Below are 52,727 nucleotides of genomic sequence, written 5' to 3'. Positions count from 1 at the left end.
GCTCCTGCAGCTTCACGTAGGCAGTCATGTCGTTGCGGGCGTAGTCGTGCGCCAGGTTGAACATGCTGTGCCACATGTTGTGGATACCCGCCAGGGTGATGAACTGGTGCTTGTAACCCATGGCCGACAGTTCGCGCTGGAACTTGGCGATGGTCGCGTCGTCCAGGTTTTTCTTCCAGTTGAAGGAAGGCGAGCAGTTGTAGGACAGGATCTGGTCCGGGTATTCCTTCTTGATCGCTTCGGCGAAGCGACGAGCTTCGTCTAGGTCTGGCTTGGCGGTTTCACACCAGATCAGGTCGGCGTACGGCGCGTAGGCCAGGCCGCGAGCGATGGCTTGATCCAGGCCGGCGCGTACTTTGTAGAAGCCTTCCTGGGTGCGTTCGCCGATCACGAATGGCTGATCGTACGGGTCGCAGTCGCTGGTCAGCAGGTCGGCGGCGTTAGCGTCGGTACGGGCCAGAATGATGGTCGGTACGCCAGCAACGTCGGCAGCCAGACGGGCAGCGGTCAGCTTCTGAACGGCTTCCTGGGTTGGAACCAGTACTTTACCGCCCATGTGGCCGCATTTCTTCACGGAGGCCAGTTGGTCTTCGAAGTGAACGCCAGCAGCGCCTGCTTCGATCATGTTCTTCATCAGTTCGTAGGCGTTCAGTACGCCACCGAAACCGGCTTCGGCGTCCGCTACGATCGGAGCGAAGTAGTCGATGTAGCCGTCATCGCCTGGGTTCTTGCCGGCTTTCCACTGGATCTGGTCGGCACGACGGAACGAGTTGTTGATGCGCTTGACCACAGTTGGAACCGAGTCCACTGGGTACAGCGACTGGTCTGGGTACATGGACTCGGCCGAGTTGTTATCGGCAGCCACTTGCCAGCCGGACAGGTAGATAGCCTGGATGCCGGCCTTGACCTGTTGTACTGCCTGGCCGCCGGTCAGGGCGCCCATGCAGTTGACGAAATCTTTTTCGGGGCGGAAGGATGGGTGGGCACCTTGGGTAACCAGGTTCCACAGCTTCTCGGCACCCATGCGGGCCAGGGTGTGCTCTGGCTGGACCGAGCCACGCAGACGGACAACATCAGCAGCGGTGTAGGTACGGGTCACGCCTTTCCAGCGCGGGTTTTCGGCCCAGTCTTTTTCGAGGGCTGCAATTTGCTGTTCGCGTGTCAGTGCCATGAAAATAAACCTCGTCGCATAGGTCTTGGTAAAAATGTTCGCTCTGTCGGCTGCGCTGTTCATTTACAGGGGCAGCACCGATTGCTCGCAGATCAGAAGCATTGGCGATCAGTCGTGTTTGGCGAAATGTGCGACGGTTGAACGAGTGAGGCTCAAGGGGGAAGTGAGCAGGTAGTTGGCGCTTCTGGTGACTGCAGGTTGGCTCGTGGTTGCCGTGCTGCGATCCCTGATGGGCCGTGTACCGTTTGATGCGCTTCCGTCCCTCGGGACAACTTCGTTCCAGTCGCAATCTCGTCAAACGCCTTGTGGGCTGTACAGACACGAATCGGCTCAGTTGGGTAGGTTTAGAGCGCGACTCGAAGGCCCTTGCCAGGGCCTCTGATTAGCGGGAGCGGGGCCATCATGCCTCTGCGATTTGAGGCCGTCAAATGTTTTGTAGTGCTTTTTTGTGGTTACTACATCTTTGGTCTAATAAGACTCGTCAGTCAGTTCCGAGGCCGTTGGTCGAGGCCTTGATTTCCCTGGGATCAGTCCAATGCATCGACTTTTACCCGCAACGTCATGTTTTCACCGCGTTGAGTCGAGTAAGTGAAGGCCTGAGTGTTGCGTTCCGACTGGCTTTGCTGGTTGTTGCCAGCCAGTGTGATCCATTCCCCTAGTTTTCCTGTGACTTTTGTGTCGGTACTTTGAACGTTCACTACATCGGGGCGTTCCTGGCTCATCCGGTCGTTGTTGGTGCTGATGTTCAGGTGCACGGTCTGGCCGGTGACGCTTGCGGTCACGTAGAAACCTTGCGTGACATTGCGGTACTCCGTCTGGCTTTGCAGGCGGCCATAGGTGTCGGTCTGGGTGGTGGTCAGCGGGACGCTCTGGCCCACCTGAATCAGTGCCGGTACGCCTTCGCTGGCCTGAACTTGTTGCAGGCCGCCTTCGCGGTTGGCTGTGCCGTAGCGAATGACGCGTGCGTTGCCGCGATTGTCCTGAAAGTTGCTGTCGTTGTTGTCAACGCTGATCAGCAGGCGCCGTGGCGCGGTATCGAGCTGTTCAAGGAGGGTGCGAAGCTCGTCGATCTTGTCGGGGGCGGCTTTGACGATGAGTTTGTTTTCAAAGGCGCTGACGCTGCCGTCCTTGCCGAGAAAGGACTGTGCGGCGGGGAGGATTTCGGCGCTGGTCCGGTGGCTCAGTGGCAACACTTCAGTGGCGGCCAGGGTGCTGAGGCTGAAGGACAGCAGTAGTGAGGCGAGAAGGGGGCGTAGCGGCATGTCCATGATCTCCGCGGGTGGAGAGGACATGATGGCAAATTTGCGGCAGATGTGGGAGTTGTGTGGTGGAAAAGCATCTCCGGCAAGGCCGCCGCTCTTGAGGCGTTGGCCCTGCCGGGGATTGGCCGTCAAGCCAGCTCTTTGGACTCGCGCACCATGTCGACGTGCGGGATACCGGCTTCGAGGAACTCTTCGCTGACCACTTTGAAGCCCAGGCGCTCGTAGAACGGCGTGGCGTGAACCTGGGCGCTGAGCATCTGCTGCTTCAGGTCGCGGTTCTGGGCTTCGACGATCACCGCTTGCATCAGGGCATCGCCGACCTTCAGCCCGCGCCAGTCCTTGAGGACCGACACTCGGCCAATATGGCCGCTGGGCAGCAGGCGTGCCGTACCGATGGCAAAATCACCTTCGTAGGCCAGGAAATGCACTGCGCTGGTATCGTCAGTGTCCCATTCCAGCTCAGGCGGTACGGCCTGTTCGGCGATGAACACGGCTTCACGAATGCGACGGATGTCAGCGTTGTCTTTCTGCCAGTCGGCAACCCGTACCGTGATCTTATTCATTGGCAAACCCCAGGCTTCCTTGCTTGATCAGTTCGCAGAGCAGGGTAAGGCCATCTTCATGGCTTAGCCACTCGCCAAGGTTTTCAACATGCAATGCGTCGGCGGCACAGATCAGCTTGAGCATTTCGCGCAGGTCGCCCGGCAGCAGGCGACTCTGGCCGCTGGCGAACAGCAGCAGGTTGTCGTCGACTTCGGACCAGGCCAGACGGGCGCTTGGATTGCGGATCAGGATGGCGCCTTGTTCGAGGCTGTCGATCAGCTCTTCCTCGCTCAGCGGCTCGCCACTGACCAGCTCGGGGTAGCGTGGCTCGGTCATGAACTGGCCGAACCAGGTCAGCAGCAGGCGCTCGTCGCCCATGTGCTCGGTCAGCAGGTTCTTCAGGCGGTCGAGGGCGTCGTGCTGGATCTGGTGCGGATCGCTGACCGGCTTGGCGTCGGCGTCGCTGTAGCGGTCTTCATCAGGCAGGAACTGGCTGAGGAAGTCGGTGAAGTGGGTGAGCACTTCTGCAGCGCTTGGGGCGCGGAAGCCGACCGAGTAGGTCATGCAGTCGTCTTCGGCGATGCCGTAGTGGGCCAGGCGCGGCGGCAGGTAGAGCATGTCGCCGGGTTCCAGGGTCCACTCGTCGCTCTGCTCGAAGTCCGCCAGGATACGCAGGTCGCTGTGCTCGATCAGCGGGCTGTCGCTGTCGCAGACCTGGCCGATTTTCCAGTTGCGCTTGCCTTGGCCTTGCAGCAGGAACACGTCGTAGTTGTCGAAGTGCGGACCAACGCTGCCACCGGGGGCGGCGAAGCTGATCATCACGTCGTCGATACGCCAGCTTGGCAGGAAGCGGAAGTGCTCCAGCAGCTCGCCCACTTCAGGGACGAACTGGTCGACCGCTTGCACCAGCAGGGTCCAGTCACGCGCTGGCAGCTGGCTGAAGGCGTCTTCCTCGAATGGGCCGCGACGCATTTCCCATGGGCGTTCGCCATGTTCGAGGATCAGGCGCGATTCGACTTCCTCTTCCAGGGCGAGGCCGGCCAGTTCGTCGGCGTCGATCGGGCTTTCAAAGTCCGGGAAGGCCTGGCGGACGAGCAGGGGTTTTTTCTGCCAGTAGTCGCGCATGAATTCGCGGGCTGTGAGGCCGCCCAGAAGCTGCAGTGGTGTATCAGGATTCATGTGTAACCTATTGAAAAAAAGTAATTTTCTTTCGGTAATAAAAACGCCCGGCTTGGCCGGGCGTTAACGCGCAAGGCAATAATCAGACGCGTTTGGCTTGAGCTGCAGCGTTACCGATGTAGGACGCTGGAGTCAGCTTCTTCAGTTCTTCGCGTGCTTCGGCAGGCATGTCCAGACCGTCGATGAAGGTCAGGAGTGCTTCCGGGCTGATGCCCTTGCCGCGAGTCAGCTCCTTGAGCTTCTCGTAAGGGTTTTCGATGTTGTAGCGACGCATCACGGTCTGAATTGGCTCGGCCAATACTTCCCAGCAGGCGTCCAGGTCGTCGGCGATGCGCTGGGTGTTGATTTCCAGCTTGCTGATGCCCTTCAGGCTGGCCTCGTAGGCGATCACGCTGTGGGCGAAACCAACGCCCAGGTTGCGCAGCACGGTGGAGTCGGTCAGGTCGCGCTGCCAGCGCGAGATCGGCAACTTGCTGGCCAGGTGCTGGAACAGTGCGTTGGCGATACCGAGGTTGCCTTCGGAGTTTTCGAAGTCGATCGGGTTGACCTTGTGCGGCATGGTCGAAGAACCGATTTCACCCGCGATGGTGCGCTGCTTGAAGTAGCCCAGCGAGATGTAGCCCCAGATATCGCGATCGAAGTCGATCAGGATGGTGTTGAAGCGGGCAATCGCGTCGAACAGTTCGGCAATGTAGTCGTGCGGTTCGATCTGGGTGGTGTACGGGTTGAACACCAGGCCCAGTTCGTCTTCGATGAAGGCGCGGGCATTGGCTTCCCAGTCGATTTGCGGGTAAGCCGACAGGTGGGCGTTGTAGTTGCCCACGGCGCCGTTGATCTTGCCCAGCAGCGGGACAGCGGCAACCTGTGCGATCTGGCGCTCGAGGCGGTAGACGACGTTGGCCAGTTCCTTGCCCAGGGTGGTCGGCGAAGCCGGTTGACCGTGGGTGCGCGACAGCATTGGTACGTCGGCGAAACGGTGGGCCAGTTCACGGATGGCGTTGGCGATCTGGCGCATCAGTGGCAGCAGCACGTCATCACGGCCGGCGCGCAGCATCAGGCCGTGCGACAGGTTGTTGATGTCCTCGCTGGTGCAGGCGAAGTGAATGAACTCACTGACCTTGGCCAGCTCTGGCAGCTTGGCTGCCTGCTCCTTGAGCAGGTATTCGATGGCTTTGACGTCGTGGTTGGTGGTGCGCTCGATCTCTTTCACGCGTTCGGCGTGCTCGAGGGCGAACTCATCGGCCAGGCCGTTGAGCAGGGCGTTGGCTTCGGCGGAGAAGGCCGGAACTTCGCTGATTTGCGGGTGAGCGGCCAGGCGCTGGAGCCAGCGAACTTCAACCAGGGCGCGGAAACGGATCAGGCCGTATTCGCTGAAAATAGGGCGCAGGGCCTGGGTTTTGCCGGCGTAGCGGCCGTCAACAGGGGAAACCGCAGTGAGCGAGGAGAGCTGCATGGGGTGTTCTCGGACAGTCGGGCAACGAAAAGGGCGCATATCATACATGAAAAATGCACCCGGGTCGGGGGTCTGACAAAAGGTAAAGCGCGTGGTGTCTGCAGGAGCCGGCGTTGCCAGCGATGGTGTGGTCGAGCCATCCGCTGTTTCGCGTTGCTTGAATCGCCAGCAAGGCTGGCTCCTGTGCGGTGTTTAGCCGCGCATCATCGGGTAGAGCTCTTTGAGCAGTTTGCGCCGGCTGAACACCAGTTGCCAGCGATGGCCGCCGAGCTGGCGCCAGAGGCGCGCCGCGCGGATGCCGGCGAGCAGCAGGGCGCGGATCTTCGAGGCGTTGTTGGGTTGTTGCAGGTGACGCATGTCACCGTGTACCTGAATGCGTTGGCGCAGGGTGCTCAGGGTGTCCTGATACAGGGCGCCACTGGAGGCTATGACGTTCTCGTGCGCGAGGCCGAAATGATCTGCCTGGGACTGGATTTGTGGCAGGCGGTTGCCGATGACTTCAAGCATATCGCCACGTTTGGCCAGTTGGCGCTCAAGGCCCAGCATCGACAGCGCGTAGCGCAGTGGTTCGCGCTGCAGGCTGGCGGGGTCGCGCTCCAGGGCGCTGACCAGGGCGCGGTAGCCGTCTCGCAGGTTGAGGTCATCGCCGCCGAACACTTCCAGGGTGTCCTTGGGGTCGCGCACCAACAGGCTGCCGAGCATGCAGCTCAGGTTGGCTTCGCTGACCTGGCCGGTACGGGCAATTCGATCGACCAGTACGGCAGCCTGAAAAACGCCGCCCAGTGCAACCAGCTGTTCTTGCGTGGTATTCATCAACGCTGGCTCCAAGGCTCGGCTACTTCGATCACGCCGCCGCCCAAGCAGATCTCACCATCATAGAAGACCACGGACTGGCCGGGCGTTACCGCCCGTTGAGGTTCTTCAAATACTGCCCGATAACCGTCGTTGGTGCGCTCCAGGGTGCAGGCCTGGTCGCTCTGGCGGTAGCGCACTTTCGCGGTCAGGCGGCGTGGGCTGGACAGGTCGATCGGGTTCACCCAGAAGATCTCCGAGGCGAGCAGGGCGCGGGAGAACAGCCATGGGTGTTCGTTGCCCTGGCCAACTACCAGCACGTTGCGGGCGAGGTCTTTCTCGAGCACGTACCACGGCTCGTCGCCTGCGTCTTTCAGGCCGCCGATACCCAGCCCCTGGCGTTGCCCGATGGTGTGGTACATCAGGCCATGGTGGCGGCCGATGACGTCGCCTTCAGTGGTCTGGATTTCGCCAGGCTGAGCGGGCAGGTACTGCTTGAGGAAATCGCTGAAGCGACGTTCACCGATAAAGCAGATGCCGGTGGAGTCTTTTTTCTTTGCGGTAGCCAGGCCGTGTTTTTCGGCGATGGCGCGTACTTCCGGTTTTTCCAGTTCGCCGACCGGGAACAGCGTGCGGGCAATCTGCTCGCCGCCGACGGCGTGGAGGAAGTAGCTCTGGTCCTTGTTCGGGTCCAGGCCTTTGAGCAGTTCGGTGCGGCCGTCAATGTCGCGGCGGCGCACGTAGTGGCCGGTGGCGATCAGGTCGGCACCGAGCATCAGGGCGTAGTCGAGGAACGCCTTGAACTTGATTTCGCGGTTGCAGAGGATGTCCGGGTTTGGCGTGCGTCCGGCCTTGTATTCCGCCAGGAAGTGCTCAAACACGTTGTCCCAGTATTCGGCGGCGAAGTTGGCGGTGTGTAGTTTGATGCCGATGCGGTCGCACACGGCTTGTGCGTCGGCCAGGTCTTCGCGGGCGGTGCAGTACTCGGTACCGTCGTCCTCTTCCCAGTTCTTCATGAACAGGCCTTCGACCTGATAACCCTGCTCCATCAGCAGAAGGGCGGAAACGGAAGAGTCCACGCCGCCGGACATGCCGACGATCACGCGCGTCTTTTCGGGTTCTTTGAGAGCTGGAGTGGACATAGGAATCGCTGCGTATCCGGGTAAAAGGACAAGATTCTAACAGGCTGTGCGCGGCAAGGCGAAAACCATGCTCAATCGCGGATCACCGCCAGGCTGTGCAGGGGGCCGGCGAGGAAGTCGTCAATGCAACGAGGTACCAGTTCGCTGCGCCAGCGCTCGGGGTCGGCGAGCAGTTCCTCGCGGGTCAGCCACACGGCGCGGACGATGTCGCTGTCCAGTGCGCGGTCGGCATTGTGCCGTAGCGGTTTGGCGGCAAAGCAGACGCGCTGGTAGGTCACGCCATTGCTGGGGGCGGTGTAGAGGTAGATGCCGACCACGCCGGTCAGTTCTACGTCCCAGGCGGTCTCCTCAAGCGTTTCGCGCAGGGCGGCCTCGGCCAGCGACTCGTTGGCCTCCAGGTGGCCTGCCGGCTGGTTGAATACGTGCTTGCCGGCTTTGAACTCTTCGACCAGCAGGAAACGGCCCTGGTCTTCGACAATGGTGGCGACGGTGATGTGGGGTTGCCAGGTCATGTGCAAGGTCCTGTGTTGTGCAGGTGGATCGCATGGCCGGTGTTCTCGGCGACGCGGGTGCCACGCCTCTGCAGAAAAGCAGAAACCCCGGTGCGTGGCCGGGGTTTCTGGTGTTACATCAAGCGAACCTTACAGGGCAGAAATCGCGCTGTTGAAGGTTTGGCTTGGGCGCATCACTTTGCTGGTCAGCTCGGCATCAGGGTAGTAGTAACCACCGATTTCGGCTGGCTTGCCCTGGACAGCGTTGAGCTCGGCGACGATGGTCGCTTCGTTCTCGGTCAGTACCTTGGCCAGTGGGGCAAAGCGCGCTTGCAGTGCGGCGTCGTCGTTTTGTGCAGCCAGTGCCTGGGCCCAGAACAGGGTCAGGTAGAAGTGGCTGCCGCGGTTGTCGATGCCACCAACCTTGCGCGCTGGCGACTTGTTGTCGTCCAGGAACTTGCCGGTTGCCTGGTCCAGGGTGTTGGCCAGGACCTTGGCTTTCGGGTTGGCGTAGGCGTTGCTCAGGTGTTCCAGAGAAGCGGCCAGGGCCAGGAATTCACCCAGCGAGTCCCAGCGCAGGAAGTTCTCTTCGACCAGCTGCTGTACGTGCTTCGGTGCCGAACCGCCGGCGCCGGTTTCGAACAGGCCGCCGTTGTTCATCAGCGGAACGATCGACAGCATCTTGGCGCTGGTGCCCAGCTCCATGATCGGGAACAGGTCGGTCAGGTAGTCGCGCAGTACGTTGCCGGTCACCGAGATGGTGTCCTTGCCTGCACGGATACGCTCCAGGGATACCTTCATGGCCTCGACTGGCGACAGGACACGAATGTCCAGGCCGGTGGTGTCGTGGTCTTTCAGGTACTTCTGGACTTTCTCGATCATCACGCCGTCATGGGCGCGTTGTGGGTCGAGCCAGAAAATGGCTGGGGTGTTGCTGGCGCGAGCACGGTTGACGGCCAGTTTGACCCAGTCCTGGATCGGGGCGTCTTTGGCTTGGCACATGCGGAAGATATCGCCAGCTTCGACGTCCTGCTGCAGCACCAGGTTGCCTTTGCTGTCTACAACGCGAACAACACCGTCGGCAGCGAGCTGGAAGGTCTTGTCGTGAGAGCCGTACTCTTCGGCTTTCTGTGCCATCAGGCCAACGTTCGGTACGCTGCCCATGGTCGTTGGGTCGAAGGCGCCGTGTTTCTTGCAGTCTTCGATAACGGCCTGGTAGATGGTGGCGTAGCAACGATCCGGGATGACGGCCTTGGTGTCTTGTAGCTGGCCTTCGGCGTTCCACATCTTGCCCGAGTCACGGATCATGGCCGGCATCGAAGCGTCGACGATCACGTCGCTTGGCACGTGCAGGTTGGTGATGCCCTTGTCGGAGTTGACCATGGCCAGCGCCGGGCGAACGGCGTAGACGGCCTGGATGTCGGCTTCGATCTCGGCTTGCTTGTCAGTAGGCAGGGCCTTGATACGGGCGTACAGGTCGCCGATACCGTTGTTCAGGTTGAAGCCGATCTGTTCCAGTACGTCAGCGTGCTTGTTCAGCGCGTCCTGATAGTACTCGGCAACGATCTGGCCGAACATGATCGGGTCGGAGACCTTCATCATGGTCGCCTTCAGGTGAACCGACAGCAGTACGCCCTTGGCCTTGGCGTCTTCGATTTCAGCGGCGATGAAGCTGCGCAGTGCCTTGCGGCTCATGACCGAGCAGTCGATGATTTCGCCGGCCTTGACCGAGGTTTTCTCTTTCAGAACGGTGGTGTTGCCGTTCTTGTCCAGCAGTTCGATGCGCAGGCTGTCATCGGCTTCGATCAGCGCGGCTTTTTCGCTGCCGTAGAAGTCGCCGTTGCTCATGTGGGCAACGTGGGACTTGGAGTCTGCAGCCCAGGCGCCCATTTTGTGCGGGTGCTTGCGGGCATAGTTCTTGACCGACAGCGGTGCGCGGCGGTCGGAGTTGCCTTCGCGCAGTACCGGGTTTACGGCGCTGCCCTTGATGCGGTCGTAGCGTGCACGGGTTTCTTTCTCGGCGTCAGTGGCCGGGGTTTCCGGGTAGTCCGGAATGTTGAAACCTTTGGCTTGCAGTTCCTTGATCGCGGCTTTCAGTTGTGGAACCGAGGCGCTGATGTTCGGCAACTTGATGATGTTGGCTTCTGGCGTCGTCGCCAGTTTGCCCAGTTCTGCCAGGTGGTCGGCCACTTGCTTGTCGGCGCCGAGCTGTTCAGGGAAGGCAGAAAGGATGCGGCCGGCGAGAGAGATGTCCCGGGTTTCTACCGCGATGTCGGCGGTAGCAGTGAAAGCTTCGACGATGGGCAGCAGTGAGTAGGTGGCGAGGGCGGGGGCTTCGTCGGTGAAGGTGTAGATGATCTTGGATCGGGTGGGCATATTCGGGTTAACTCTCTGTTTTGCTGAGCGTGCACAGAATCTCGAGGTGCGCAGGGTAATGCGCTTCGCCTGGACACATCCATAAGCAGAAGGTCGAGGGTTCTGGGCGTTGATGGTGATGCATCAGTCGAGTGTCAAACGGCTGGGCTGCGGTAACAGCTCAGTCTTGTCGGGGCGCGGGTCTCATTTCAGGCCGGTTACCCCCAGTGACCCTTTGGTCACCGGCGGAGTATACCAAACCCTTGGTCTTAATCACCAAGACGTAGTGGTCGGTTGGTCACTTATAGACGAAAGATGTAGAGATTTTGGCGCTTTGTGACGGATTGGTGTACGAGGTTTCCGTTATCCGTCAACTGGGTTAGGCTCTGGGTAATGCATGATGACGAACCACACCAAAAAAACGGAGTGCAGCATGGGATACCAGAAAATCAAGGTTCCGGCAGTCGGCGACAAAATCACCGTCAACGCAGACCATTCTCTCAATGTTCCAGACAACCCGATCATCCCGTTCATTGAAGGTGACGGCATTGGCGTCGACGTCAGCCCGGTCATGATCAAGGTTGTCGATGCTGCCGTAGAGAAAGCCTATGGTGGCAAGCGCAAGATCTCCTGGATGGAAGTCTATGCCGGCGAGAAAGCTACCCAGGTGTATGACCAGGATACCTGGCTGCCTCAGGAAACCCTGGATGCGGTCAGGGATTACGTCGTCTCCATCAAGGGCCCGCTGACCACTCCGGTCGGTGGTGGTATCCGTTCCCTGAACGTGGCCCTGCGTCAGCAACTGGACCTGTATGTCTGCCTGCGTCCGGTGGTGTGGTTCGAAGGCGTTCCAAGCCCGGTCAAGAAGCCCGGCGATGTCGATATGGTGATCTTCCGTGAGAACTCCGAAGACATCTATGCCGGTATCGAGTGGAAGGCGGGTTCGCCTGAGGCGAACAAGGTCATCAAGTTCCTGAAGGAAGAAATGGGCGTTACCAAGATCCGTTTCGACCAGGATTGCGGTATTGGTATCAAGCCGGTTTCCAAACAAGGCACCCAGCGCCTGGTGCGCAAGGCCCTGCAGTACGTCGTGGATAACGACCGCGAGTCGCTGACCCTGGTGCACAAGGGCAACATCATGAAGTTCACCGAAGGTGCCTTCAAGGACTGGGGCTACGAAGTCGCCAAGAACGAGTTTGGCGCCGAACTGCTCGATGGTGGCCCGTGGATGCAGTTCACAAACCCGAAAACCGGCCGCAAGGTCGTGGTCAAGGATGCCATTGCCGACGCCATGCTCCAGCAGATCCTGCTGCGTCCAGCCGAGTACGATGTCATCGCCACCCTTAACCTCAACGGTGACTACCTGTCCGACGCGCTGGCGGCCGAGGTGGGCGGTATCGGTATTGCGCCGGGCGCCAACCTGTCCGACACCGTAGCCATGTTCGAAGCTACCCACGGTACTGCGCCGAAATACGCCGGCAAGAACCAGGTCAACCCGGGTTCGGTGATCCTCTCCGCTGAAATGATGCTCCGTCACCTGGGCTGGACCGAGGCGGCTGACCTGATCATCAAGGGCACCAACGGTGCTATTGCCGCCAAGACGGTGACCTACGACTTCGAGCGCCTGATGGACGGCGCTACGCTGGTGTCGAGTTCCGGTTTCGGTGAAGCACTGATCAAGCACATGTAAGGGCGGTACAAAAAAACCGGCCAGTCCTCGCGGATTGGCCGGTTTTTTATGGGCGATTCAAAAACAAGGTGTGTCAGGCGAGTGTGGTGGTCGAGGCGGGGGTGGGGGCTGCGGTTTCCGTCTTTGCGGCTGCCCTGATTTTCACGGCGTGCAAGCCCTTGGGACCCTGGATGATGTCGAAGGCAACGGTTTGTCCGGCTTTCAGCGTCTTGTAGCCGTCCATCTCAATGGCCGAGTAGTGGGCGAACAGGTCTTCGGTCTTGCCCTCCTCGTTGATGAAGCCATAGCCCTTGGCATTGTTGAACCACTTGACTTTACCGCTTGCCATCCTCATATCCCTCTGCAAAGGACTCCATCACTGGAGTATCATCCACTCAATCCGCTGATTAACCTGCGAACTCTGGTTGACTGCGCGGACCTTGTTGACCACGGTGGGTTCTTATTGGTTGTAACACCGTTTTGCTGATAGTCAAGGCGGTGCGACGGTCGTCCAGGCGTCGACCCGGCGGTCAACTCACAACCTTAACGTGTCGAAATGATGAAATTCTTTCCATGCATGCACATAGCCAGATTCGACTAACATTCAATCAGGATCACCCGCAATCGCATGAGGACGATGGGTCCGGGCTGGCGGTGCAGGAAGCCAAGCCAGCGCTGCAGGCACCGCCGATGTACAAGGTGGTTTTGTTCAATGATGACTACACCCCGATGGATTTTGTCGTCGAAGTGCTCGAAATGTTCTTTAACCTGAACCGCGAGTTGGCGACCAAGGTCATGCTGGCCGTCCATACAGAAGGACGGGCAGTGTGCGGATTGTTTACCCGTGACATCGCCGAAACCAAGGCCATGCAGGTCAACCAATACGCCAGGGAAAGCCAGCATCCGCTACTCTGTGAAATCGAGAAGGACGGTTAATCGCCGACCACTTGGGTATGAGGTGAAGCTATGTTAAACCGCGAGCTCGAAGTCACCCTCAATCTGGCCTTCAAGGAGGCCCGTTCGAAGCGTCATGAGTTCATGACCGTCGAGCACCTTCTGCTGGCACTATTGGATAATGAGGCAGCCGCCACCGTTCTGCGGGCCTGTGGTGCGAACCTCGATAAACTCAAACACGACCTGCAGGAGTTCATCGACTCCACCACGCCATTGATCCCGGTGCACGATGAGGATCGCGAAACCCAGCCAACCCTGGGCTTCCAGCGCGTGTTGCAGCGTGCAGTATTCCATGTACAGAGCTCGGGCAAGCGTGAAGTGACCGGTGCCAATGTGCTGGTGGCGATCTTTAGCGAGCAGGAAAGCCAGGCGGTGTTTCTGCTGAAGCAGCAAAGTGTGGCCCGTATCGACGTGGTCAACTACATCGCCCATGGCATCTCCAAGGTGCCAGGGCACGGCGAGCATTCCGAAAACGATCAGGACATGCAGGATGAGGAGGGCGGCGAAACCTCTTCCTCGAGCAACCCGCTGGACGCCTATGCCAGCAACCTCAACGAGCAGGCACGCCAGGGCCGTATCGACCCATTGGTAGGGCGTGAGGCCGAGGTTGAGCGCGTGGCGCAGATCCTTGCCCGTCGGCGCAAGAACAATCCGCTGCTGGTCGGTGAGGCGGGTGTGGGCAAGACGGCCATTGCCGAAGGCCTGGCCAAGCGTATCGTTGATGGCCAGGTGCCGGATCTGCTGTCGCACAGCGTGGTCTACTCGCTGGACCTGGGTGCGCTGTTGGCCGGTACCAAGTACCGTGGTGATTTCGAGAAGCGCTTCAAGGCGTTGCTCAATGAGCTGCGTAAACGGCCGCAGGCGATTCTGTTCATCGACGAGATCCACACCATTATCGGTGCCGGTGCGGCATCGGGCGGCGTGATGGATGCGTCCAATCTGCTCAAGCCGTTGCTGTCCTCGGGTGATATCCGCTGCATTGGCTCGACCACGTTCCAGGAGTTTCGTGGCATCTTCGAGAAAGACCGTGCCTTGGCGCGGCGCTTCCAGAAGGTCGATGTCAGTGAGCCATCGGTGGAAGACACCGTTGGTATCCTGCGTGGGCTCAAAGGGCGTTTCGAGTCGCATCACAATATCGAGTACAGCGATGAAGCCCTGCGTGCTGCTGCCGAGCTGGCAGCGCGCTACATCAATGACCGGCATATGCCTGACAAGGCCATCGACGTCATTGACGAGGCGGGCGCCTACCAGCGTCTGCAGCCGGTAGAGTCGCGAGTCAAGCGTATCGATGTACCTCAGGTCGAGGATATTGTTGCCAAGATCGCGCGGATCCCACCAAAACACGTCACTAGCTCCGACAAGGAACTGCTGCGTAACCTGGAGCGTGACCTGAAGCTGACCGTGTTCGGCCAGGACGCTGCCATCGATTCGCTGGCCACCGCAATCAAGTTGTCGCGGGCAGGTCTGAAGTCGCCGGACAAGCCGGTCGGCTCGTTCCTCTTTGCCGGCCCTACAGGTGTCGGCAAGACCGAGGCGGCGCGACAACTGGCCAAGGCGTTGGGTGTCGAACTGGTGCGCTTTGACATGTCCGAGTACATGGAGCGGCATACCGTGTCGCGCCTGATTGGTGCGCCACCCGGTTACGTCGGTTTCGATCAGGGTGGTTTGCTGACCGAGGCAATCACCAAGCAGCCGCACTGCGTGTTGCTGCTTGATGAAATCGAGAAGGCGCATCCGGAAGTCTTCAACCTGCTGCTGCAGGTGATGGACCATGGCACGCTGACCGACAACAACGGGCGCAAGGCGGACTTCCGCAACGTGATTGTCATCATGACCACCAACGCGGGTGCCGAGACGGCTGCGCGAGCCTCGATTGGCTTTACGCAGCAGGATCACTCCTCCGATGCGATGGAAGTCATCAAGAAGAGCTTCACGCCGGAGTTCCGTAACCGCCTGGACACCATCATTCAATTTGGTCGTCTGAGCCACGAAACCATCAAGAGTGTGGTCGACAAGTTCCTCACCGAACTGCAGGCGCAACTCGAAGACAAGCGCGTGCTGTTGGAGGTTTCCGATGCGGCGCGTAGCTGGCTGGCAGCGGGTGGCTATGATGCGCAGATGGGTGCGCGGCCAATGGCGCGGCTGATTCAGGACAAGATCAAGCGGCCATTGGCTGAAGAGATCCTGTTTGGTGAGCTGGCCGAGCATGGTGGCGTGGTGCACGTCGACATGCGTGATGGCGAGTTGGTGTTCGAGTTCGAGACGACGGCTGAAATGGCCTGATAGCCGTCATCGGCAGCCCGGCTCCTGCGGGAGTCGGCCTTGCCGGCGATGGTGCGGGTGGGTTCTCCATGGTTTCATTGAGACAAACGAAAACGCCCGGCTCATGCCGGGCGTTTTCGTTGATGACGCTTAACGGGCGCGGTAGGTGATGCGCCCTTTGCTCAGGTCATAAGGCGTCAGTTCGACGCGGACCTTGTCACCAGTCAGAATTCGAATGTAGTTCTTGCGCATTTTTCCGGAGATATGCGCGGTAACGACGTGCCCGTTTTCCAACTCCACGCGGAACATGGTGTTGGGCAGGGTGTCGACGACAGTGCCTTCCATTTCGAAGCTGTCTTCTTTCGACATGCAGTAAAGCCCTCGGTATCCAGTTAATGGCCCGGTGCGGCTGCGCCAGGCAAAAAAAGTGGCGTGCATTGTGCCCGAAAAATGGGGTTCAAGCCAAGGATTTCAATTTAGCGTCACCCAGCGCTGATTGATCAGCAGCTCGATGGGGCGGTACTGGGTCTTGTAATTCATCTTTTTACAGTTCTTGATCCAGTAGCCCAAGTAGACCGCCTCCAGGTTCAGGCGCAGCGCTTCGGTGATCTGCCAGAGGATGGCATAGCGCCCCAGGCTGCGACGCTCCTCATCGGGCTCGTAGAAGGTGTAGACGGCCGACAGGCCATTGGGCAGCAGGTCGGTGACCGCCACGGCGAGCAGGCGACCGTCCAGGCGAAACTCATAGAACCGTGAGAATGGCAGGTCGCGGACCAGGAAGGTGGCGAACTGATCGCGGCTCGGTGGGTACATGTCGCCATCGGCATGGCGCTGTTCGATATAGCGCCGATACAGGTCGAAGTACTCTTCGTTGAAGGCCGGGCGCGCAGCGGTCACGACCAGGTCGGCGTTGCGCTTGAGGATGCGCTTCTGCTGGCGGTTGGGCAAAAACCGTGCAGCCGGAATGCGTGCCGGTACGCAGGCATTGCAGTTCTGGCAGTGTGGCCGGTACAGGTGGTCACCGCTGCGCCGGAAGCCCATTTCCGACAGATCTGCGTAGACATGCACGTCCATTGGCTGGCTCGGGTCGAGAAACAGCGTCGTGGCTTGCTCGTTTGGCAGGTAGCTGCAGGAATGGGGTTGAGTGGCATAAAACTTCAACCGCGCCAGCTCTGTCATGATCAACCCCTCGGGAGTGACGTTTGTTTTAAGTGTAAGCCAGCTGGAAAAACTCGCCTAGCAAACCCATGTCGCCGAGTTGGCTTGATCGAGGTAGCGACGCAGGTAGTCGGCGAACGTGGCGCGGGCAATTGCCCGGGCGCCGAGGCTGTGCAGGTGCTCGGTGGGCATCTGGCAGTCGATCAGGACAAAGCCGGCGTTTTTCAGGTGTTCGACCAGCGTTGCAAAGCCGACTTTGGAGGCGTTGTCGGCCCGGCTGAACATCGACTCGCCGAAGAACAGGCGACCCATTGCCAAACCGTATAGCCCGCCGACCAGTTCGCCGTGCTCGCGGACTTCCACGGAGTGGGCAAAACCCTGCTGGTGCAGTTTCAGGTACGCCTTCTGCATGCTGTCGGTGATCCAGGTGCCGTCGGCATAGGCGCGTGGCGCCGCGCAGGCACGGATGACACCGGCGAAGTCCTGGTCGAAGCTGACCTGATAGCGCCCTTGGCGTATGACCTTGCGCAACGAACGCGAGACATGCAACTCGTCGGGAAACAACACGGTGCGCGGGTCCGGTGACCACCACAGGATCGGCTGGCCATCCTGGTACCAGGGGAAGCAGCCATGCCGATATGCCTGGACCAGCCGTTCCGCGCTCAGGTCACCGCCAGCGGCGAGCAGGCCGTTGGGGTCGCGCAGCGCCTTTTCCAGAGGAGGGAAGTCAAGAGAATCGCGGCTCAGCCAGGTCAGCATCGTCGTTTCAACGGCAGAAGAGGGGAGGGTGGTCAGGATCGCCTGCCAGGGCGATGCGGGTCAACCGCAACTTGCCGGCTGATTTGTTGTCCCTACTACGCAAAAAGCCCGTATAAGCCTTTGTCACAAAAGAGAATGCGTGCTCAAATTGAACATTATGCAATTAATCCCGTGTGCGACGTATTCTGGCGCACCGCCATGGCGGCATACGGGTAGTAATGTTAAAAGTAATGGTTTGTTGGCTGCCTTCGTCAGCCAGCCACCTGTTGGACGCGCAAGCAGCGCAGGAATAGACGCGTTTTGAAGAAATCCACCGCTACCCCAAACCCCTTGCCGGTACCGCTTTGGCGCCAGCAACTGCACTACCGGCTCAAGGAGGGTGCCCTGATTGCCATGGGCGCCCTGTGCCTGTATCTGTGGATGGCTCTGCTTACCTACGACCAGGCAGACCCTGGCTTCAGCCACACCAGCAACGTCGATCAGGTGCAGAACGCTGCGGGCCGCGCCGGCGCCTTCTTTGCGGACGTGTTGTTCATGGTGCTGGGTTATTTCGCCTACATCTTCCCGCTGTTGCTGGCGATCAAGACCTGGCAGATCTTTCGTGAGCGTCACCAGCCCTGGCAGTGGAGCGGCTGGCTGTTTTCCTGGCGCCTGATCGGCTTGGTGTTCCTGGTGCTGTCCGGTGCCGCGCTGGCGCATATCCATTTTCATTCGGCCCCAAGCCTGCCGGCGTCTGCAGGCGGCGCGCTGGGCGAAAGCCTGGGTGACCTGGCCAAGAATGCCTTGAACGTGCAGGGCAGTACCCTGATGTTCATTGCCCTGTTTCTGTTTGGCCTTACCGTGTTCACCGACCTGTCGTGGTTCAAGGTGATGGACCTTACCGGCAAAATCACCCTTGACCTGTTCGAGGTGTTCCAGGGGGCGGCCAGTCGTTGGTGGTCAGCGCGTAACGAGCGCAAGCAACTGGTTGCCCAGCTGCGTGCGGTCGACGAGCAGGAGCACGAGATCATGGCGCCGGTGGTTGCCGAGCGCCGCGAGCCGGCCAAGGCTCGTGAGCGCGTCGTCGAGCGTGAGCCGGCGCCGAGCAAGCCGGTGGTCGAGCGTCCTCAGTCGCCTGCGCCGATCATCATGCCAGCTCCAGCTCCAGCTCCAGCTCCAGCTCCAGCGCAGGTCAAGGCGGCAGAGCCGATCAAGCGTGTGCAGGCGGAAAAACCCGCGCAGGTGTTCGTCGATAGCGCCGTCGAGGGCACCTTGCCGCCGATCTCTATCCTCGATCCTGCCGAGAAGAAGCAGGTCAACTATTCGCCTGAGTCGCTGGCCGGTGTCGGGCAGTTGCTGGAAATCAAACTCAAGGAGTTCGGTGTCGAAGTGTCGGTGGACTCGATCCACCCTGGCCCTGTGATTACCCGTTACGAAATCCAGCCCGCTGCCGGGGTCAAGGTCAGCCGTATTGCCAACCTGGCCAAGGACCTGGCGCGTTCGCTGGCCGTGACCAGCGTGCGCGTGGTCGAGGTCATCCCCGGCAAGACTACCGTGGGTATCGAAATCCCGAACGAAGACCGGCAGATCGTGCGCTTCTCCGAAGTGCTGTCGTCGCCGCAGTACGATGAAGCCAAGTCGCCGGTTACCCTGGCGCTGGGCCATGACATTGGCGGCAAGCCGGTGATTACCGACCTGGCCAAGATGCCGCACCTGTTGGTGGCCGGTACTACCGGTTCCGGTAAGTCGGTGGGTGTCAACGCGATGATCCTGTCGATCCTGTTCAAGTCGAGCCCGGAAGACGCCAAGCTGATCATGATCGACCCGAAAATGCTCGAGTTGTCGATCTATGAGGGCATTCCGCACCTGCTTTGCCCTGTCGTTACCGACATGAAGGACGCGGCCAACGCCCTGCGCTGGAGCGTGGCCGAGATGGAGCGTCGCTACAAGCTGATGGCGGCCATGGGCGTGCGTAACCTGGCCGGCTTCAACCGCAAGATCAAGGATGGCGAGGAAGCCGGCGAGCCGGTTTATGACCCGCTGTTCCGCCGTGAGAGCATGGACGACCAGCCGCCGCTGCTGAAAACCCTGCCGACCATCGTGGTGGTGGTAGACGAATTTGCCGACATGATGATGATCGTTGGCAAGAAGGTCGAAGAGCTGATCGCCCGTATCGCCCAGAAAGCGCGTGCGGCCGGTATCCACTTGATCCTCGCGACTCAGCGGCCCTCGGTGGACGTGATTACCGGCCTGATCAAGGCCAACATTCCAACCCGAATGGCCTTCCAGGTATCGAGCAAGATCGACTCGCGCACCATCATTGACCAAGGTGGTGCCGAGCAGTTGCTCGGCCATGGTGACATGCTCTACATGCCGCCAGGCACCAGCCTGCCGATCCGCGTACACGGTGCGTTCGTTTCCGACGAAGAAGTGCACCGCGTGGTTGAAGCGTGGAAGCAGCGTGGCGCCCCGGACTACAACGACGACATCCTCAACGGTGTCGAAGAGGCCGGCAGTGGCTTCGACGGCGGTAGCGGCGGCGAGGGTGGCGACGACGCTGAGACCGATGCGTTGTACGATGAAGCGGTTCAGTTCGTTCTGGAAAGTCGTCGTGCGTCCATCTCCGCGGTTCAGCGCAAGCTGAAGATCGGCTACAACCGCGCTGCGCGGATGATCGAAGCGATGGAAATGGCTGGCGTGGTCACGGCCATGAACACCAACGGCTCGCGCGAGGTCATTGCGCCTGGGCCAATGCGCGACTGATGATCGATTTTGCCGGGTGCCAATGACGGTGCCCGGCCCATTCACTGTTCTACGAGGATTCTCATGCGCCTGATTCGCATGTTGTTGGTTTCTGCCCTGACGGTGTCCGCCATTCCGGCCTATGCCGGTGAGCAAGACGTGGCGCGTCTGACCCAGTTGCTGGAAAAATCGCAGACAATCACTGCCCGTTTCTCTCAGTTGACCCTCGATGGCAGCGGTACCCAGTTGCAGGAAACCAACGGTGAAATGTCGGTGAAACGCCCTGGCCTGTTCTACTGGCACACCGATGCGCCACAGGAGCAGGTCGTGGTGTCGGACGGGCAGAAAGTCACCCTGTGGGACCCGGACCTGGAACAGGCGACCATCAAGAAGCTCGACGAGCGTCTGACCCAGACACCAGCACTGCTGCTGTCCGGCGATGTGTCGAAGATCAGCCAGAGCTTCGAGATCTCTTCCAAGGAGCAAGGCGAGGTGGTGGATTTCACCCTCAAGCCGAAGACCAAGGACACCTTGTTCGACTCCCTGCGCCTGTCGTTTCGCCGTGGCCTGATCAATGATATGCAACTGATCGACAGCGTCGGTCAGCGCACCAATATCCTGTTCACTGGGGTCAAGGCCAACGAGGCGATTCCAGCGGGCAGATTCAAGTTCGACATCCCGAAAGGCGCTGACGTCATTCAGGAATAAGAGGTAAGGCAGCCGTTGATGGACCTGTTTCGTAGTGAGCCTGTTGCCCAGCCCTTGGCCGCGCGTCTGCGCCCGGCCAACCTGGACGAGTACGTCGGTCAGGAGCACCTGCTGGCGCGTGGCAAGCCACTGCGTGAAGCACTGGAACAGGGCGCGCTGCACTCGATGATCTTCTGGGGGCCGCCAGGGGTGGGCAAGACCACCCTGGCGCGGCTGCTGGCGCAGTTTTGCGATGCCCACTTCGAAACGGTGTCGGCCGTGCTGGCTGGGGTCAAGGAGATCCGTCACGCGGTAGAAATTGCCAAGCAACAGGCCGGCCAGTATGGTCGCCGGACCATCCTGTTCGTCGATGAAGTGCACCGTTTCAACAAGTCGCAGCAGGATGCTTTCCTGCCCTACGTCGAAGACGGCACGCTGATCTTCATTGGCGCGACCACCGAGAACCCTTCGTTTGAATTGAACAACGCCTTGCTCTCTCGGGCGCGGGTCTATGTGCTGAAAAGCCTCGACGAAGCGGCGTTGCGCAAGCTGGTGCAGCGTGCACTGAGCGAAGAACGTGGCCTGGGCAAGCGCCAGCTCAGCCTGGGCGATGAAGGCTTCAAGATGCTCTTGGCGGCGGCGGATGGCGATGGCCGGCGTTTGCTCAACCTGCTGGAAAACGCCTCGGACTTGGCCGAAGACGGCAGTGAGATCGGCGTCGATTTGCTGCAAAGCCTGCTGGGCGATACCCGTCGCCGTTTCGACAAGGGCGGAGAGGCGTTCTACGACCAGATTTCGGCACTGCACAAATCGGTGCGTGGCTCCAACCCCGACGGTGCGTTGTACTGGTTTGCGCGGATGCTCGACGGCGGGTGCGACCCGCTCTACATTGCCCGGCGCGTGGTGCGCATGGCCAGTGAAGACATCGGCAACGCCGATCCTCGCGCGTTAAGCCTGTGCCTGGCCGCCTGGGACGTGCAGGAGCGCCTGGGCAGCCCGGAAGGCGAGCTGGCGGTGGCGCAAGCGATTACCTACCTGGCCTGTGCGCCGAAGAGTAACGCGGTGTACATGGGCTTCAAGGCTGCCATGCGCGAAGCCGCCGAGCACGGTTCGCTTGAGGTGCCGCTGCATTTGCGCAACGCGCCGACCAAGCTGATGAAGCAGTTGGGCTACGGTGACGAATACCGTTATGCCCATGACGAGCCGGATGCCTATGCCGCTGGCGAAGATTACTTCCCCGACAACCTGGAACCGCGCCAGTACTATCAACCGGTACCGCGCGGCCTGGAGCTGAAGATCGGCGAAAAGCTCAAGCACCTGGCCGAGCTGGACCGGCAAAGCCCCCGGCAACGGAGAAAACCATGATTGCGGTTGTTGCGGCGGTGAGTGCAGGCGGCATTGCCGGTACCTTGCTGCGCTTTGCCACAGCCAATTGGGTGAACGCGCACTGGCCACGCCACTTCTATCTCGGTACGCTGGCAGTCAATCTGATTGGATGCTTGTTGATCGGGCTGTTGTACGGTTTGTTTTTGCATCGCCCGCTGGTACCGGTCGAGTTGAGGGCCGGCCTGATTGTCGGTTTTCTTGGCGGCTTGACTACCTTTTCATCCTTTTCACTGGATACCGTGCGCCTGCTCGAAAGCGGGCAGGCGCCGCTGGCGTTCGGCTATGCCGCGCTCAGCGTACTTGGCGGCCTGCTCGCAACCTGGGCTGGCCTGTCTTTGACCAAATTCTGAACCAACGAGAGAACGATATGCTCGATTCCAAACTGTTACGCGGCCAACTTCAGGAAGTGGCGGACCGCCTGGCCTCCCGTGGCTTCAGCCTGGATGTCGCGCGCATCGAAGCACTGGAAGAGCGCCGCAAGGTGGTGCAAACCCGCACCGAGCAGCTGCAGGCCGAGCGTAACGCCCGTTCCAAGTCCATCGGCCAGGCCAAGGCCAAGGGCGAAGACATCGCTCCGCTGATGGCTGACGTCGAGCGCATGGCGGCCGAACTGGCCAGCGGCAAGGTCGAGCTGGACAGCATCCAGTCCGAGCTGGATGGCATTCTGATGGGCATTCCGAACCTGCCGGACGCTTCCGTGCCGGTCGGTGAAGACGAAGAAGGCAACGTCGAAGTGCGCCGCTGGGGCACCCCGAAAGCCTTTGATTTCCCGGTCCAGGATCACGTCGCCCTGGGCGAGAAGAACGGCTGGCTGGACTTCGAGACCGCAGCCAAGCTGTCGGGCGCACGTTTTGCCCTGCTGCGTGGCCCGATTGCGCGCCTGCACCGTGCCCTGGCCCAGTTCATGATCAACCTGCACATCAACGAGCACGGTTACGAAGAGGCCTACACCCCGTACCTGGTTCAAGCACCTGCGCTGCAAGGCACTGGCCAGCTGCCGAAGTTCGAGGAAGACCTGTTCAAGATCAGCCGTGAAGGCGAGGCTGACTTCTACCTGATCCCGACCGCTGAAGTGTCGCTGACCAACATCGTCGCTGGCGAGATCCTCGACGCCAAGCAACTGCCGATCAAGTTCGTTGCCCACACCCCATGCTTCCGCAGTGAAGCCGGTGCGTCGGGCCGTGATACCCGTGGCATGATCCGCCAGCACCAGTTCGACAAGGTCGAGATGGTTCAGATCGTTGAGCCGAGCAAGTCCATGGAAGCCCTGGAAGGCCTGACGGCGAACGCCGAGCGCGTACTGCAAGCCCTCGAGCTGCCATACCGCGTGCTGGCACTTTGCACTGGCGACATGGGTTTCAGCGCCACCAAGACCTACGACCTGGAAGTTTGGGTGCCGAGCCAGGACAAGTACCGCGAAATTTCCTCGTGCTCCAACTGTGGTGACTTCCAGGCCCGTCGCATGCAGGCCCGCTGGCGCAACCCGGAAACCGGCAAGCCGGAACTGGTGCACACCCTCAACGGTTCGGGCCTGGCGGTGGGGCGTACGCTGGTGGCAGTGCTGGAGAACTACCAGCAAGCCGATGGCTCGATCCGCGTGCCTGAAGTCCTCAAGCCTTACATGGGCGGCCTGGAGGTCATCGGCTAAATGGAATTTCTACCGCTGTTCCACAACCTGCGTGGCAGCCGTGTGCTGGTCGTAGGTGGCGGCGAGATTGCCTTGCGCAAATCTCGCTTGCTGGCAGATGCCGGCGCCGTACTTCGTGTGGTTGCGCCCGAGATCGAAGGGCAATTGGCCGAGCTTGCCCGGCACAGCGGTGGTGAACTCCTGTCCCGCGGGTATCAGGAAAGCGATCTGGACGGTTGTCAGTTGATCATCGCCGCTACTGATGACCAGGAACTCAATGCTCAGGTGTCTGCAGATGCCCGCAAGCGTTGTGTGCCGGTCAATGTGGTCGATGCTCCAGCGTTGTGCTCGGTGATTTTCCCGGCCATTGTCGACCGTTCGCCACTGGTTGTAGCGGTGTCCAGCGGCGGCGATGCGCCGGTCCTGGCTCGGTTGATCCGGGCCAAGTTGGAAACCTGGATCCCTGCGGCTTATGGCGAGCTGGCCGGCCTGGCCGCGCGTTTTCGCCACAAGGTGAAAGCCCTCTACCCAGACGTCAACCAGCGCCGTGGCTTCTGGGAAGATGTCTTTCAGGGGCCGATTGCCGAGCGCCAACTGGCCGGGCAGGGTGCTGAAGCCGAGCGCTTGTTGCAAGCCAAGGTAGACGGCGTACCCGCGCAGACGTCAGGTGAGGTGTACCTGGTTGGCGCTGGTCCTGGCGACCCTGATCTGTTGACGTTCCGCGCCTTGCGCCTGATGCAGCAAGCGGATGTGGTGCTCTATGACCGCCTGGTGGCACCGGCAATCATTGAGCTGTGCCGTCGTGATGCCGAGCGTATTTACGTCGGCAAGCGTCGCGCCGATCACGCCGTGCCTCAAGATCAGATCAATCAGCTTTTGGTTGACCTGGCCAAGCAAGGCAAGCGCGTGCTGCGGCTCAAAGGGGGCGATCCGTTCATCTTTGGACGTGGCGGCGAGGAAATCGAGGAGCTGGCGGAGCAGGGTATTCCATTCCAGGTAGTGCCCGGTATCACGGCGGCCAGTGGTTGCTCGGCGTATGCCGGTATCCCGCTGACCCACCGTGACCATGCGCAGTCAGTGCGTTTCGTGACCGGTCATCTCAAGGATGGCACCAGCAACTTGCCGTGGAACGATCTGGTGGCGCCTGCGCAAACCCTGGTGTTCTACATGGGGCTGGTGGGGCTGCCGACCATCTGTGCCGAGCTGATCCGTCATGGTCGTGCCGCCGATACCCCGGCGGCGCTGGTTCAGCAGGGCACCACGCCCAACCAGCGAGTCTTTACCGGCACGTTGGCTGACCTGCCGACACTGGTGGCGGAGCATGAAGTCCATGCGCCAACGCTGGTCATCGTCGGTGAGGTGGTGCAACTGCGTGACAAGCTCGCCTGGTTCGAAGGCGCCCAGTAAAAACTGGCCCTTGTTGTCGATTGCAGCGATGGGCGCCGCCTGTGCGGCGCCTTCATTGTCAGGGCTGCCAGGTCATTAACCGAGCGGGCGTGCGTCCCAGTACGCCCGTGCCTTGGCGAACGCGTTTTCACGGTCATCGCCCAGCCCGCGCAGGGCCAGGGCCATGGTCGAAATCAAAGCCATTTCACCGTAGCTGTCGCGGGCCTCACCGCGCCAGACCGCCAGTAAATGCTCCGGTTCCAGGCTGGCCGGTTTGACATGGCGCTGTGCGGCGAGCGCTGGCCATTCCTCATCCCAATCAAGCCCGCCTGCCGTGCCATACAAATGGCTGGCGCTGTCCGGGTTGACCTCTATCTCACCCCCGTCGCCCTTGACCACAATGGCCGTGTCACCGAGCAGTCGGCTGGCCTCGCGATGCACCGCCTGATAGCCGGGGTGGAAGATGCTCTGCAGGCCGCAGCGCGCGCCCAACGGGTTGAGTACGCGGGCCAGGGAATGGATGGGTGAACGCAGGCCCAGGGTGTTGCGCAGGTCGATCATCCGCTGCAACGGGGGCGCCCAGTCCTGCAATGGAGCAAACGCCAGGTGCTGGTTATCCAGCGCCTTGGACACGGCATTCCAGTCGCGGCACAGCGGAATCTGCAGCAGGTCGAGCAATTGCTCGGTGTACAGGCGCCCCGCGGTATGCGCACCGCCGCCATGCATCAGGATACGCACACCGTTTGCTGCCAGGCACTTGGCCGCCAGCAGGAACCAGGGCAGGTGACGTTTCTTGCCCGCGTAGCTTGGCCAGTCGAGGTCGACCTGCATTGGCGGTGCTTGCAGGCGCTGGCGCAGGGCTTCGGTGAAGCCTGCCAGTTCCTCGGGGCTCTCTTCCTTGTGCCGCAACAGCATCAGGAACGCACCCAGTTGGGTTTCCTCGACCTTCTCGTCGAGTAACATGCCCATGGCCTCACGGGCTTCTTCGCGGGTCAGGCCGCGAGCGCCGCGTTTGCCTTTGCCAAGGATGCGCACAAATTGGGCGAAAGGGTGCTCAGCCGGGGTTTCGAGGGTCAACGGGCGAGGATCGTTCATATGCAATTGGTTGGCTTCGGCAGGCCCGCCAGCTTGGCGGCGAGTTTGGCAGGGGTGCCCTTGAACAGGCGATTCAGGTGCAGGCTGTTGCCTTTTTCCGGGCCCAGCTTCAAGGCTGTGTATTTGATCAGCGGGCGGGTGGCTGGCGACAGCTGGAACTCCTGGTAGAACTGACGCAGCAGTTCCAGGACTTCCCAGTGCTCGGGGGTCAGTTCCAGTGCTTCACGCTCAGCCAACGCGGCGGCGACCTCGCTGGACCAGTCACTCAGTTCCAGCAGGTAGCCCTCTTTATCCAGCGCAATGTCGCGGGTGCCGACAGTCAGAGTACTCATAACCAGCTGTTGACCTTGTCGTATTGCAGGGACAGGGCCACGAAAGCCGGGTAATCGACGCTGCGGGCCAAGGTATCTGCCGCAATGGCGCGTGCCTGCAGGTCTTCTTCAAGGGCAAACAGGCGCTCGCCAAGGTTGTGGGCGAGCAGGGTGCTCAGCGGCGCGCTGCCGGGTTGCAGGGCATACACCGCATCGCCGCAGAGCAACAGGCCATCGGCGGGGCCGAGCAGGCGCAGGCAGCTGCTCAGGCGGTCGTCGCCAAAGGGTGAGTGGGAAATGACGTGCAGGGTGCTCATCAGAGGGTTACCACCTGGTCAAAACGGTCAATCAGCGCTGCCAGCGCAGCGTCGTCCAACACTTCTACCGGCAAACTCAACTGCTCGGCACAAAGGCCGCGCTCGAGCAGGCTGGTGTGGGCGGCAAACAATTCTTCTACGCCGAACATGGGCAGCGCCTGCAGATTGGCTGCAAGGTTCTTCTGCTGCAAATGTGCGGGCTGCTGGCCGGGTGCGAGCTGAAACACACCATCATCGAGAAACAGCATGCCCAATGGCAGGTCAAAGGCGCCGCCAGCCAGGGCGATGTCCAGCGCTTCGCGGGCCGACGGGCCTGCCCACGGCGCTTGACGGCTGATGATCAACAGGGACTTGGCCATCTCAATCGCCTCCAAAGCAGACCAGACGGTCGGCGGTTTGTGCGGCCTCATGCAACTGGCCAAGGCCTGACAGCTCCCAAGGCGCCGACAGGTTTGCTGCCTGGCGCTGATAGCGTTGGGCTTCTTCTGCGTTCAGCACGCCACGGCGCAAGGCGGCGGCAATGCACACCACGCCATCGAGCTGTTGCTCGCTGACGAAGGTGCGCCACTGGGCTGGAACATCCAGCTCATCCTGGGGCGTGACCACAGTGCTTGAAGCGCTGTGAACGCCATCCTGGTAGAAAAACAACCGGACGATCTCGTGCCCGCCTGCCAGTACGGCCTGGGCGAACAGCAAGGCGCGGCGCGAGGAGGGCGCATGGGCCGGGGAAAAAACCGCAATCGCGAACTTCATGGGAGGCTCTGTCAGCAAATCTGTGGGAATAATAAAGCAAAAAGCCCGCAGCGGGCTGCGGGCTTCCTGTTCTATCGGTTGCCAGGCGCGAGGCGCCGCCAATCAGGCCTTGTGCGTGCTGCTTTCTGGCAGGAACCAGTTCAACAACAGTGCACAGATCCCGCCGGTGGCGACGCCCGACTCCAGCACATTGCGCAGTGCCGACGGCATATGGGCGAGGAACTCCGGTACTTGCGCCACACCCAGCCCCAGCGCCAGCGACACCGAGATAATCAGCAGTGCGCGACGGTCCAGGCTGATGCTGGCGAGGATATTGATACCCGACGCCGCCACGGCCCCGAACATCACCATCGCTGCGCCACCCAATACCGGCTCAGGTACTGCCTGAATCACACCAGCCACTGCCGGGAACAGGCCCAGCAGCACCAGCATTGCGGCGATCCACACACCGATATGGCGGCTGGCGATACCGGTCAACTGAATTACCCCATTGTTCTGGGCAAAGATCGAGCTCGGGAAGGTGTTGAACACGCCGGCCAACAGCGAGTTGGCGCCGTTCACCAGCACGCCGCCCCTGATCCGTTGCATCCACACCGGGCCTTCTACCGGCTGGCGCGACACCTTACTGGTGGCGGTTACGTCACCGATGGCTTCCAGCGAGGTCACCAGGTAGATCACCAGCATCGGGATAAACAGTGCCCAGGAGAAGCTCAAACCAAAGTGCAGCGGCATCGGCACCTGGAACAGCTCGGCCTGGTGCATGCCGGTAAAGTCCAAGCGGCCCATATAACCGGCCAGCGCATAGCCCACGGCCAGGGCAATGACGATGGCGCAACTGCGCATCCAGACCACAGGAATACGGTTGAGCACCACGATAATCGCCAGCACCACACCTGACAGCCGCAGGTTCTCGCCGTTGGCGAAGGTGCCGTTGGCCATGGCCGCGAAGCCGCCACCCATGCTGATCAGGCCGACCTTGATCAGGGTCAGGCCGATCATCAGCACCACGATACCGGTCACCAGCGGGGTGATCAGGCGCTTGACGAACGGCAGGATCCGGGAAATACCCATCTCCACGAACGAGCCGGCAATGACCACACCAAAGATGGCCGCCATCACGCCTTCTACCGGCGTGCCTTGCTTGACCATCAACGCACCGCCGGCGATCAGCGGGCCGACAAAGTTGAAGCTGGTGCCCTGAACAATCAGCAACCCGGCGCCAAACGGCCCGAAGCGGCGGCACTGCACAAAGGTGGCAATCCCGGAGATGACCAGCGACATTGACACGATCAGGTTGGTATCGCGGGCTGAAACCCCCAGTGCCTGGCAAATAAGCAGGCCGGGGGTCACGATCGGCACGATGATCGCCAGCAAGTGTTGCAGAGCGGCCAGCAGGCCGATCAGCGGGCGAGGGCGGTCTTCCAGACCCAGGACCAGTTCATTGGCCTGCGCAGGTGCGTCGGGCCGGTGTTCGATTGCGCTCATGGGTAGTGTGCTGCCCCGGGAGAAAAAAGGAGCGCATTCTACGGTGGCACACCCATTTGGCAAAGCCCAAACGCCACCCATGAAAAAGCCCACCGAAGTGGGCTTTCGTACACTACCGGGCTATCAGTCGTCGCGACTCATCAGGCCGAACAGTTGCAGCAGGCTGACGAACAGGTTGTAGATCGATACATACAGGCTGATGGTTGCCATGATGTAGTTACGCTCACCACCGTGGATGATCGCGCTGGTCTGGAACAGAATGCAGACCGACGAGAACAGCACGAAGCCAGCGCTGATCGCCAGTTGCAGGCCGCTGATCTGGAAGAACAGGCTGGCCAGTACTGCGCCCATCAGCACGAAGAAACCGGCAGTGATGAAGCCACCCAGGAAGCTCATGTCCTTGCGGGTGATCAGCACATAGGCCGACAGGCCGCCGAACACCAGCGCGGTCATGGCAAATGCCGAGCTGACGACTTCAGCGCCGCCCTGCATGCCCAGGTAACGGTTGAGGATAGGGCCGAGGATGAAACCCATGAAACCGGTGAGGGCGAACGTGGAGACCAGGCCCCAGACCGAATCGCGCAGCTTGTTGGTCAGGAAGAACAGGCCATAAAAGCCGATCAGTACCACGAACACGTTCGGGTAGCCGACGCGCATCTGCTGGGCCACGTAGGCCATGATGCCGCTGAAAACAAGGGTTAAAGCCAGAAGGCCGTACGTGTTACGCAGGACGCGGCTGACTTCTTGCTGCTCGACCTGCAGGCCGTGATTGACGGCGTAATCCTGTTCGCGCATGGCGACACTCCTGTGGTTTTGAAACGTTCAGATGCAAAGATCATAACAGAGGCATGCAAAGCGGCTACACAGAGAGTTTGACAGCTTGTTTCATTTCGGTATTATGGCGCCCGCAAAGCCGAGGAAGCGTGGCCGAGTGGTTTAAGGCAACGGTCTTGAAAACCGTCGATGGGCAACTATCCTAGAGTTCGAATCTCTACGCTTCCGCCATATAAGTGCCTGATTTCATTGATGTTTATCCCGCTCTACCCTGCAAAAGGGAGCATTTTGGGAACACTTTGGGAATAGCAGGCAAAAAGAAGGAGCCCTTGAGGCTCCTTTTTTTCGTTTAGCTCAACCTGAGCGCCTGATTCAACAATCCCACCACATCCGGTCCGTCCTCGCTGATCCACTTCGCGTAGTGCTTGAAGATCATCGCTGTCGACGTGTGCCCCATCTGGTCAGCAATCCACTCTGGTGTGGCAATCCCGCTGCTCAGCATCTGGCTGGCGAACGTATGTCGGCAAGTGTTCGGCCCGCGTTGACGTACACCGGCCTTCTCCAGGTGGGTGATCCACCAACCGTGACGCAGCACGTCCGAAGAACGGTAAGGCTCACCCGTGGCGGTATTGTGGAAGACAAACCGCACGCGCTGTTCGCGAACCGTCCGGTTGTCGCGATCGACGACCTCGATCAGCTCAGCCGGGAGATTCTTAGTGAAGCGTGCCTGTGCCTGGAGTGCGCGCAGAGCAGGGGCAAGCAACTTGACCTTGCGTGTCGATCGCCTGGTCTTTGTCACCTTGTACTGGCCACTGACACGGGCGCGGCGGATTTCGACCGTGCCAGCTTCCAGATCGACGTCCTCCCAGGCCAGCGCCATCGCTTCACTCACTCTTGGGCCTGACCAGATCATGTACTGGGTGAGATTGATCTCCTGCTCTCGGTCGGTTGGTTGGCCCAGAATGGCCTCGATCTCTTCCCGGGTGAATGGGTCTGGGTCTTCCGCGTCCGGTAGCGAAATAGTGATGCCATCGGTTGGATCGAAGGCGCTACGGTTGCGAGTGCGGTACAGCCTGAAGACTTGGCGCAGATGGCTGACGATTTCCCGCACGGTTTTGTTGTGCAGTTTGGGCATCAGGACGCTCTGGACCCAGTGCTGGATGTCCAGGTGATCAATCTGATCAGCCTGCAATTCTCCCCAGCGTGGCCGGATGTGCTTCTCAGTGCGGCTGCGATACATGGCGAATCCGCTCGCGGCCATTTGGTTAGCCTTTATCTCCAGCCACAGATCGATGTAGTGGCCGAGGGTGTTGGTCTTGACCCTAGGCGAGTCAGGGAAGTGGCGGGCGTAGCTGAACGTCCCTGCCTGGATCTCATAGTTGATGATCCCCACCAGGCGCTCGGCGTTGGCCAAGTTGGCGGGGGAGGCGTCGCCCGGGATGGTTTCCCGGCATAACTCGCCTTGGTAACGGAAGTACACGCGGACATGGTTGCCGCGTACTTCGACTCCATCTGCCATTGAATTTCACTCGAAACAAAGAAACGGCCCAGTGTATGGGCCGTTGTGAGAGGTTGGCCTGTTGCCAGGCCTAGAAGATCGCGGCGTTAGTTCTTGGACTGCCTTCGGTCACCCGCATCAACGGGGTGGCTGAAAATCACCAGCTCTTTCGGGTCGATCAAGTCGCGCTGGTGCTCCACCAATAGATGCGGGTTGAGTCCCAGTTTTGTGGCCATGGCTTCTGCGGCCTGGCGTGCGCTGATGGTGTTACTAGCGGTCTTCTTCTGTCCCTTGACGGTGGCCACGTACGTGCCAGTGGTATAGCGGCAGCGGATCTCAACGGCCACGATAGTTCCCTCTTTGTTCGCGCTTGGCCTCTACGTTAGCCATATAGGCTTCCCACTCAACCGATTTACGCTGCTGGCGGATTTTGCTGCAGCTCTGGTGCTTACGGGTGGAACGGGACTGACCGCAGACATCGCAGTAATTGGGGAGATCAAGGGCATGGCTTGCCAGCCGAGGGCGGATTTTCTGGGTCATGCTTTCGCCCCTTCTTTCAATAGCCCGCTGTGCTGCTCGGCGTGCGGTGTGTGGGTGTCTTCAAGGAAAGCAATAATTTCCATCCGTGGCGATTCGTGCTGCTCGATCATGCGAGACATGACGGTGCTGGAGGTGTGGAGTAGTCGCCTTGCCTCCGCAAGTTGTCCCCGTAGAGTTTCGATTGCTGTCGTAACGTTCATATGGCCCAGACTCGCGGCGAGCGCCCAAACCTCGTCGTACAACTCAGCCTTTGTGCGGAGCTGAGACTTTTCGCGTTGAACCTCATCATGCTTTTTGCGCCAATGCCTGACAGCTTCCAGTTCGTCCAGGCCGGTGGGCTGCTTTGTCTGCGTCGCCAGAACGAGCGCATCGAGCATTAGCTGCTGGCGGTTCTCGACGTCGAGCTTTTCCTCGATAGCCTGGACAATGAAGCTGTTCATGCTGATATGTGCTGCGGTCGCGTGTCCATCGACCTGCTGGCGTATGCCATATTGGGCATTCGCACGACAAATTTATCCGCGATACGTGAGTCATAGGTGGTGCCGCGCGGTGTGGTAGCCTTCTCGCCGCCGACTTCTTGGGTTTGTACTTGCATGGTGCTTCTCCTTGGGGTTGGTCAGGCCTCGGAGGGTTGCCGCCCTCCGAGGCCTTCTTGTTTCTGAGTTACGCGCTGATCGGGTCGAAGGCGAACTCGCCTGAGTCGGCGAAGGCCTGTAGGTGTGGTAGCAGGGTGCGCACCTGATCCTGGGTGAGGTGCATGCGTCCCTTGATCACAGCGCCTTTCGGCAGCGGTACTGGCTGCCAGCCCTTACCCTCAACCAGCAGTTGGGCACTCGGCGCGTCGATGCCGAACCAGCAACAGTTCTGTTCCGCAAGGCTACTGATCTGCAGTGAACAGGTTTCGCCGTAGTGATCCTCGAAGCTAATGAATGGGAAGCCTCGTCCGGTGGTGGTGCAGGTGAGTTGCATGGTGCTTCTCCTTGGGTGAGCCCCAGGCGTTGCCGCGCCTGTGCGAGTTGATTAATGAACCAGTGTTGTCAGCAGGTCAGGGACGGCGTAGCCGACTGCCACCAACAGAGCCAGGGTCAAACCGCTGGCCACCAGCGTGGCTACCGCTTCGCGTCGGCTGGGGTGATAGAGCTCGTCGTGGTCTTCGTTGCGCATGGTGCTTCTCCTTGAGGTCGATACCTGGGCGTTGCCGCGCCCTGGTGGGTTAGCTGGCCTTGAAGGTCCAGCATTTCACTGTGGTGCTGCGCTGATTCGCAGCGTTGTTCCGGCTGTTAAAGGCCGCACGCACGGCGCTGTCGACAGCACGATTGGCGTCGATGAATGGCCGCGACCGGCTGTTGCGTAGCAGCGTGCGCAAGGTGGCGGCGTCGGCCAGCTTTTGCTTGTGCTCGGCTGCGCGCTCGCAGAAGTCGTTGAGGTTGATGGCGATTAGGTCGTCTTTCTTGCTGTGGTTAACCACGGCGTCATCACTGAGCGATTCCAGGTACTCGTACACCTCCCAGAACTCGGCTACTTCCTTCGGATCTGCGTTCACATCGTGCTGTCGAGCGATGGCCATGCAGGTCAGCTCGCGCAGCACACTGGCGTGCTGGCGGTCGGACATCGGCACGATGACTTGCAGCGCGTCGACCAGGGCCATCATCTGTGCGTGGTTTTTGATGATCCGTTCGATGCGGATCTCCCGCATTTCGCGTAGGGCCTGTTCATGGACCTTCACCTGGACGCGGAACGTCTCCATGATTTTCTGCTCGGCTTTGGCAGCCATCAGCAGGAAGTGGCTTACGTCGCTGGCCTGCAGGTGGTTCAGGTTGTCGGCTGCGGCTCGACTGTCGCTGGTGACGTCAGGTCTTACAAAGTGAAGTTTGACGATGCGGGTGAGGATCGCCTCGGATGCCGTGACCGTGGCGTTCTGACTGAACACCAAGCTTGCCCGGAAGGGTGGGGCGTTGGTGTCGTTACCGCCGTTCTTCACGCCGGTCAGACCCAGGCCACGACCGTTGTACAGCGGTTTGAACTGGTCAAAGTCGAAGGACTTCGCTGCCCCTGTCTCGGTATCGCTGCGGTCAGCCTCAAGCATCACGTTCGGCATGTTCGAGGTCTGGCTCAGCCAGCGGCGCAATCCCGCCTTGGTCATCTTTACCGGGTCGTCACCTTCCTCGTCTGGACGACCAAGAAGTTTCCACAAGAACATCAGCAGCGTGGACTTTCCGGCGCCGGCTTCGCCTGTAACCTCCAGGAACGGGAATGACTGGAACTCGGCACGGATCTGCTCGGCGAACAGCGAGCCGAACCAGAATGCGAGGGCGATCACGCCTTGGGTGTTGAAGCACGTCCACAGCCACTTGAACCATTCGTCTCGGTACCCCGAGGCATCTGGGTTGATCTCCATCTTGATGGACTTCTGCAGGGTCTTCAGACGTAGGCCCTTGAACTCGAAGTAATCCTCCGCGTTGGCCTTTTCCAGAATGCCACCGCGCACGGCCAGATCACCGAACACGTAGCAACCGTGCTCTTTGCTGTAGCCGATGTAATCGATGGTCTTCACGGTTTTCAGGCCGAACAGCTGGTTTTGCATGATGCGATCGAGCTGGGATCCGGTGCCGGTGAACACCGCGCCCGCCGCCATGCCGAGCAGACGCTTCTTGAACTCGCTGGCCGCGGCTACCTGGCCACCGGTGAAGGTGTTCAGGACGCTGGGCTCGTCATGGGGGAAGTCGACGCGAAAGTAGTACCAGGACTCGTCCGTCACTTCATTGCGCTGGAAGTACAACGCCTGCGGGTTGCAGTTGGCGATTTCCACCACGGCGCCACACTGGCGCAGGGCCTTGTCACGGCGTTGCTTGTCGTTGAGTAGTTGGTCTTCGTGGCGTTCGGATTCCTCCAGGTGCAGCATGGACTTGTTGAACTTGTCCAGGTCCATCTTGAACCAGTACAGCCGGTTCTCGAACGTGAAGTGGAACTCATGGCGCTCGCGCCATTCGTACATCAGCGCCCCTTTCTCCGCTGCGGATTCTGCCAACAGCAGGCTACCGTGGTAGCGCGCTTCTCGGATATCGCGCTCGACCTGGTCCAGTCGCTTGGCGGAGTCGTCGATGAACGCCCAGCGTTGATGCAGATCGTTCCAGTCGACCTTGCGGCCACGCTGCGGAATCTGTGCAGCTTCACAGCTGTAGCCGAGCTCGCGTGCCATGGCCGCATGTTTGCGGGTGAAGCGATGGGCGCCGGGCTCGTTATCCAGCCCCCACACCAGCGTGGGCAGCTTTTTCCCCTCGTCGGTGCGTTGCTTGGCCAGCGCCTTGAGCGATTCAAAAGGGAATGCCCCTGAGCTCATGGCCGCTACCGCATCAAGGCCGTTGTGCAGCAGTGCAATGGCGTCGAAGATGCCCTCAACGATCCACAGCTCCTGGACCTCCTGCAGGTCAATGGACGGCGGGCACCACCAGTAGCCTTTAGGGGATTGGCCCGGAGCGAATCGGGCTTTCTTCTTGCCGAACCGGTGCGGCTGGTCAATCAGTCGTTCCCAGAACCCACCTTTCTCCAGGGCAAACCGAACTGTCGCGCTACCGATGTTCAGGTCACGGTCCCAGTAGTTTTCTTGGGTGTACCAACCCTTCACCAACCCAAGATCGAAGCCGCGGGCGAACTGCAGGTAGGCGTCAGCAGAAGCGCGGGGTGCATCCTGCGTGGTCGGGTAGCGCTTGCTGTAATCGTCGAACAGGTCGTCGAACAGCTCTTTGACGTGCCACTGCTCGCCGCACTTGCTCTCTCGGCCGCACTTGATGAACCAGGGCTCATCCTGCCGTGAGTACAGTTCTTTCTTGCCGCAGCTCGGGCAGGTTCCTTGGCGCAGGTACTGCGTACCGGCCCTGGGCTTCAGCCCGTACTGGTCCTGCAGGCGCCGCAGAACTTCGCTGCGCAACTGCTGCTCCATTGGCTTGATACTCACTTCGCACGCTCCGTTGCACAGGCGTCGAGCTGTTTCTTCAGCTCGCTGCGGGTACGGCAGATGCCGGCAAGGTGGGGCAGGTCCAGCAGCACCTTGGGCCCGCGCTGGCCGCTGGGTACATGCCGGTAGCGGTCGGAGTACCAGACCTCGGCCATGGTGGTGTCGTATTGGCTGTTGAGCCACTGCAGGTATTGCTTCGCCTGCTGCTCATCGAGCTTGAGTTGAATGGTGATGTTGCTCATTTCGGCCACCAATGGAATGCAGTTTCCCCTTACCCACGCGGAACGGGGCATCGGGAAGGGGTTGGTTCGGAGTTACTTCGAGGTGTGGCGGTGTTGCTGCAGGCGCCGAGGTAGGTAGCGCGCTGGCACCTGGTACCGTTCTTGGGTAGTGGTATCCAGCAGAATCAGCCGTGCCCGGAAGATCCCGCTGGTGGGGCACACGCCCAGGAGCCGCAAGCGGCCTGTGGTCTTGCTCTCGAACTCGGCGACTGCCAACTCGGCGATGCGCTGCACCAGGTGATCAGGAACCTCAAGCGACTGGCACAGGTACTGAGTGCAGTTCTCCAGCACCTGATAGTCGCCGGCGAGATGCAGGCCTTCACTGCGGAACAGGAAGGCCACAGCCGCCTGCTGCATCGCAGCGCGGTAGTCGGTTTCAGGATTCAAGGTCAGGGCTATGGCGTTCATGCGATGGCTTCCTCCATGTCCAGTTGGTCCAGCAAATCGGGATGGTCGTCGGTGGACTTCATTGCCTGACGACGCATCACCACAGGGGCGACCGGCAACCGCACAGCCGGGTTGGCCATGCCACTCGGGCTCATTTCGTGGGTCATTTCAAACTGAGCGCGTACCGACCAGCCGCAGGCCTCGTTGGTGCATTGCAGGTAGGCCACCCGAAGGAAGATGTGCGTGCCTTCGCTGGTGCGGATACGCATGCGCTGGCTGCAGTGAGGACAAACGAGCTTGTAGGTGCTCATGGTTAGAGCTGCTCAGCGATTTCTAAAGCAATGTTGAGAGGGGTGATGGTGTCTGCGATGGCAAAGCAGAGATCAATGCTCGAGTCTGCAGCGTTGGCTGTTTCCACGGTTTCCTTTAGGGTGTCTATTCGAAGTTGAGCCTTTGCCACCATTTCAAGTAGATAGGCACGTTTGTTTTCAAGGAGATCATTCATGGGCGTTCACTCAAAAAGGGATGTAGAAGAGTTGGCGCAGCAGCTCACTACTCGATACGAAAAGCTGCTGAGCGTGTTGCAGGGAGCAAGAGAGGTTGAGCGTCTAGTGCCCGGTGCGACAGAATCCAAGCGAGTAATCAGGTCAGAAGAGATCCACTTCGCTGTGGATGACTTGGCCACGGCTCTAAAACGGATCAAATCCCGCTTGGGCAAGGATTGAATTGCCCTCTCCGTAGCTGCCATCACTGAAGCCCCCGTTTGCTGTGCAGCTGGATGGTGGCCATCACTTCTGCGTGACGAGCAGCTTGGTAGCGGCTGAGCGCTTGCAGGATGGCCTTGGCCTCACCCGCTTCTATGACGCCATCGGCAAGGGCCTTTTCGATGATCTGGTCGACAACGCCACGTTTGGCTGCGGTGTTCACCGTGCGGGTGTACAGCTCGACGTTATCCAGGGCTTCAGGCGCAACCAACGGCACGTACATACCGCCGTAGACGCTGGCAATGAACTCCGGAAGAAACGTCGTGCCGGCATCACGCTCCAGCAGATGGATCTGGTCGTAGCTCAGTGGGCGGCTACCAGCGTTCTCGTAAACGTGATTGTCGAACCGCTTCAGCTCGTAGCCGAGGCGGGCGGCGGCGCATTCACGTCCACCTGGAAAAGCGCAGACCACTGCACTGACCACCTGGCGTAGGGTTTCTAGAACTGGACGCTTCATGTTCTGGTTTTCCTCCATGAGCCAGGGGGGTTAGTTTTCGGTTTCGCCGACCTTGATGCCGAGTAGAACTGCCGCTCTATGGGCTTCACCACGGCGTCCTTTTTTGCGTCCGTTGAGCAGATCGCTCACCAGGTTCTTGTTGAGGTCGTGTTTGCGGCAGAACTCGGCGATCGACATTCCGACTCGATCGAGCTTTTCGCGTGCTTGATCCGGTGTTAGGGGGGCGGGCATAGTGTTCTTCTGTGTTCAAACGTGTTCATGTACTTACGATTATGCACGCCATTGCGTGCATGTCAAAGGAATTTGTGTGCAATCGTGTGCAATTGGTGAGCGTCTGCGCGAAGAGCGGGAACGTTTTGGGTGGAATCAGGAGGATCTCGGCCAACTCGGCGGAGTGAATCGGAACACCCAAGGAAAATATGAGAAGGGTGAGAGAAACCCTGATTCGGCATATCTCTCGGCAGTGGCCGCCGCAGGGGTTGACGTTCTTTATGTGCTCACAGGTGTGCGCATACCTCCGTCGACTGACAGCGTTTCAGCTGAGGTGGCCGAGTTCTTGGAGGTGTATCAGCAAGTCAGTGAATCGGACCGAGAGGTGTTGCTCCGAACGGCACAGGCATTTGCCAAGGCGCGCTCAGATAAGTAGGTAGGGGCTTGATCGTTAGCCGGGCTTTTGGCCTTCGAATTGTCGGGGATAACCTGCCACGTTGAGTCGCGCCAGATCAGTATTGGCGGAACGAAAAGGAAGACAAAGAAGGTATGGATACACTGATAGGGCTGTTGGTCTTAGTTGCGGCTGTCGCAGCGTTTGTAGCGATGGTGCGACGCACTAACGCCAAAGGGCGTGAATTGGAACGCCAAAAGGATAACAAACCCTGGCTTTCCGCTCGCCCAGAGCTGCTCACGAAGGAGCAGCGCAAGGCGGCCAATCCAACAGAGCGGCCGCCACGAAACAGGAAAAGTAGTCCCGCACCAGTTCCCCTTGAGCCAACACCCGCCAAAAAAACTACTCGAGCCATCCGCACGGGCTGGAGCATGGGGCAGGTGGAGTTTAGCTATGAGGATTCGGCAGGTGATATCACCTACCGAACCGTTACGGTCCACTCCATAACCAAGACCTATCTCAAAGGTGAATGTCATGGTCGCCAGGCTGAACGCACTTTCCGTCTTGATCGGATCATTGGTGATCTCATCGACTGTGAGACAGGCGAAATAATGAGCCCTCAACAATGGGCAAAAGAAAACGCATTGTAATGAGCGGCGGGCTGAGTCCGATAGCAAATAAACGCGTATTGGGCTGTTGCTCGGACTTGCTCGTTGGTTGTACTTGAAATACCGCATTATATTCATCGAATTTGACCGATAAACTTTGTGGTTGTGAATTTCAGGAGACGACTAAAAGCTACCGGTTGCGATAGGCGATAACCGGTCTGAAGCAGATTTTAGAAACTATGATCAAGTCGTCCGTTGTTAATGTTGATAGGGCTTTGCTGTAGGCTGGTGCTGTAGTATTCAGTCGTGGTTAAGTATTTTGCAAGGGTGTTATGGCGCTCTTGACGGTGTCGCTAAATCTCAGCTCGAGGTAAGTGGAAGATATGGTGGATTCATATACAAAATCCAAGGAAACGTTAGTTAAAATTCTAAGTGATAATTCTTATAAGGTTGTCGCTCTCTCAGGGAAGTGGGGGGCGGGAAAAACCCACCTGTGGAATATTGTAAATAAAGAGCTTCCTAAGCCAGCGGGCAGCACTCCTGAGCCAATTTTTATATCAATTTTCGGGGCTAAAACTTCAAATGACTTTAAGTTAAGGCTCCTTCAGGCTGGATCAATTGCAAATGATGGAAAGTATAAGGAGTTTGTTGGTGCTGGAGCGTCTTTGATAAAAGGTATGGCAGGAAAATTTATTCCAGGCTTAGCTGTAGATGAGTTGGTGCTTCTGGGTTTGCCTAAGCTGCTAGGTGGGCGGCTAGTAGTTATCGACGATGTTGAGCGAAAGCACAAGGGCTTAGATATTGATGAGGTCCTTGGATTTATAAATGAGTACTCGGAAAGCCATAAGACGCGATTCTTGTTGCTCTTGAATACGGACAAGCTGGAAGATGAAAGTATTTGGAAAAAACTTCACGAAAAGGTTGTTGATATCGAATTGCAACTTCAGCCTACACCCGCTGAAACGTTTAACATAGCAAGTGCGGGGTCTCAGTTCCGGTATTTGTCATGTGTGCTTGAAGCGATTGTCGTTCTAGGTGTCACGAATATTCGGGTGATTAGAAGAATATTAAGGGTTTTGTCGGAGCTGATAGAATGCTATGGAGAGCTTGATGATTATGTGCAAAAAAAAACAATTCCCAGTGCTGTGTTGTTGACGGCTATTCACTACCGAGGAGTAGCGTCAGACATAACCAGTGATTATGTTTTGAAGTATAACTATTTCAGGAGGGCAATGCCGGGCGCACAGGGTTCTGATAATAACCCTGCATGGGATGATGTCATCAAAGGTCTTGGGATTTCATCTTGTGGTGAGTATGAGCTTGTAGTCCAGGATTATCTGCAAACTGGGATTGCGGACAGGAGTAAACTGGACGGACTTATGTCTAAGTACCAAGCGAATCTGGAAAAGCGTCAGGTGCAGGAAAAGATCGGGGAATTTTTATGAGTCGTATTTTTGGGATTCGCAGTTCGATACTGAAGCAGCTAAGGGGTTTGGCGAGTTTTTTATTGGGAATGTAAAGCTGTTCAGTGGAACCGATGCAAGCGGGATCGCTAGGGCTCTTAGTGAACTCGGATGCGCTAGTGAGTCTGCGCAACTGATTGAGGTGTGGGTTGCAGAAAATGAATCTGGCAGTGTTTCTAGTAAACCTGAGCGTTTTGGCATGTTGCAGGATCTTCATCCAGAGATCGCGGCGCTGAATTCCCGTATAAGAGATAGGCAATATCCTTTGCTTGAATTGGAAGAGGCTATTGATAGGGTTAGGTGTAATAATGGTTGGGGTGAAAGAGAAACAATTTGCTTTCAGCAATCTACGCCTGCGCAGTATGAGGAAGTAATAAAAAGGCTTCGGGGGCATAAATTGGAGGGGTTTGTTTCTGGGAATTTTTCTTTAATGCGGGTGTCAGGGCTTGGTGGGGAGTTTCTTCATGGGCTAGAGAACTTTAAGTTGGCCTGTGGGAATATAGTTAAGTCTAGTCCGGAATCTCGTTTGGCGAAAATTTTACTCCGCGCATTTGAAAGCAATAACTTGCCCTTGGAAGTAGGTGGTGCGTAGGTTAGAGGATGACGCGTCGGAAACCTCCCTCATTACATCTGAGTTAGTAAAAGCATCACGTTTGGCTGATTCTACACAGTGATGTGCTGAGAATAGGGAACTCCCGGGTGCAATGGGTATTGATACCAGTGCCCGTCACATGGAAACGGAGTACCCACGATGGAAAACCTTACCCAGTTGGAGCATCTCTTTCTGGAACTGCTGCGAAGCCTGAACGATCAGCAGCGAGAGGATGTGATGAGGATATTGGAGGCGCTTCAGAAGTCGATGGAGTAAGGCAGTAATAAGAACCCGGCTAGGCGCCGGGTTTTTTGTGTTCAGATTTTCTTGGTTTGCAGACGTTTCCACTCCCGATCCACCGCACGCTTCGCGCTGCCTTTGCTGGCGTACAGATGGGTGAGCCGCAGTGGATTGGTCTGGTCTCCAGCCGTGACCGTTTTCTGCTTGCCGTCTTTTTCATTTCGGTAGGTCGCGGTAACGCCCGTGTACTCGACACTCTTCTCGACCAGGTCTTCGATGTCGTCCTGGTCGGGCAGCTTGGATTCAAGATCCAGGCTGGTGGTGAAGCTGTCAGGTGTAAAGCTGTGACGCAGATTGCCGCCCAGCCAGATGATGGCGTCGATTTCTGCCTTGACCCCAAAGAGGCTATAGGTCTGATCGGGGGTTAGCTCCGGTCGGCCTTTGGCTAGGCTGTAACTCAGCGTCGCAGTGCCGCGCTTTAGGCGTTTCCACTCGGCTCGGGCGGCCTGCAGTGCGCTGGCTTGATCGGTGTAGCTGTGTCGCAACTCCTTTAGATTGTCGCCGGCGCCGGCGATTGCTTCCTTCTTTTCGGCGCTGTTGATCTCGTAGTAGTACGCCTTGACGCCGGTGTAGCTGTCGCGGTCTGCCTGCAGAAAACGGTGCTGGTCGCCGTCTGCTCGCGTCAGCATTACATGGGGTAGGGCGGCTCCGCTGGCGGTAGTGCTCTTGCCCGCTGGCATGAACAGCAGTCGACCAGCTTTCACTGCTGAAATGGCGTCGTACTCCTTGCCCAAGCGGGTTAGCAAGTTGGCATCGCTTTCGTTGGCCTGGTCCAGGTGCACCAGCTCGATGGCGGCGAGCAATGGGCTGATCACCGGCGCCAGGCCATGGGCGGCGGCAATGGCACCGATTACGGTGCCCAAGGCGGTGCTGTTCCAACTGCGTTCCCGTTTGATCTTGAGTCCTCCCCGCAGATCCGCACTGCGGGCGCGAATGCTGAGGGTGTCCGGGGCGCCGCTGTGCTCGGTTTCGTCAACGGTGAAACTCCCCTTGTCGACCAGGCCAGTATCGCTCCAGCCCAGCCAAAGCCGGACGGTGGCCCCGCGTGGTGGGATGGCCAGCAGGCCGTCGTGGTCACTGAGGTTGATATCCAGCTGGTCCGCTTCCATGCCGCGATTGTCGGTCAGTTCGATGCTGATCAAGCGCTGCTCGATTGCACCTGTGATGTCCTGGCCATTGACCAACACACGGCACATCGGACGTGGATAGGCCGTTGCCTTTTGGTACTTGTCTTTCGCGTCCTTGAGCAGGCTCGTGGCCTGGTCGAGGATGCTCACAGCACACCTCGCAGCAAGCCGCCAACACTGCCTATCAGGCTGCCCAGCATGTCAATGCGTCCGTCGTCGATGCGTGTCAGCTTGAGAGTGAACTCAATCCGGCGAGCGGCGCCATCCTGAAACAACACGGTGCGGTTGTCACTGAGGGACTCAATTACCCATAGGCCGTAAATCTTCCCGGTGCCCTCTACCAACGGCCATGCTTTGCCCGTGTCGGCCATCATTCGCAGCGTGTCGAGGCTTAGCGGGCTCCCGGCTAAAGTGGGCAGTAGTACGCCTGGCAAGGTGATGCTGTCATCACCACGCCCCAGAAACTGTCGTGCCGGGTTGGTGCCAATACGCGACGTGCTGCCGTGGCGCCAATCTGTCTGACGTTGAAACTCCTGATAGGCGAGCGTCTCCAGGCTGAACACGAACATGCCGAGGGCCATCATCATGGCGGGTTACTCCCCATCGGACAGCGCGCTGCGGCTGCGCGCTTGGCTAGTGCGGTGGATTTTTGCCACTTCAGCGGCGACAAGTTTGGCTAGGGCCTGCTCATCCATACCGGCTGATGGGTGGATGCTGAAGACCATCGGCGGTAGTTGACCGCTTGCCCCGGCGCCCTGTCGGGCAGTTGGAGCCGCAGACAGTGGCGGACGGTTATCAACGGTGATGCCTTGGGCGTTGGCGCCAATGGCGAACGCGCCGGCATCGGTGAGCTGCTTGCTCAGGCTTGTTACAGCACCCAGCGGACCGCCCTGGTTACCAGTCAAACCCTGTTCAAGACCGGCCATGGTGAAACCACCCAGTTCGGCGAACACCCGAGAGGGGGAGTGAATACCGAGCTTTTCCTTGAACCAGCCAATGGTGGACTCACCGACCCCGCTGATGGCTTCCTTGACTGCGCCTAGCTTGCCAGTAATACCCGAGATCAGCCCGTCGATAAGCATGCCGCCGAAGCCTGTGAACTGGGTCGGCAACTCGACGCTGAAGTAGTTCATCACTGCGGCGAAGGCACTGTAGAACATGCCGATCGGGCTGAAGTTGTTGATCAAACCGAGAATGCCCGTCAGTCCTGAGCTGAACCCTGCCTGGATCTGGGTCCATAGGCCGAGGAAGAACGCCTTGATTGGCTCCCAGTACTTGTAGATAAGGAAAGCCGCACCAGCTATCGCTGCGACGGCTATACCGATTGGGTTCATCAGAAGGGCGCGACCAATGAACAGAACGGCTTTGCCCACCCAGAGCAAGGCTGTGCCGAGGCCTTTGAACGCTGTCACGGCACCTAGGCTCTTGATGCCGAGTAGGGTCATGGCGTAGCGCACCATGGCGAACGGGCCGAGCATGCTGGCCAGCATTATGGAAATTCCACCACCTGCAGTCAGCAGTATGGCCAGACCAGCCGCTGTCTTGAAAATGGCAGCAGTCAATCCAGGGTTGGCACTCACCCATTCTTTGACCTTGACTGCGACCCCGCCGATGCCGTTGATGAGCTCCTTGAGCTGAGGGGCGATTGTGGCACCTATCTCGGCCATGGCGTTCGTCCAGCTACCCTGAGCGGCTTCTAGGGTATTGGTCAGGGTGCCAAGTTGCTCGTTGACTCGAGTTCGTAGGTCGGCCTGATCCTGCAGCTTTTGTTGCACCTCCTGGTAGCCTGCCAAACCCTTGTTCATCATGGTGTTGAGCACTGTCATGGTCTCGGAGTCGTCACCGAACAAGTCTTTGATTACGGTTGTTCGGTCCTCATCGTTCAGGACCTTGAGCTTCTCGATTTGGGCATAGAGGTTTTCAAGCCCGGCGAAGTTGCCGTCTTTGTTGGTAAAGCTGAGCTGGATTCCGCGTTTGCTTAATGCGGCGTTCTTGTTGACATCATCGACGCCATCTTTGTCCAGGCCAGCCTGGAAGATCTTGCGGTAGGCGTTGCCAGCTGCGCCGCCTTCCATACCGGCCTGGTCCATCATCACCAGCAAAGGCCCTAGCTCTTTGGCCGCTTCGATACCTGACTTCTTGATCACGCTCATGACAGGTGCGATTTTGCTGAAGCCCTGGAGCATGTTGGTCGGGTCAACGCCGCTGTAGAACCCACGTTGGATGGTATCCATCAGCGCCATCATGTCTTTTTCAGACGTGCGAGTCGCATCCTGCATCTTGGCCGCGAACTCGGCGGCTTCTTCCACGGGCATTTTCAGCTGGACGCCCAAATACGCAGCCGCTTCACCGGTACCACCGAGAATGCTCTGCGCACTCAGGCCCTGACGGCGCAGCATGGTCATCATGTTCTGGAAGTCAGCCGTGGTACCCGGCAGGCGATCGCCCAGGCTTGTGGCCAGGTCGCTGATCTTCTTGAAGTCGTCAGGGACTTGGCCTAGTCCGTTCATCATCGAAACTTTTAACTGCGTGGCAGCGTCTTCTGCGGGTGCAAAAGCATCGACCATCCCTCGTAACGGTTGGGCCATGGCGTAGCCACTCGCGAGCCCTGCAGCACCGCCTGCAGCCATGCTGCCTGCAACATGCTGGGCTTTCTCGAACTTGGCTTTGGCGGCTGCCGCCTGCCGTGTTTGGCGACTCAACGCCTCCATGCGGCTGGTCTGGGCGCTGATTGCCTGGTTGGTCTGAACGATGCGTTGCCGCAAATCCCGCTCATGTTGTCCGAGGTTGCGGGTGCTGATCCCTGCATTGTTCAGTTTGTTACGCATGCCCTGGAGCTGTACTTGCTGCTCCTGGTGCTGTTGCTTGAGTCGTGTTGCTTCGCGAATCGCGGCCTTGAGGTCACGGGTCATTTGCCGGGTCGGTACGCTGGTGCTTGCCAAGTCTTGGCCGAGCGACTTCACACGGTCGCGGGCAGCTTGCAAAGCGGTACCGGTTTGCTCGCTGGCTGCGCGCAGGGTGCGCCAGCTGCTGACATCTCGTTGTTGATCCTGCAGCACTTTTAGCTGGTCGCGGGAGTCCTTGAGCGCTCGGCCAAGCCCGATGCTGCCTTGGGTGATGGCTCGAATGGGGCGGGTGACGCGGTCGATGGCCTGGAGAACAACCTCCATCTTCAGGCTATTTGCCATGGGTTTGCTCCCAACGTGTGATGGCCCGTTCGCGCCAATCCATCAGCTCAGAAAGGGGCAGCAGATCCATGTCCGCAGGCCCCCAGTGAAAGACGATGGCCAAGTCAGCCATCGCATCGTCTACGCAACGAGGGCAGCTTCCCTGTCCGACTTCTTCAGCAAAAAACTGCCTACCGCCACACCGCACTGCAGTAGGTCTGCAGGGTCCATGCGGCCGATCTCGATGTCAGTCAGGGTCGGGGTGGTGATGCGCGGCAGGACCTTGCGCAGTGACAGCACGTCCATTTGGGCCAGATCGATCAGGCTGACCCCGCGCAACTCGCCGCTGACGGGCTTGCGTAGGGTGATGGAGGTGATCGACGTCTCGCCACGAATGATCGGGGTGTCGAGGGTGATGGTCTCTTCGTTGAAGTTCTTGGCCGGTTGGGCCTGTTCGGTGGTTTTCATGGGGTTGCTCCTTGGTGACGAAGTGGCCGCTGGCGGTGGCGTCGGCGACAGTTGGTTTTAGATGCCCAGGGCCTTGCGGTGTTCTTCGAGCCTGTCCTTTCCGTCAACCACGTAGATGAAGTTGAGCAAGTCGATCTCGATGATCTCTTCGCTGTCGACGGTGAGTTTGTAGTAGGTGAGGGCGGAGGTGATCTTGTGTTCGGTGTCTTCACCGGGTTCGGCGTCGCCGAAGTCCACTTCTTCATGGCGCCCACGCATGACGATCTCGACCGCGCTGACTTCGCCGGTGTCGTCACGCTGCACCGAAGCAGCGAATCGCAGTTGCACGCCATCCACACGTACAGTGCCGAATTGGCGCAGTGCGATCAGGTCCCAGCCGCCGAGGGTCCATTCCAGCTGTAGGCCGTCGTCGCTGTGGCCGAGGTCGACCTTGACTGGGCCTTCCATGCCGCCGCCACGGTAGGCTTCGAGCTTGCGGCCGAGAGTTGGCAGGGTGAGCGATTTGGCTACGCCCAGGTAGCTGTTGCCGTCGTTGAACAGGTTGAGGTGCTTGAGTTTCTTGGGCAGGGCCATGGTCGGGCTCTCCTACGGCGCGGCTGGGGCCGCGCGGGCAAATGGGGTCAGGCGTTGACGGAGGCAGCGAACTGCACCAAGTGGCGGTCGGTGATGCGCTGGCGCAGCAGCAGGTTTTCCAGGGGCGGTACCGGTGTGTAGTCGTAGTCCAGGTACAGCTTGCCGGCCTTGAGGGTGTCCTTGTCGTTGGCAGCCTCGTCGTACCAGCACTCGCCGCCCAGCAGATAGCCGTTGCGCACCAGTTCGCGCATCTTGGCGTTGATGCCCTCGACGATGTCGCGGACCAGGCTCGGGTGCATCGGCTTGTCGACTGCCCAGAAGTGCGCCTCAGCCATGGTGTCGGCCAGTACCTGTGCCGAGCGGGTGTAGTTCTCGAACGCGAACAGCGGGTCGTCTGAACAGGTACGAGAACCCCAGAAACGGAAGCCTTCGCGGCGGATCAGGGTGGTGACCTCGTCGGCGTTCAGCAGGCCGGCGTCAGTAGCGGGGTTCTGCAGGTCGAAGAAGATGTCTTTTGACAGGCCCGACACGCCGTTGACCGGCACGTTGGACAGGGTCTTGTGCCAGCCCACCTGCTCATCGAGCTTGGCGCGCAGGCCCAGGGCGCGGGCTACGGCAGTGGCAGGCTGCGCGCTGCTGGTGACGGTGTCCCAGTTGATGAAGTCGGGCCAGATCAGCATCAGTTCACGGGCGCCAAAGCCTGCGCGGTAGGCCAGGGCCTCCGAGACGGTTTCGCAGCCGAAGCAGTTGGCGTAGGCGAAGCCCCGCAGCTTCTGAGCAATGGCCACCAGTTCAGTGGTCACGGCCAGGTTGTCGAGACCTGGTACACCGAGAATGCGTGGCTTGACGCCAAGCTGCGCCTCAGCAGCCAGCAGCGCCTTGAGACCGGTGTACTGACCGGTTGGGGTGACGCCGCCGACGATGTTGGTGGTGGTTTCCGCTTCGGTTTCACCTTCGGCAACCCGTACCACGACAGTGACAGGGCTGGCCTGGTCGGCGATCGCGTCCAGGCTCTTGGCCAGGGTGCCCGCTTCACCGGCCTTGCCGGAAGCAGTGAGCACATCGGTCAGCAGAACGGGTTTGTTGAGCGGGAAGACGGTGGCGTCGGCATCCTGCGCAGTGCAGACCATGCCCACCACGGCAGTGGCGACGGTGCGAATGGGGCGTGTGCCCTCGTTGATTTCGAGGACGCGTACACCGTGATGATAATCGGTGGCCATGGAAGTGTGCCTGTGCAGTTGATTGACACTGCACAGGCTGCCGCGCGCGCGTCGGTTGCGCGAGGTGGTGGGTTTGTATACGGCGTATCCACAAACCCACCGGCGCGTCCTGGTGGTGAGCTATCGGTTCTGCTCAGCGATCCAGGCTGGTGCTATCGGTCGCTGCTGAGTATCGGGGAATGCCTCAGACTGCGGCCAGTCGCGCAGGTCCTGGCGGTAGGTCAGCAACGCTGTGAACTGCTCGGCAGTTAAGGTGGTAGCCTGCTGCATGTCCAGCTCGTCACGGTGGCGCGTAACCAGCCTGACCTGGCCATCACGCCACAGGCGCTCAGCGGCAGCCAATTCATCAACCGTCAGAACATGAACCGGGGGATCGATGAGGATGGGCAATCCCTCAGCATCATGGCCACGCACCTTGCCTGGAGCGGGCTCGCCAATTACCGCCAGAAAACGCTCATCACTGATTGGTACCGCGTCCGGTGGGGGGGCCACCGGCCCATCGACCAGATAGCAGTTCCCCGTTGTTTGGCTGTAGAGACGTGTCATTTACCTACTCCAATTACCTGAATGTTTGCAACTACACGGGCAGCTGATGAGTTGTAAGTGTCAGCATTTCCACCGTTAGGCGTAACGCCATTCAGATTGCCAATGGTCGGTGCAGATGAATGAGCAATGCCCACCGTCCGCACAAACGACGAGAACGCCAGTGGCCAGGTAAATGCCGCCGTTGCTGTTGTGGTTGTGCTGACCGATACCCACTGAATCAGGAAGCTGCCCAGCCAGGTGGGAAATAGAATGTAGCCGTTTTGGGTGAAGGAAGCCGCCCAGCCCCAGCGCATTTTCTTAGGGGTAACGATTGTCGCGTCGTCAACACCTGCGTCAACCTGTGCCTGAGTTGCAATCTGGTCAAAGGTCATCAGACGCGACCAGTAAATAGTGCCGATATTATCGTTCCATTGACCGACCCAAAAACGCCGGGTGCTCGCAGATACACCATTCTCAAACACGTAGTAATACGTGATGTCGTTACGGGCATTAATAGCAACAATGCCCAGCACGTTTGTAGCACTTTCAGGCGGCCCCCCAGGCGTTGCGTTATTCGCCGTCGCGCCGTAACCCACATAGAAACCCGTCTTGGTATTTCCGTTAAACGTTGGTAGGCCTGGCGGGTTGTCGGTGCCAATCCCCCAGCTATTGAGCATCTTCAATGCGAGCTGAGCGACCCTTAGCGGGGGCATGATCTTCGTATTGTCGATGCCTGCTTCGGCTTCGGCCTGGGTTGCCTGTGCTGCTCGCAGCTTCTTAGGCGTGATGATCGTCGTGTCATCCGTGCCGGTTGTGACCTGCGCCTGGGTCGCCACCTTCGCCCAGCCAAATGCACTTTCTGTAGCCTGTGTGACCACCTTAGCAATCGCTTGGAACACCCGTAGTGGCGTCATCGCCTTGGTGTTGTCAGTGCCTGCTTCAGCTTCGACCTGGGTTGCCTGCGCGGCACGCAGTTTCTTTGGCGTGATGATGGTCGCGTCATCCGTACCGGTTGTGACCTGCGCTTGGGTCGCCACCTTTGCCCAGCCAAATGCACTTTCTGTAGCCTGCTTGACCACCTTGGCAATGGATTGGAAAACTCGCAGCGGTGTCATGATCTTGCTGTTTTCAGTGCCAGCCTCGGCTTCAGCTTGACTGGCCCTGACTGTAAGACCATCCACATAAGCGCGGGTGGCAAGGACCACACTGGGATCGATTTTGAGCTGAACGTTGCTGGAGCTGCTCACAATCAAGTTCATGCGCACAACCTGCGTGCGGCCAGAGCCCTGTGTGAGCAACGGTTTGAACGATGGAGCGCAGTTGGCAATGGCTACCAGGTCGCCATCGAGGTCGTACAGGCCGATCTCTCGAATCCACCAGCCACCCACGTCCTCGGGGATAACCTGCTCGGCAATGATGATGGCGGTATTGCTCGGATCCACCTTCAACTGATTTAGCGGTGCGCGCCGACGTTCATTGATCAGCGCGGTTTGTGTGGCAGCAGGAATTGGGTCTGTGCCATTGGCGTCGCCAACCCCCATGTGCGTGATTGTCCAGGGGATGCCTAAAGCGTCGGCATTGGCCTGCTTGGCTGCCCCCACGTTGGTCAAGATGGCGAAGAATTGAGAGGTCTGGTCAATCATGAGAATACGTCCAGAGTGTCGATGGTATGGTCACGCCCGCCACGACCGATGCTGCCGCTGACTTCAATGTCTTGCAGCACTGGCGGGTAAACGTCGATTTCGTCGCCCTCATAAAGCGATGTGCATAGGTAAGAACGACCAGTCGACTCCAGGCTGATAGCGAGCCCGGTCAGGTGCCGTGTCAGCGGCCGAGCGTCATCAATCAACCAGGTGAGCTCCTGGTACATCTCTTCGGTGATACCGGTATCCAGCACGCCGATCTTCAGGGCAAAAGTCCCAGGCACGCCTTCGGGTACGGTCTGAAACCACTCAAGGACTTCGATCAAGTAGCCGAGGGGCTCTACGACTCGGCGCAGTGCACCGATGGTTCCTTTGCGTGAATGGATAAAAAACGAAGAGCGGATCGCCGAGCGTTTCACCGCCTCGGGCCAGCGGCTGTCCCAGCGATCGACTGAAAATGCCCAGGCTAGGTACGGCAGCAGGGCCACTGGGCAGCGGTCCGGGTTGACCAAGTCCCGTAGCGGGATCGGTACCCGTTGGAGTTGTGCTAGGGCCAGGGCCGCTTGCCGCTCCAGTGGGTTGGCATTGCTGGGCAGTAGGGTCATTGCTCCACACCCTGGGTAAGCATGATGCCTGTGCAGTAGGGCGCCTGGGCGCTGGTAGCATTTAGGTCTACCCAGTCTTCGAGCTCGACCTTGCGCACGCCTTCTACGTGCAGCGCCGCATGGATGGCCGACTCTGAGACCTGCATGCCAAGGCGGCGCCGTTGATGAACGTAGGCCAGTAACTTCTGCTCCGCTGCGGCGAGAATCGGTTCGGCTTCCGGGCCCTGAGTCTTCAGGAACAAGCTGGCTTTGACCTGGTACGGCAAGATTTCGGCGCCCTGGACGGTCAGACGATCGGCAACCGGTCGGCGGTCCTCATCATTGAGATAGGTACGGACCACGTCGAGTAGGGCAGGGCTGGCGGTTCCGTCGCCAATAATGGATTGAATTGTGACCACTACGACAGCCGGTGATGGGCTATCGGCGGAAGCGTCGGCGACACGACCATCAGCGCCGCGGGCATGGAAGATATAGGCGTTTCGCGGTCCAGCGGTACTCAAGCCCTCGAATGCCATCTGTGCGCGCTCGCGCAGGGCATCGTCAATTTCCTTTTCTTCAGGGATCGGCGGCACAGCCTTTGGATTGGCTTGGCGAATCACCAGGCGTTTAACGTTGAAGTTGGCTGCTATTTGGTCAAGGTCATTGCGACGGGCCGAACTGAGCATGACAGCGAGCGATGCCTCGTTGACCCGCTGGCGCCAAACTGTCTCGCGGTAAGCGCTTTCTTGCAGCAGCTTGGTTAACGGTTCGGATTCCAGCTCCAGGGTGGCGGCAATCGCTGCCTGTTGCTCTTCTGGCCAGAGGGTTACCGCATAGGCCTTGCGCTCGGCGAGAAGCTGCTCATAGTCGATTTGCTCGACCACGTCGGGCTGCGGCAACTGAGACAGATCAATGGGCGTGAATATAGTGGTCATGCGGCAGCCCCAAGGGTGAGTGGAACGCGGAGACTGAATGGCTCGTTTGAATCGGTGAGAGCGCCTTCCACGTCAAGGATTGCTTGGCCTTGGATCTCGCCCAGGCTGAGCTGGACGCGGCTCAGCCGAATACGCGGCTCCCACCGCATCAGCGCGGTTGCGGTGGCGGCGTAGGCCTGCAGGCGCGTGGCGCTGTTCAGCGGCCAATCAATCAGGTCGACCAATTGGCTGCCGTACTCCCTGCGCATGACGCGGCTGCCGAGCGGTGTGGTCAGGATGTCGGCAATCGACTGCGCCAGATGCTGGCGATCGGCGATGGTGCGGCCGGTGTTGGCGTTCATGCCGATCATGGGACAGGCGCTCCAGAGGTGCCCGGCCCGGACATAACGCCAGAGGTGCGGTGCTTGACCAGGCTGATGCCATTGGCTCCGGCGACTACGTCCTCGGACACGGTGACCTTGCCGGTTACGGTCTGGTTGCCCTGCTGGGTGTAGTCACCGGTGTGATGGATAGGGCCGACGATGTTGATGCCGCCAGTGCTGGTCAGATCGGTGACGCCGCCCTCTGGCAGGATGGCGCGCAGGTGGTGGGCGATGCTGTCGTACTCGATCACCGCGCCATCGCGGTACGTGCGGCGGTGTAGGCCTTCACGGTCGCCGTTGGCGGGGATCAGGTCACTGAACAGGCCGGTGATCGCTATGCCCTGTGCGAGTAGCCCCGATGGGCTCAGCAACACAACCTGTTCGCCCACAGTGGGTGGGTCCCATTCGCGATCGGCACCGGCGCGCAGGCTCAGCCACGGGCGCCAGGCGGTGACGATATTGCCGCTTTTCACCTTTACGCGGGGCGGCTTCATCTGGACCGCTTCGACAGTACCGAGGCGGACGAGGTTTTCGATGAGGCGAGCGAGTTCGGCGATGTTCATGCCGGTGATGCTGCGATGCGCGCGCGTGAAGCGCACGGTGCGCGGCTTGTAGGGGGCTTCGATACAGCGACAGGCTTAGCGGGTGAGGTGATCGAGCAGGCGGTCACGGATCAGTTCGAGGTCCTGATCGCTAAAGCCCAGCAGCTCGCGGCGTTCGTATTGGACATCGGCCACACCCTTGCCCGGGCGATCGCGCAGACCCTCCTGATGGACGCGGGCAATCCGTGCCGTGCGCGCCAGGAAGCCGATAGCGATCGAGTTCGGTGTGCTCTGTAGTTTCAGGTGTTTGGCCTGGCGCAGTTTGGTGAACATCTGCCGCTTGATCCGCCCGGCCTTGCCCCGCAGTTGGCGCGGCTTGCGCTTGGCGTAGGGCGTTCCG

The 52,727-nt window shown here is 59.4% G+C and carries 62 protein-coding genes and 1 tRNA gene (2 of these 63 running past the window's edge); 15 read left to right on the top strand and 48 right to left on the bottom strand.

What is annotated here, in order from left to right; all coding sequences use genetic code 11:
• The 9 genes from aceA to ACZ9H3_RS07070 form a co-directional block, all read right to left on the bottom strand.
• Nucleotides 1-1,171, bottom strand: partial view of an isocitrate lyase gene (gene aceA, locus ACZ9H3_RS07110; protein WP_065758542.1) — the 5' portion only. The gene continues 155 nt to the left of window position 1, outside the view; only the first 1,171 of its 1,326 coding nucleotides appear in the window; the start codon lies at nucleotides 1,169-1,171; its stop codon lies beyond the left edge, outside the window.
• Between the two features lie 527 nt (nucleotides 1,172-1,698).
• On the bottom strand, nucleotides 1,699-2,463 hold the full coding sequence (locus tag ACZ9H3_RS07105) for a secretin N-terminal domain-containing protein (RefSeq protein WP_330523559.1): 765 nt from the start codon (nucleotides 2,461-2,463) through the stop codon (nucleotides 1,699-1,701).
• Between the two features lie 98 nt (nucleotides 2,464-2,561).
• Complete coding sequence (locus ACZ9H3_RS07100) at nucleotides 2,562-2,996, bottom strand: GNAT family N-acetyltransferase (protein ID WP_065758543.1); 435 nt, start codon at nucleotides 2,994-2,996, stop codon at nucleotides 2,562-2,564.
• On the bottom strand, nucleotides 2,989-4,155 hold the full coding sequence (locus tag ACZ9H3_RS07095) for a ribosomal protein uL16 3-hydroxylase (RefSeq protein ID WP_065758544.1): 1,167 nt from the start codon (nucleotides 4,153-4,155) through the stop codon (nucleotides 2,989-2,991). The genes ACZ9H3_RS07100 and ACZ9H3_RS07095 overlap by 8 nt, the downstream gene beginning before the upstream one ends.
• Before the next feature lie 82 nt (nucleotides 4,156-4,237).
• A complete protein-coding gene (gene purB, locus ACZ9H3_RS07090) occupies nucleotides 4,238-5,608 on the bottom strand; it encodes an adenylosuccinate lyase (protein WP_065758545.1) in 1,371 nt (456 codons plus the stop codon).
• Nucleotides 5,609-5,800: 192 nt separating this feature from the next.
• On the bottom strand, nucleotides 5,801-6,421 hold the full coding sequence (gene hflD, locus ACZ9H3_RS07085; RefSeq protein ID WP_065758546.1) for a high frequency lysogenization protein HflD: 621 nt from the start codon (nucleotides 6,419-6,421) through the stop codon (nucleotides 5,801-5,803).
• On the bottom strand, nucleotides 6,421-7,542 hold the full coding sequence (gene mnmA / locus ACZ9H3_RS07080) for a tRNA 2-thiouridine(34) synthase MnmA (protein ID WP_065758547.1): 1,122 nt from the start codon (nucleotides 7,540-7,542) through the stop codon (nucleotides 6,421-6,423). The genes hflD and mnmA overlap by 1 nt, the downstream gene beginning before the upstream one ends.
• Before the next feature lie 71 nt (nucleotides 7,543-7,613).
• Nucleotides 7,614-8,054 carry an NUDIX hydrolase gene (locus ACZ9H3_RS07075; protein WP_065758548.1) on the bottom strand — a complete coding sequence of 147 codons (441 nt, stop codon included), beginning with the start codon at nucleotides 8,052-8,054 and terminating at the stop codon, nucleotides 7,614-7,616.
• 129 nt (nucleotides 8,055-8,183) lie between these two features.
• Nucleotides 8,184-10,409 (bottom strand): NADP-dependent isocitrate dehydrogenase, encoded by a 2,226-nt coding sequence (locus tag ACZ9H3_RS07070; RefSeq protein ID WP_476220209.1) that lies wholly within the window; start codon nucleotides 10,407-10,409, stop codon nucleotides 8,184-8,186.
• 412 nt (nucleotides 10,410-10,821) lie between these two features.
• On the opposite strand from ACZ9H3_RS07070, the gene icd reads away from it, so the two are divergent.
• Nucleotides 10,822-12,078 carry an NADP-dependent isocitrate dehydrogenase gene (gene icd, locus ACZ9H3_RS07065; protein ID WP_065758550.1) on the top strand — a complete coding sequence of 419 codons (1,257 nt, stop codon included), beginning with the start codon at nucleotides 10,822-10,824 and terminating at the stop codon, nucleotides 12,076-12,078.
• Nucleotides 12,079-12,151: 73 nt separating this feature from the next.
• On the opposite strand, the gene cspD is transcribed toward icd, so the two are convergent.
• Nucleotides 12,152-12,406: a cold shock domain-containing protein CspD gene (gene cspD, locus ACZ9H3_RS07060; protein ID WP_065758551.1), complete on the bottom strand. Its 255-nt coding sequence runs from the start codon at nucleotides 12,404-12,406 to the stop codon at nucleotides 12,152-12,154.
• A gap of 224 nt (nucleotides 12,407-12,630) precedes the next feature.
• On the opposite strand from cspD, the gene clpS reads away from it, so the two are divergent.
• Both clpS and clpA read left to right on the top strand, forming a co-directional pair.
• The gene (clpS, locus tag ACZ9H3_RS07055; RefSeq protein ID WP_065758552.1) at nucleotides 12,631-12,993 is read left to right on the top strand and encodes an ATP-dependent Clp protease adapter ClpS; all 363 of its coding nucleotides are present in this window, start codon (nucleotides 12,631-12,633) and stop codon (nucleotides 12,991-12,993) included.
• A gap of 30 nt (nucleotides 12,994-13,023) precedes the next feature.
• On the top strand, nucleotides 13,024-15,294 hold the full coding sequence (clpA, locus tag ACZ9H3_RS07050) for an ATP-dependent Clp protease ATP-binding subunit ClpA (RefSeq protein ID WP_065758553.1): 2,271 nt from the start codon (nucleotides 13,024-13,026) through the stop codon (nucleotides 15,292-15,294).
• Between the two features lie 129 nt (nucleotides 15,295-15,423).
• Here the strand turns inward: clpA and infA are convergent, their stop codons facing one another.
• The 3 genes from infA to aat form a co-directional block, all read right to left on the bottom strand.
• On the bottom strand, nucleotides 15,424-15,642 hold the full coding sequence (gene infA / locus ACZ9H3_RS07045) for a translation initiation factor IF-1 (RefSeq protein WP_002553999.1): 219 nt from the start codon (nucleotides 15,640-15,642) through the stop codon (nucleotides 15,424-15,426).
• 102 nt (nucleotides 15,643-15,744) lie between these two features.
• Nucleotides 15,745-16,452, bottom strand: coding sequence for an arginyltransferase (locus ACZ9H3_RS07040; RefSeq protein WP_102053056.1), 708 nt, complete (start codon nucleotides 16,450-16,452; stop codon nucleotides 15,745-15,747).
• 57 nt (nucleotides 16,453-16,509) lie between these two features.
• The gene (gene aat / locus ACZ9H3_RS07035) at nucleotides 16,510-17,190 is read right to left on the bottom strand and encodes a leucyl/phenylalanyl-tRNA--protein transferase (protein ID WP_476220207.1); all 681 of its coding nucleotides are present in this window, start codon (nucleotides 17,188-17,190) and stop codon (nucleotides 16,510-16,512) included.
• A gap of 300 nt (nucleotides 17,191-17,490) precedes the next feature.
• On the opposite strand from aat, the gene ACZ9H3_RS07030 reads away from it, so the two are divergent.
• The 6 genes from ACZ9H3_RS07030 (at nucleotide 17,491) to cysG (ending at nucleotide 25,018) form a co-directional block, all read left to right on the top strand.
• Complete coding sequence (locus ACZ9H3_RS07030; RefSeq protein WP_476220206.1) at nucleotides 17,491-19,932, top strand: DNA translocase FtsK; 2,442 nt, start codon at nucleotides 17,491-17,493, stop codon at nucleotides 19,930-19,932.
• A 63-nt stretch (nucleotides 19,933-19,995) separates the two neighbouring features.
• Entirely contained in the window at nucleotides 19,996-20,619 is a 624-nt protein-coding gene (gene lolA, locus ACZ9H3_RS07025) for an outer membrane lipoprotein periplasmic chaperone LolA (protein ID WP_065761816.1), read from the top strand.
• An 18-nt stretch (nucleotides 20,620-20,637) separates the two neighbouring features.
• Complete coding sequence (locus ACZ9H3_RS07020) at nucleotides 20,638-21,963, top strand: replication-associated recombination protein A (RefSeq protein WP_065761815.1); 1,326 nt, start codon at nucleotides 20,638-20,640, stop codon at nucleotides 21,961-21,963.
• Nucleotides 21,960-22,334 carry a fluoride efflux transporter CrcB gene (gene crcB / locus ACZ9H3_RS07015; protein WP_099775287.1) on the top strand — a complete coding sequence of 125 codons (375 nt, stop codon included), beginning with the start codon at nucleotides 21,960-21,962 and terminating at the stop codon, nucleotides 22,332-22,334. Before ACZ9H3_RS07020 ends, crcB begins: the two co-directional genes overlap by 4 nt.
• A 17-nt stretch (nucleotides 22,335-22,351) precedes the next feature.
• Nucleotides 22,352-23,632: a serine--tRNA ligase gene (serS, locus tag ACZ9H3_RS07010; protein WP_065761001.1), complete on the top strand. Its 1,281-nt coding sequence runs from the start codon at nucleotides 22,352-22,354 to the stop codon at nucleotides 23,630-23,632.
• Nucleotides 23,633-25,018, top strand: coding sequence for a siroheme synthase CysG (gene cysG, locus ACZ9H3_RS07005; protein ID WP_330523564.1), 1,386 nt, complete (start codon nucleotides 23,633-23,635; stop codon nucleotides 25,016-25,018).
• 75 nt (nucleotides 25,019-25,093) lie between these two features.
• Here the strand turns inward: cysG and ACZ9H3_RS07000 are convergent, their stop codons facing one another.
• From ACZ9H3_RS07000 to ACZ9H3_RS06970, 7 genes are all read right to left on the bottom strand, one after another.
• Complete coding sequence (locus tag ACZ9H3_RS07000) at nucleotides 25,094-26,092, bottom strand: glycosyl transferase family protein (protein ID WP_330523565.1); 999 nt, start codon at nucleotides 26,090-26,092, stop codon at nucleotides 25,094-25,096.
• Nucleotides 26,089-26,424, bottom strand: coding sequence for a TusE/DsrC/DsvC family sulfur relay protein (locus tag ACZ9H3_RS06995; protein WP_102053051.1), 336 nt, complete (start codon nucleotides 26,422-26,424; stop codon nucleotides 26,089-26,091). Before ACZ9H3_RS06995 ends, ACZ9H3_RS07000 begins: the two co-directional genes overlap by 4 nt.
• The gene (tusB, locus tag ACZ9H3_RS06990; protein WP_065760997.1) at nucleotides 26,421-26,720 is read right to left on the bottom strand and encodes a sulfurtransferase complex subunit TusB; all 300 of its coding nucleotides are present in this window, start codon (nucleotides 26,718-26,720) and stop codon (nucleotides 26,421-26,423) included. The genes ACZ9H3_RS06995 and tusB overlap by 4 nt, the downstream gene beginning before the upstream one ends.
• Nucleotides 26,720-27,079, bottom strand: coding sequence for a sulfurtransferase complex subunit TusC (gene tusC, locus ACZ9H3_RS06985; protein WP_476220205.1), 360 nt, complete (start codon nucleotides 27,077-27,079; stop codon nucleotides 26,720-26,722). Before tusC ends, tusB begins: the two co-directional genes overlap by 1 nt.
• Nucleotide 27,080: 1 nt before the next feature.
• The gene (gene tusD / locus ACZ9H3_RS06980; RefSeq protein ID WP_065760995.1) at nucleotides 27,081-27,473 is read right to left on the bottom strand and encodes a sulfurtransferase complex subunit TusD; all 393 of its coding nucleotides are present in this window, start codon (nucleotides 27,471-27,473) and stop codon (nucleotides 27,081-27,083) included.
• A gap of 102 nt (nucleotides 27,474-27,575) precedes the next feature.
• Entirely contained in the window at nucleotides 27,576-28,958 is a 1,383-nt protein-coding gene (locus tag ACZ9H3_RS06975; protein WP_476220204.1) for a nucleobase:cation symporter-2 family protein, read from the bottom strand.
• Nucleotides 28,959-29,081: 123 nt separating this feature from the next.
• Complete coding sequence (locus tag ACZ9H3_RS06970) at nucleotides 29,082-29,753, bottom strand: Bax inhibitor-1/YccA family protein (protein WP_476220203.1); 672 nt, start codon at nucleotides 29,751-29,753, stop codon at nucleotides 29,082-29,084.
• Between the two features lie 122 nt (nucleotides 29,754-29,875).
• Here ACZ9H3_RS06970 and ACZ9H3_RS06965 point away from each other — a divergent pair.
• Nucleotides 29,876-29,963 (top strand) — tRNA-Ser (locus ACZ9H3_RS06965).
• 118 nt (nucleotides 29,964-30,081) lie between these two features.
• Here ACZ9H3_RS06965 and ACZ9H3_RS06960 read toward each other — a convergent pair.
• The 12 genes from ACZ9H3_RS06960 to ACZ9H3_RS06905 form a co-directional block, all read right to left on the bottom strand.
• Nucleotides 30,082-31,251 carry an Arm DNA-binding domain-containing protein gene (locus ACZ9H3_RS06960; protein WP_476220202.1) on the bottom strand — a complete coding sequence of 390 codons (1,170 nt, stop codon included), beginning with the start codon at nucleotides 31,249-31,251 and terminating at the stop codon, nucleotides 30,082-30,084.
• A gap of 86 nt (nucleotides 31,252-31,337) precedes the next feature.
• Entirely contained in the window at nucleotides 31,338-31,577 is a 240-nt protein-coding gene (locus tag ACZ9H3_RS06955) for a hypothetical protein (protein ID WP_476220201.1), read from the bottom strand.
• On the bottom strand, nucleotides 31,567-31,770 hold the full coding sequence (locus ACZ9H3_RS06950; protein WP_476220200.1) for a hypothetical protein: 204 nt from the start codon (nucleotides 31,768-31,770) through the stop codon (nucleotides 31,567-31,569). The genes ACZ9H3_RS06955 and ACZ9H3_RS06950 overlap by 11 nt, the downstream gene beginning before the upstream one ends.
• On the bottom strand, nucleotides 31,767-32,210 hold the full coding sequence (locus ACZ9H3_RS06945) for a hypothetical protein (protein ID WP_476220199.1): 444 nt from the start codon (nucleotides 32,208-32,210) through the stop codon (nucleotides 31,767-31,769). The genes ACZ9H3_RS06950 and ACZ9H3_RS06945 overlap by 4 nt, the downstream gene beginning before the upstream one ends.
• Nucleotides 32,207-32,365 (bottom strand): hypothetical protein, encoded by a 159-nt coding sequence (locus ACZ9H3_RS06940; protein ID WP_476220198.1) that lies wholly within the window; start codon nucleotides 32,363-32,365, stop codon nucleotides 32,207-32,209. Before ACZ9H3_RS06940 ends, ACZ9H3_RS06945 begins: the two co-directional genes overlap by 4 nt.
• A gap of 68 nt (nucleotides 32,366-32,433) precedes the next feature.
• Nucleotides 32,434-32,739, bottom strand: a complete 306-nt coding sequence (locus ACZ9H3_RS06935) for a hypothetical protein (RefSeq protein WP_476220197.1) — start codon at nucleotides 32,737-32,739, stop codon at nucleotides 32,434-32,436.
• A 51-nt stretch (nucleotides 32,740-32,790) separates the two neighbouring features.
• Nucleotides 32,791-32,934: a hypothetical protein gene (locus ACZ9H3_RS06930; protein ID WP_203481825.1), complete on the bottom strand. Its 144-nt coding sequence runs from the start codon at nucleotides 32,932-32,934 to the stop codon at nucleotides 32,791-32,793.
• Between the two features lie 49 nt (nucleotides 32,935-32,983).
• On the bottom strand, nucleotides 32,984-35,710 hold the full coding sequence (locus tag ACZ9H3_RS06925; RefSeq protein WP_476222720.1) for a toprim domain-containing protein: 2,727 nt from the start codon (nucleotides 35,708-35,710) through the stop codon (nucleotides 32,984-32,986).
• An 11-nt stretch (nucleotides 35,711-35,721) separates the two neighbouring features.
• Nucleotides 35,722-35,967 (bottom strand): hypothetical protein, encoded by a 246-nt coding sequence (locus ACZ9H3_RS06920; protein ID WP_476220195.1) that lies wholly within the window; start codon nucleotides 35,965-35,967, stop codon nucleotides 35,722-35,724.
• 72 nt (nucleotides 35,968-36,039) lie between these two features.
• Complete coding sequence (locus tag ACZ9H3_RS06915; protein ID WP_476220194.1) at nucleotides 36,040-36,414, bottom strand: hypothetical protein; 375 nt, start codon at nucleotides 36,412-36,414, stop codon at nucleotides 36,040-36,042.
• Nucleotides 36,411-36,704 carry an Ogr/Delta-like zinc finger protein gene (locus ACZ9H3_RS06910; protein WP_476220193.1) on the bottom strand — a complete coding sequence of 98 codons (294 nt, stop codon included), beginning with the start codon at nucleotides 36,702-36,704 and terminating at the stop codon, nucleotides 36,411-36,413. The genes ACZ9H3_RS06915 and ACZ9H3_RS06910 overlap by 4 nt, the downstream gene beginning before the upstream one ends.
• Nucleotides 36,705-36,706: 2 nt before the next feature.
• Nucleotides 36,707-36,898, bottom strand: a complete 192-nt coding sequence (locus ACZ9H3_RS06905) for a hypothetical protein (protein WP_476220192.1) — start codon at nucleotides 36,896-36,898, stop codon at nucleotides 36,707-36,709.
• On the opposite strand from ACZ9H3_RS06905, the gene ACZ9H3_RS06900 reads away from it, so the two are divergent.
• Nucleotides 36,897-37,118: a hypothetical protein gene (locus ACZ9H3_RS06900; protein ID WP_476220191.1), complete on the top strand. Its 222-nt coding sequence runs from the start codon at nucleotides 36,897-36,899 to the stop codon at nucleotides 37,116-37,118. The two genes, ACZ9H3_RS06905 and ACZ9H3_RS06900, sit on opposite strands and share 2 nt — an antisense overlap.
• A 22-nt stretch (nucleotides 37,119-37,140) precedes the next feature.
• Here ACZ9H3_RS06900 and ACZ9H3_RS06895 read toward each other — a convergent pair whose 3' ends face one another.
• Nucleotides 37,141-37,614 (bottom strand): YmfL family putative regulatory protein, encoded by a 474-nt coding sequence (locus ACZ9H3_RS06895; RefSeq protein ID WP_476220190.1) that lies wholly within the window; start codon nucleotides 37,612-37,614, stop codon nucleotides 37,141-37,143.
• 30 nt (nucleotides 37,615-37,644) lie between these two features.
• Nucleotides 37,645-37,845: a DNA-binding protein gene (locus ACZ9H3_RS06890; protein ID WP_476220189.1), complete on the bottom strand. Its 201-nt coding sequence runs from the start codon at nucleotides 37,843-37,845 to the stop codon at nucleotides 37,645-37,647.
• A gap of 103 nt (nucleotides 37,846-37,948) precedes the next feature.
• On the opposite strand from ACZ9H3_RS06890, the gene ACZ9H3_RS06885 reads away from it, so the two are divergent.
• The 4 genes from ACZ9H3_RS06885 (at nucleotide 37,949) to ACZ9H3_RS06870 (ending at nucleotide 40,881) form a co-directional block, all read left to right on the top strand.
• Nucleotides 37,949-38,260 carry a helix-turn-helix domain-containing protein gene (locus ACZ9H3_RS06885; protein ID WP_476222718.1) on the top strand — a complete coding sequence of 104 codons (312 nt, stop codon included), beginning with the start codon at nucleotides 37,949-37,951 and terminating at the stop codon, nucleotides 38,258-38,260.
• 113 nt (nucleotides 38,261-38,373) lie between these two features.
• Nucleotides 38,374-38,868, top strand: coding sequence for a WYL domain-containing protein (locus ACZ9H3_RS06880; protein WP_476220188.1), 495 nt, complete (start codon nucleotides 38,374-38,376; stop codon nucleotides 38,866-38,868).
• 341 nt (nucleotides 38,869-39,209) lie between these two features.
• On the top strand, nucleotides 39,210-40,271 hold the full coding sequence (locus ACZ9H3_RS06875; RefSeq protein WP_476222716.1) for a P-loop NTPase fold protein: 1,062 nt from the start codon (nucleotides 39,210-39,212) through the stop codon (nucleotides 40,269-40,271).
• 217 nt (nucleotides 40,272-40,488) lie between these two features.
• Nucleotides 40,489-40,881 (top strand): hypothetical protein, encoded by a 393-nt coding sequence (locus ACZ9H3_RS06870; RefSeq protein ID WP_476220187.1) that lies wholly within the window; start codon nucleotides 40,489-40,491, stop codon nucleotides 40,879-40,881.
• A 317-nt stretch (nucleotides 40,882-41,198) separates the two neighbouring features.
• Here ACZ9H3_RS06870 and ACZ9H3_RS06865 read toward each other — a convergent pair whose 3' ends face one another.
• The 14 genes from ACZ9H3_RS06865 to ACZ9H3_RS06800 form a co-directional block, all read right to left on the bottom strand.
• Nucleotides 41,199-42,458 carry a phage late control D family protein gene (locus tag ACZ9H3_RS06865; RefSeq protein ID WP_476220186.1) on the bottom strand — a complete coding sequence of 420 codons (1,260 nt, stop codon included), beginning with the start codon at nucleotides 42,456-42,458 and terminating at the stop codon, nucleotides 41,199-41,201.
• A complete protein-coding gene (locus tag ACZ9H3_RS06860; RefSeq protein WP_476220185.1) occupies nucleotides 42,455-42,895 on the bottom strand; it encodes a phage tail protein in 441 nt (146 codons plus the stop codon). The genes ACZ9H3_RS06865 and ACZ9H3_RS06860 overlap by 4 nt, the downstream gene beginning before the upstream one ends.
• Before the next feature lie 6 nt (nucleotides 42,896-42,901).
• Nucleotides 42,902-45,496, bottom strand: coding sequence for a phage tail tape measure protein (locus ACZ9H3_RS06855; RefSeq protein ID WP_476220184.1), 2,595 nt, complete (start codon nucleotides 45,494-45,496; stop codon nucleotides 42,902-42,904).
• On the bottom strand, nucleotides 45,486-45,608 hold the full coding sequence (locus ACZ9H3_RS06850; RefSeq protein WP_115087735.1) for a GpE family phage tail protein: 123 nt from the start codon (nucleotides 45,606-45,608) through the stop codon (nucleotides 45,486-45,488). Before ACZ9H3_RS06850 ends, ACZ9H3_RS06855 begins: the two co-directional genes overlap by 11 nt.
• An 8-nt stretch (nucleotides 45,609-45,616) precedes the next feature.
• Nucleotides 45,617-45,943 carry a phage tail assembly protein gene (locus tag ACZ9H3_RS06845; protein WP_476220183.1) on the bottom strand — a complete coding sequence of 109 codons (327 nt, stop codon included), beginning with the start codon at nucleotides 45,941-45,943 and terminating at the stop codon, nucleotides 45,617-45,619.
• A gap of 57 nt (nucleotides 45,944-46,000) precedes the next feature.
• Entirely contained in the window at nucleotides 46,001-46,516 is a 516-nt protein-coding gene (locus ACZ9H3_RS06840) for a phage major tail tube protein (protein WP_476220182.1), read from the bottom strand.
• A 47-nt stretch (nucleotides 46,517-46,563) separates the two neighbouring features.
• On the bottom strand, nucleotides 46,564-47,736 hold the full coding sequence (locus tag ACZ9H3_RS06835) for a phage tail sheath protein (RefSeq protein WP_476220181.1): 1,173 nt from the start codon (nucleotides 47,734-47,736) through the stop codon (nucleotides 46,564-46,566).
• A gap of 120 nt (nucleotides 47,737-47,856) precedes the next feature.
• Nucleotides 47,857-48,282, bottom strand: coding sequence for a phage tail assembly chaperone (locus tag ACZ9H3_RS06830; protein WP_476220180.1), 426 nt, complete (start codon nucleotides 48,280-48,282; stop codon nucleotides 47,857-47,859).
• The gene (locus ACZ9H3_RS06825) at nucleotides 48,279-49,904 is read right to left on the bottom strand and encodes a phage tail protein (RefSeq protein WP_476220179.1); all 1,626 of its coding nucleotides are present in this window, start codon (nucleotides 49,902-49,904) and stop codon (nucleotides 48,279-48,281) included. The genes ACZ9H3_RS06830 and ACZ9H3_RS06825 overlap by 4 nt, the downstream gene beginning before the upstream one ends.
• Nucleotides 49,901-50,509 (bottom strand): phage tail protein I, encoded by a 609-nt coding sequence (locus tag ACZ9H3_RS06820; RefSeq protein WP_476220178.1) that lies wholly within the window; start codon nucleotides 50,507-50,509, stop codon nucleotides 49,901-49,903. Before ACZ9H3_RS06820 ends, ACZ9H3_RS06825 begins: the two co-directional genes overlap by 4 nt.
• Entirely contained in the window at nucleotides 50,506-51,423 is a 918-nt protein-coding gene (locus tag ACZ9H3_RS06815; RefSeq protein ID WP_476220177.1) for a baseplate assembly protein, read from the bottom strand. Before ACZ9H3_RS06815 ends, ACZ9H3_RS06820 begins: the two co-directional genes overlap by 4 nt.
• Nucleotides 51,420-51,773, bottom strand: coding sequence for a GPW/gp25 family protein (locus ACZ9H3_RS06810; RefSeq protein ID WP_476220176.1), 354 nt, complete (start codon nucleotides 51,771-51,773; stop codon nucleotides 51,420-51,422). Before ACZ9H3_RS06810 ends, ACZ9H3_RS06815 begins: the two co-directional genes overlap by 4 nt.
• A complete protein-coding gene (locus ACZ9H3_RS06805) occupies nucleotides 51,770-52,348 on the bottom strand; it encodes a phage baseplate assembly protein V (RefSeq protein ID WP_476222715.1) in 579 nt (192 codons plus the stop codon). The genes ACZ9H3_RS06810 and ACZ9H3_RS06805 overlap by 4 nt, the downstream gene beginning before the upstream one ends.
• Before the next feature lie 75 nt (nucleotides 52,349-52,423).
• A protein-coding gene (locus tag ACZ9H3_RS06800; RefSeq protein WP_476220175.1) for a phage virion morphogenesis protein crosses the window boundary here: on the bottom strand, nucleotides 52,424-52,727 show its 3' portion. Its footprint extends 149 nt past the window's final position; 304 of the gene's 453 nt are visible here — the last part of the coding sequence; the start codon falls outside the window, past its right edge; the stop codon is at nucleotides 52,424-52,426.

The organism is Pseudomonas sp. TE3910, assembly GCF_056279025.1.
Note: the sequence above shows the minus strand (reverse complement) of the source record. Positions and strands in the feature narration are given on the sequence as shown.

What these genes read in the sequence shown, in the direction of transcription:
- ACZ9H3_RS07105 (WP_330523559.1), bottom strand. Translation starts at nt 2,463, where the DNA reads ATGTCCTCTCCACCCGCGGAGATCATGGACATGCCGCTACGCCCCCTT.
- ACZ9H3_RS07100 (WP_065758543.1), bottom strand. Translation starts at nt 2,996, where the DNA reads ATGAATAAGATCACGGTACGGGTTGCCGACTGGCAGAAAGACAACGCT.
- ACZ9H3_RS07095 (WP_065758544.1), bottom strand. Translation starts at nt 4,155, where the DNA reads ATGAATCCTGATACACCACTGCAGCTTCTGGGCGGCCTCACAGCCCGC.
- purB (WP_065758545.1), bottom strand. Translation starts at nt 5,608, where the DNA reads ATGCAGCTCTCCTCGCTCACTGCGGTTTCCCCTGTTGACGGCCGCTAC.
- hflD (WP_065758546.1), bottom strand. Translation starts at nt 6,421, where the DNA reads ATGAATACCACGCAAGAACAGCTGGTTGCACTGGGCGGCGTTTTTCAG.
- mnmA (WP_065758547.1), bottom strand. Translation starts at nt 7,542, where the DNA reads ATGTCCACTCCAGCTCTCAAAGAACCCGAAAAGACGCGCGTGATCGTC.
- ACZ9H3_RS07075 (WP_065758548.1), bottom strand. Translation starts at nt 8,054, where the DNA reads ATGACCTGGCAACCCCACATCACCGTCGCCACCATTGTCGAAGACCAG.
- ACZ9H3_RS07070 (WP_476220209.1), bottom strand. Translation starts at nt 10,409, where the DNA reads ATGCCCACCCGATCCAAGATCATCTACACCTTCACCGACGAAGCCCCC.
- icd (WP_065758550.1), top strand. Translation starts at nt 10,822, where the DNA reads ATGGGATACCAGAAAATCAAGGTTCCGGCAGTCGGCGACAAAATCACC.
- cspD (WP_065758551.1), bottom strand. Translation starts at nt 12,406, where the DNA reads ATGGCAAGCGGTAAAGTCAAGTGGTTCAACAATGCCAAGGGCTATGGC.
- clpS (WP_065758552.1), top strand. Translation starts at nt 12,631, where the DNA reads ATGCATGCACATAGCCAGATTCGACTAACATTCAATCAGGATCACCCG.
- clpA (WP_065758553.1), top strand. Translation starts at nt 13,024, where the DNA reads ATGTTAAACCGCGAGCTCGAAGTCACCCTCAATCTGGCCTTCAAGGAG.
- infA (WP_002553999.1), bottom strand. Translation starts at nt 15,642, where the DNA reads ATGTCGAAAGAAGACAGCTTCGAAATGGAAGGCACTGTCGTCGACACC.
- ACZ9H3_RS07040 (WP_102053056.1), bottom strand. Translation starts at nt 16,452, where the DNA reads ATGACAGAGCTGGCGCGGTTGAAGTTTTATGCCACTCAACCCCATTCC.
- aat (WP_476220207.1), bottom strand. Translation starts at nt 17,190, where the DNA reads ATGCTGACCTGGCTGAGCCGCGATTCTCTTGACTTCCCTCCTCTGGAA.
- lolA (WP_065761816.1), top strand. Translation starts at nt 19,996, where the DNA reads ATGCGCCTGATTCGCATGTTGTTGGTTTCTGCCCTGACGGTGTCCGCC.
- ACZ9H3_RS07020 (WP_065761815.1), top strand. Translation starts at nt 20,638, where the DNA reads ATGGACCTGTTTCGTAGTGAGCCTGTTGCCCAGCCCTTGGCCGCGCGT.
- crcB (WP_099775287.1), top strand. Translation starts at nt 21,960, where the DNA reads ATGATTGCGGTTGTTGCGGCGGTGAGTGCAGGCGGCATTGCCGGTACC.
- serS (WP_065761001.1), top strand. Translation starts at nt 22,352, where the DNA reads ATGCTCGATTCCAAACTGTTACGCGGCCAACTTCAGGAAGTGGCGGAC.
- cysG (WP_330523564.1), top strand. Translation starts at nt 23,633, where the DNA reads ATGGAATTTCTACCGCTGTTCCACAACCTGCGTGGCAGCCGTGTGCTG.
- ACZ9H3_RS07000 (WP_330523565.1), bottom strand. Translation starts at nt 26,092, where the DNA reads ATGAACGATCCTCGCCCGTTGACCCTCGAAACCCCGGCTGAGCACCCT.
- ACZ9H3_RS06995 (WP_102053051.1), bottom strand. Translation starts at nt 26,424, where the DNA reads ATGAGTACTCTGACTGTCGGCACCCGCGACATTGCGCTGGATAAAGAG.
- tusB (WP_065760997.1), bottom strand. Translation starts at nt 26,720, where the DNA reads ATGAGCACCCTGCACGTCATTTCCCACTCACCCTTTGGCGACGACCGC.
- tusC (WP_476220205.1), bottom strand. Translation starts at nt 27,079, where the DNA reads ATGGCCAAGTCCCTGTTGATCATCAGCCGTCAAGCGCCGTGGGCAGGC.
- tusD (WP_065760995.1), bottom strand. Translation starts at nt 27,473, where the DNA reads ATGAAGTTCGCGATTGCGGTTTTTTCCCCGGCCCATGCGCCCTCCTCG.
- ACZ9H3_RS06975 (WP_476220204.1), bottom strand. Translation starts at nt 28,958, where the DNA reads ATGAGCGCAATCGAACACCGGCCCGACGCACCTGCGCAGGCCAATGAA.
- ACZ9H3_RS06970 (WP_476220203.1), bottom strand. Translation starts at nt 29,753, where the DNA reads ATGCGCGAACAGGATTACGCCGTCAATCACGGCCTGCAGGTCGAGCAG.
- ACZ9H3_RS06960 (WP_476220202.1), bottom strand. Translation starts at nt 31,251, where the DNA reads ATGGCAGATGGAGTCGAAGTACGCGGCAACCATGTCCGCGTGTACTTC.
- ACZ9H3_RS06950 (WP_476220200.1), bottom strand. Translation starts at nt 31,770, where the DNA reads ATGACCCAGAAAATCCGCCCTCGGCTGGCAAGCCATGCCCTTGATCTC.
- ACZ9H3_RS06945 (WP_476220199.1), bottom strand. Translation starts at nt 32,210, where the DNA reads ATGAACAGCTTCATTGTCCAGGCTATCGAGGAAAAGCTCGACGTCGAG.
- ACZ9H3_RS06940 (WP_476220198.1), bottom strand. Translation starts at nt 32,365, where the DNA reads ATGCAAGTACAAACCCAAGAAGTCGGCGGCGAGAAGGCTACCACACCG.
- ACZ9H3_RS06935 (WP_476220197.1), bottom strand. Translation starts at nt 32,739, where the DNA reads ATGCAACTCACCTGCACCACCACCGGACGAGGCTTCCCATTCATTAGC.
- ACZ9H3_RS06930 (WP_203481825.1), bottom strand. Translation starts at nt 32,934, where the DNA reads ATGCGCAACGAAGACCACGACGAGCTCTATCACCCCAGCCGACGCGAA.
- ACZ9H3_RS06925 (WP_476222720.1), bottom strand. Translation starts at nt 35,710, where the DNA reads ATGGAGCAGCAGTTGCGCAGCGAAGTTCTGCGGCGCCTGCAGGACCAG.
- ACZ9H3_RS06920 (WP_476220195.1), bottom strand. Translation starts at nt 35,967, where the DNA reads ATGAGCAACATCACCATTCAACTCAAGCTCGATGAGCAGCAGGCGAAG.
- ACZ9H3_RS06915 (WP_476220194.1), bottom strand. Translation starts at nt 36,414, where the DNA reads ATGAACGCCATAGCCCTGACCTTGAATCCTGAAACCGACTACCGCGCT.
- ACZ9H3_RS06910 (WP_476220193.1), bottom strand. Translation starts at nt 36,704, where the DNA reads ATGAGCACCTACAAGCTCGTTTGTCCTCACTGCAGCCAGCGCATGCGT.
- ACZ9H3_RS06900 (WP_476220191.1), top strand. Translation starts at nt 36,897, where the DNA reads ATGGGCGTTCACTCAAAAAGGGATGTAGAAGAGTTGGCGCAGCAGCTC.
- ACZ9H3_RS06905 (WP_476220192.1), bottom strand. Translation starts at nt 36,898, where the DNA reads ATGAATGATCTCCTTGAAAACAAACGTGCCTATCTACTTGAAATGGTG.
- ACZ9H3_RS06895 (WP_476220190.1), bottom strand. Translation starts at nt 37,614, where the DNA reads ATGAAGCGTCCAGTTCTAGAAACCCTACGCCAGGTGGTCAGTGCAGTG.
- ACZ9H3_RS06890 (WP_476220189.1), bottom strand. Translation starts at nt 37,845, where the DNA reads ATGCCCGCCCCCCTAACACCGGATCAAGCACGCGAAAAGCTCGATCGA.
- ACZ9H3_RS06880 (WP_476220188.1), top strand. Translation starts at nt 38,374, where the DNA reads ATGGATACACTGATAGGGCTGTTGGTCTTAGTTGCGGCTGTCGCAGCG.
- ACZ9H3_RS06875 (WP_476222716.1), top strand. Translation starts at nt 39,210, where the DNA reads ATGGTGGATTCATATACAAAATCCAAGGAAACGTTAGTTAAAATTCTA.
- ACZ9H3_RS06870 (WP_476220187.1), top strand. Translation starts at nt 40,489, where the DNA reads ATGTTGCAGGATCTTCATCCAGAGATCGCGGCGCTGAATTCCCGTATA.
- ACZ9H3_RS06860 (WP_476220185.1), bottom strand. Translation starts at nt 42,895, where the DNA reads ATGATGATGGCCCTCGGCATGTTCGTGTTCAGCCTGGAGACGCTCGCC.
- ACZ9H3_RS06855 (WP_476220184.1), bottom strand. Translation starts at nt 45,496, where the DNA reads ATGGCAAATAGCCTGAAGATGGAGGTTGTTCTCCAGGCCATCGACCGC.
- ACZ9H3_RS06850 (WP_115087735.1), bottom strand. Translation starts at nt 45,608, where the DNA reads ATGGCTGACTTGGCCATCGTCTTTCACTGGGGGCCTGCGGACATGGAT.
- ACZ9H3_RS06845 (WP_476220183.1), bottom strand. Translation starts at nt 45,943, where the DNA reads ATGAAAACCACCGAACAGGCCCAACCGGCCAAGAACTTCAACGAAGAG.
- ACZ9H3_RS06840 (WP_476220182.1), bottom strand. Translation starts at nt 46,516, where the DNA reads ATGGCCCTGCCCAAGAAACTCAAGCACCTCAACCTGTTCAACGACGGC.
- ACZ9H3_RS06835 (WP_476220181.1), bottom strand. Translation starts at nt 47,736, where the DNA reads ATGGCCACCGATTATCATCACGGTGTACGCGTCCTCGAAATCAACGAG.
- ACZ9H3_RS06830 (WP_476220180.1), bottom strand. Translation starts at nt 48,282, where the DNA reads ATGACACGTCTCTACAGCCAAACAACGGGGAACTGCTATCTGGTCGAT.
- ACZ9H3_RS06825 (WP_476220179.1), bottom strand. Translation starts at nt 49,904, where the DNA reads ATGATTGACCAGACCTCTCAATTCTTCGCCATCTTGACCAACGTGGGG.
- ACZ9H3_RS06820 (WP_476220178.1), bottom strand. Translation starts at nt 50,509, where the DNA reads ATGACCCTACTGCCCAGCAATGCCAACCCACTGGAGCGGCAAGCGGCC.
- ACZ9H3_RS06815 (WP_476220177.1), bottom strand. Translation starts at nt 51,423, where the DNA reads ATGACCACTATATTCACGCCCATTGATCTGTCTCAGTTGCCGCAGCCC.
- ACZ9H3_RS06810 (WP_476220176.1), bottom strand. Translation starts at nt 51,773, where the DNA reads ATGATCGGCATGAACGCCAACACCGGCCGCACCATCGCCGATCGCCAG.
- ACZ9H3_RS06805 (WP_476222715.1), bottom strand. Translation starts at nt 52,348, where the DNA reads ATGAACATCGCCGAACTCGCTCGCCTCATCGAAAACCTCGTCCGCCTC.